Source organism: Mycobacterium syngnathidarum, from assembly GCF_001942625.1.
GTDB classification, from domain to species: Bacteria; Actinomycetota; Actinomycetes; order Mycobacteriales; family Mycobacteriaceae; genus Mycobacterium; species Mycobacterium syngnathidarum.
The window spans coordinates 1-57671 of record NZ_MLCL01000024.1 but is presented as its reverse complement, the minus strand read 5'-3'; the positions used below and the strand labels follow the sequence as shown (position 1 = coordinate 57671).

Sequence of the window (57671 nt, the reverse complement as noted above, 5' to 3'; positions counted from 1 at the left end):
GATGCCTTCGGCACGGCCGAGGCCGCCGTCGATGCCGGGGCGGAGTTGACGCCGAGGCTTCGCGCTGACATGCGGGTGGCGGCGGTGTATGCCACCGATGTGGCCCGCGCTGCCGCGGAATGGGCACATCTCGCGGCGGGGACCACGTCGATCCGGGAGGGCAGCCGCTTGGAGCGCGGATTCCGCGACATCTACACCGGAACACAACACGCCTTCATCAGCGAGAAGGTGGCCATCGACGCGGCGCAGGTGTGGCTCGGCGTCATCGACGATCACTTCTCGCTGTGATTCCGTTCTGACCGGCCGCCAACGCTCGATGGACGAGCGGGCGGATAATGGGGGTTATGCACCCGGTCTGGCTGGGTCGCGCTCTGCTGCATGCGATTACCGTTGCGGTCGTCGCAATGCTGGCCATCGCCGTGGGACTGTTGATCACGCCGATGCAGACCGTGGAAACGGCGGGACAAACCCTGCGGGTCGGGGCCGCCGCTCCAACCCACAGCTGGTCGGGGCCAGGAGAACTCGACCTGTTCGGTCAGCACCTGCCCACCACGGTCGAGTTCGTCGGACCGGTGCGACCCCGCATCGAACTCACCCGCATCACACTGTCTGAGCAGCTCGCCGAACTGGTCGGTGCGGGCACCGAACCCAGCCAGGCGCAGGCGGCCCAGGCACTGCAGGACGGTCTGGTGGCCGGCTGGAAGCGGTACTTCGCTTGGCAGGTCGGCGTGAGCGCGGCAGCTGCGGTGGTCCTGCTGGCCGCGATCGCCGGTTGGCGTCGCTACTCGATGCGCGCCTCGATTGCGCTGGTGATCGTCGGCCTCGTGATCACCGAAGCGGTCAACCTCGGTGCGATCATGGTGACCGCATACAGCGCCCCACAGCGGCTGCGCGAGATCAACTCTCTGCAAGCCCTGGTCGGTGCGGCCCCGCCCCCCACCCTGCCCGTGACCCCTCATGCTCGAAGGCCCGACAGCGGGCCGATTGTGGTCATCGGCGACTCCATTGCCGCGGGCCTGGGCAACCCACCGCTGCCCGAGGCCGACGAGTACGACCGGGCCTGCCGGCGCAGTGTCGACTCCTTCCCGAACCTGCTCGACATTGCCACCGACTGGAAGGTCACCAACCTGGGGTGCAGCGGGGCGAGCATCCGCGACGGGCTGCTGGGGCCGCAACGCGCGGGCCCGCTGACCATCGCCCCGCAGCTCTCGGCCGCGCTGGCCCGCGCCCCGGCTGCCATCGTGATCAATATCGGCGCCAACGACATGAATTGGTCGGCACTGCTGCGCGCCTGTGCCGCGCGCGAAGGGTGCAACAACACCGCCGAGCAAGCCTTTTTCCAGCAGCAGCTCAATGACTTCACCCGCGACTATTTTGTGCTGCTGACCCAACTACGAGCCGCGCCCGACTCGCCCGCCGTGCTGGTGAACCTCTACTACAACCCGTTCGACGGGGCTCAGGATTGCCTTGCGACAGTGGGGATTACCGAGGACAAGGTACGGACCTTGGCCGCCCGCCTGGATGCGGTGAACACGGTACTGGCCGAGGGAGCAGCCGCCACCGGATTCTCGACGGTGCGCCCGAACTTCGCCGGGCATGGACTGTGCAGCAGCCAGCCCTACGTCCAGGGTGTCGACGACGCGGCACCCCTGCATCCGACGACCGCGGGCGGACTTGCCATCGCACTCACCCTCCAACAACGGCTGCGTGACGCTGGGATCCGGCCCAGCTGACGCCAGTTCACCCAAGGCGACCGAAACCGACCCTTGTCACATAACGCTACGGGCAGTAGCGTAACGCCGCGTGACCCGGAGTTTCCACGTCGGCCAGCCGTTCACCACGCCCGACGCCGACATCGCGGCGGCGTTGGAGCAGGTCAGCATCCCGACCCTGCTGCTCTCGCTCGTACACATCACCGGTGACCCGCGGTTCATCCGCGAGTTCAAACAGGCCGGGCTGTTCCTCAACGAGGTCCAGGGCTTCATGAGCGAGGAGGACAAGGCGCGGGTCCGTGAGGTCGCGCTGCCGGTCATCACCGACTACCGCGACCGTGGCTGCCCCGTCCCCGAACCGCTGCCCGCCGACCTGGTCCGGGAGATGCTGGACTGGGCGGCCTGCGAGCCAGTCGACGACGACAACCTGCCGCTGATGCTCGAGGAACTCGACCTCGAAGCCGTCGACCCGCGCCGGCCCGCCACGCTGGAGGACACCGACGGGTTCCGCGTCGTGGTGATCGGTTGCGGGGAATCCGGCGTGCTGGCCGGGGTGCGCCTCAAGCAGGCCGACATCGATTTCACGATCGTGGAGAAGAACGCCGGCCCGGGCGGAACCTGGTGGGAGAACAGCTATCCGGGTGCCCGCGTCGATGTGGCCAATCACTTCTACTGTTACAGCTTCGAGCCCAGCAACCACTGGGACCACTTCTTCGCCGAGCAGCCCGAGCTGCGCCAGTACTTCCAAGACGTGGTGGATCGCCACAACCTCGAACCGCACATCCGGTGGAACACCGAGGTGGTCTCGGCCGCGTGGGACGGCACCATGTGGAACGTCACCGTGCGCTCGGCGGCCGGGACCGAGACGCTGCGGGCCAACGCCGTCATCACCGCCGTCGGGCAGCTCAACCGGCCCCAGATCCCCGACTTCCCCGGCGCGGAAACCTTTGCGGGACCGGCTTTTCACTCGGCGGCGTGGGACCACGACGTCGACGTCACCGGTAAGCGCGTCGCGCTGATCGGCGCCGGCGCCAGCGGCTTCCAGATCGCCCCGGCCATCGCCTCTCACGTCGAACACCTCACGGTGTTCCAGCGCACCGCGCAGTGGATGTTCCCCAACCCGATGTACCACGAGCCGGTCGCCGACGGTGTGCGCTGGGCGATGGAACATCTGCCGTACTACGGCCGGTGGTACCGCTTCCTGCTGCTGTGGCCCGGAGCCGACAAGGGTCTGGACGCCGCACGGGTGGACCCGGATTACGACGACCAGGGCAACGCGGTCAGCGAGATCAACGCCATCGCCCGCATCATGTTCACCGACTGGATCACCACCCAGGTCGGTGACGATCCCGAACTGCTGGCCAAGGTCCTGCCGGACTATCCGGCCACCGGCAAGCGCACACTGCAGGACAACGGCAGCTGGCTGGGCACCCTCAAACGCGACAACGTGGACCTGATCCGCACCCCGATCGAGCGCATCACCCCGACCGGCGTCGTCACGGCCGACGGCGAAACGTACGACGCGGATATCATCGTGTACGCCACCGGTTTTCGTGCCACCGACGTGCTGTTCCCGATGACCATCACCGGACGCGACGGCATCGACCTGCGCGACGCCTGGGGGCAGCGGCCCTACGCCTACCGCGGCATCACGGTGCCCGGCTTCCCCAACTTCTTCATGACCTACGGTCCGGGAACCCACCTGGCCCACGGCGGCAGCCTGATCCTCAACTCCGAACTGCAGATGCGCTATATCAACCAGTGTCTGGAGCACCTGATCACCCAAGGTCTGCAGACCATGGAGCCGCTGCCCGAACCGACCAAGGAATGGCATCGGCGCTCGCAGGAGGCGATCCGCCAAACCGTGTGGGCGCAGCCGTCGATCAAGCACTCGTATTTCAAGAACGCCGACGGTGAGATCCACACCGTCAGCCCATGGCGGTTGAGTGAATACCGTTCTGCGATCAACGAACCCGTTTGGTCTGACTTCACAGTGCAGGAGACCTGAGATGCGCGCGGTCGTCGTGGAAAGTTCTGGGCAGGTCAGTGTCCAATTGCGGCCGGACCCGGTGCTGCCCGGCGCCGGCGGGGCCATCGTCAAGGTGGAATCGACCGCCATCTGCGGGTCGGACCTGCACTTTCTCGAAGGCCACTACCCGATCGTCGACCCGGTGTCCCTGGGCCACGAGGCGGTGGGCACCGTCGTCGAAACCGGCTCGGCAGTCACCGGATTCAAGACCGGTGACCGGGTTTTGGTGTCGTCGGTTGCCGGCTGCGGCCAGTGCACCGGCTGCGCAACCCATGACCCGATCCGCTGCGTGCAGGGGCCGCAGATCTTCGGCTCCGGCGTATTGGGCGGCGCCCAGGCCGAACTGCTGGCCGTGCCCGCCGCCGACTTCCAATTGCTGTCCGTTCCGGAAGGCATCAGCACCGAGCAGGCCTTGCTGCTGACCGACAACCTGGCCACGGGGTGGGCGGCGGCCAAACGTGCCGACATCCCGATCGGTGGATCGGTGGCGATCGTCGGGCTGGGCTCAGTCGGCATGTGCGCCCTGCGCAGCGCGTTGACACTGGGCGCGGCAAGGGTTTTCGCGGTGGACCCGGTCGAGAGCAGGCGGATTCGCGCGGCGAAGTGGGGCGCCGTCGGGATCGCGCCACCGGCGGTCCAGGCGATCCGCGAAGCCACCGGCGGCCTCGGTGTCGACGCAGTGATCGACGCTGTGGGCACCGACGCCGCGATCAACGACTCCATCGAGGCGGTCCGCACCGGCGGCACCGTCTCGATCGTCGGCGTGCACGACCTGCAGCCCTATCCGCTGCCGGCGCTGGCCTGCCTGATCCGCAGTCTGAGCATCCGCCTCACCACCGCACCGGTGCAGCAGACCTGGCCCGAGTTGATCCCCCTGCTGCAGGAGGGACGCATGGATGTCGACGGCATCTTCACCGACACCCTGCCGCTCGAGCAGGCCGCCGAGGGGTACGCCGCTGCCATGTCCCGCTCGGGAGATCACCTCAAAATCCGGTTGGCGCTGTAACGCCCGTCACAATAAATTTGCATAGGGAATAGAACTAAGGCCGGTGCCGGTTCAACGGACACGTGCGCCAACCGAACTTGTCAGCTGACTGTCCGAAGGTGGCGCAACGACGCCACGCAACGCCAACCGACCTCGCCGGGCGGCGCTGATGCGACAAGGTCCACTCGCCGGCCGGTACCCCGCGGTGGCCACCATGGTCACCTTGGCCCTGATCCCCTACCTGGCATTGTCAGCGGCCGTCGACCCGCTGGTGCCGATCATCTCCGAGCAACTGCACCTGTCGGCACAGGCCATGAGCCTGGGCTCGGGGCTGGGCAATGCGGCGTACGCGGTAGGCACGGTGCTGGCAGTCCAGTTCGCCCAGCACCTGCCGCAACGCCGGATGCTGCTGGCCTACGCAGTGGTGCTGGTGGTGGGCTCGGTGCTGACGGCGTCCGCGCTCAACGGGGCGATGTTCATCTGCGGGCACATCTTGCAAGGGCTGGCCACCAGCATGCTGCTGATCGCCGCGGCACCACCGCTGACCATCGGCTTCCCCAGGGACAAGCTTCGCAACACCGCCGTGATCATGAACATGTGCGTGTTCGGCGCGGTAGCGCTCGGCCCGTTCATCGGTGGCGTGCAGGCCGAGGCCCACGCCTGGCGGCCGTTGTTCTGGATCGTCGCGATGATCGCGCTGCTGGCCCTGGTGATGGCCGCCCTGACATTCGAGGACGCTCCGCCCGCTGATCTCGACGCCCCGCGCGACCTACGGGCGATCGGTCTGGCGTCCGTCGGCTGCGCCGCCGCCTTCATCGGGGCGTCCCAACTGACCAGCCACGCCTTCACCGACCCCGCAGTGATCGTGCCGATGCTCGGTGGCCTGGCGCTGATCGTGGTGCTCATCGTCTACCAGTTCAAGGCTCCTCGCCCCCTGCTGACTGTCCGCACCATGCTCACCAGTGCGATCCCCGTCGCCGGAGTGGGCGTCGCACTGTTCGCGGCGGCGGCCTCGGTGGCGGCGACGGCGCTGACGGCCGAAGTCTTCATGCAGACCTACAGTCCCGTGCGGGTCGGCCTGCTGTATCTGCCGGAACTGGCCGGCGCCATCGTGATGGCCTTCGTGTTCGGTGCCGTCATCACCAGACGGTCGATGCACTACCTGCCGCTGGTCGGTATGGGACTGCTGGCCGCCGGGATCGTGGTGTTCCGGTTCGCCCTTCCGGCCAATCAGCCGCTGGCGCTGCTCGCCTCGGCGCTGACCGGGCTGGTGTTGGGCGCCACAGTCGCGCCCGCCCTGTTCGTCGCCGGTTTCTCGCTGCAGTCCAACAGCCTTCAGCGCGTGTTCGCGATCATCGAGTTGTTGCGCGCGGTGGCCGCCTTCATGGTGGCGCCGATCTTCGCCCACTTCGCGGCCACCGCGGCGGGCGGTCTCACCGCGGGCGCCGGTGACGCGCTGTGGGTCGGGTTCGGCCTGTCGGTCGGCGGCGCGGCCTTCGGGGTGGCCGTCTACGCGCTCAGTGGCGCTCGGCCGCAGCGGCCCGACCTGGACCTGTTCCTCGACGGTGAATCCCCGGCCTGGTACTCGCCGCCGCTGCTGGCGCGGCTGCGCCCCGGACTGCCCGCCCCGAACGTCCCGCCTGACGCTGCCCGTCCGGTCGTGCCGACCGCGCCGGGACCGAGTCCCGGCACCCCGGGGCCCGTGCTGTTCGCGTACGACGGAACGTCGCGCGGGGCGTCTGCCATCGAACATGCCGCGGCTGAACTCTCAGTCGAGCGTGACGCCCTGGTGGTGTGTGTCTGGCAACCCGTCGATGTCGGATTCACGCCGGTCGGCACCGCGCATTTCGACGCCGATCAGGCCACCGAGGTACGTCGGGCCGCTCAGCAGACAGCGGCTCACGGTGCGTCGCTGGCCACCCGGGCCGGCTTCTCGGCACAGGCGATAGCGGTCGAGGGGGCACCGATCTGGAAGGGCATCGTCGAGACCGCCCACGAGCACAACGCGAGCCTCATTGTGGTCGGCCCGCACCGCCGCGACGGCCTGCTGGGTCACCTGGAAGGCAGTGTGGCCGCGGCCGTCGTCGCGCATTCCACGACACCGGTCCTGGTCGTGCCCGAGCAGCACAACTGTCAGACGGTGTCCTGAACGTGCTTGCGCAGGTTGTCCCGCAGGGTGGACACACCGCGTTGCATGGTCCTGAGTTCGTCCAGTGACAGACCCGTCGCGGCCAGCAGGTCCATCTCCAGGGTCTGCGCGCGCAGCGCCCGCCCGGCGTCGGTGAGGCTGACGACCACCTGACGCTCGTCGCCGGGATCACGCTGCCGGATCACGTATCCCAGCGCTTCGAGCCTCTTCAGGATCGGAGTCAGCGTGTTGGACTCCAGGAACAGCTTCTCGCCCAGGCTGCCGACCGTCTGGTGGTCCTGTTCGGACAGCGCGACGATCGCGATGTACTGCGTGTAGGTGATCCCCTCTTTGTCCAGGATCGGCTTATAGGCCTTGCCGTACGCGAGGTTGGCCGAATAGATCGCGAAGCACAGAAAATCGGACAGTTGCGGAGCCTCGGGTGCCATGGTCAAAATTATATCGGATCCGATTTAATCGGACGGGATGAAATACGCGATCCCCCATGTTCATCTCTAACGCATCCACTTGGAGCCGACCATCCACTCGAAGGAGAACCCCGTGACCACCAGCCAGACCGGCAACGTCCTCTACACCGCCAAGACCCACACCACCGGCGGGCGCCAGGGCGAGGCCTACAGCTCCGACGGCAACCTCGACATCCAGCTCACCCCGCCCGGCGGCGACGGCTCCGGCACCAACCCGGAGCAGTTGTTCGCGGCCGGCTGGTCGGCATGCTTCCTGAGCGCCATGGGCCTGACCGCGGGTAAGCACAACGTGAAGCTGCCCGCCGAGACCGCGGTGGATGCCGAGGTGGACCTGGTCAACATAGACGGCGCGTTCTCGCTGCGGACCCGGCTGAAGGTGACCATCCCGGGAGTCGACCGGGAGACCGCCCAAGCGATCGCCGATGACGCACACCAGGTCTGCCCGTACTCGAACGCGACCCGCGGCAACATCGACGTCACCATCAGCGTCGCCTGACCCGGCAACGGCTCGAATGGCCACTTGTCGCACGCCTTTCACGCAACCGCGTGTCACAGGTGGCCACTCGGCGGGCATTCGCCCGGGGTTACTCCTTCAGATCCAGCACCGGCGTCGGCCGCTGGAAACCGCGGGTAACCCCGGCCAGCCACACGAATCCCACCGCCAGCCAACACAATCCCACGATCAAGGTGAACCCGGACAGACTCGTCCACAGCCACACGGTCAGCAGGAATCCGATCAGTGGCAGCACCAGGTTGGTGATCACCTGAACGCCTTGCCTTTCCCCGTTGTCCACGAAGTAGTGCTTGATCACCGAGAGGTTTACCGCCGAGAACGCCACCAGCGCACCAAAACTGATCAGTGAGGCCAGCGTGGTCAACGAGATCACGATGGCCAGCAATGACACCACCGACACGGCCAGGATCGCGTACACCGGGGTGGCGAAGCGCGCCGCGACGTAACCGAAGAACTGCCGCGGCAAGATGCCGTCGCGCCCCATCGCGTACAGGATGCGGGCCACCGAGGCCTGCGAGGTGATCGCCGACCCGAGCGCACCGGCGACATAGGCCGCGGTGAAGAAGGTCTGCAGGAACTGCCCGCCCGCGGTCAGCATCAGATCCAGGGACCCGGACTCGACATCGGAGAACTGATTGGACGGGAACACCAGCTGCCCGAGATAGGACAGCACGACAAAGATCACGCCTGACACCAGCGTGGCGATCATGATGGCCTGCGGCACAGACCGTTTGGGCTCTTTGGCCTCCTCGGACAGCGTCGACACCGCATCGAAACCCAGGAACGACAGGCACAGGATCGCCGCACCGGCCAGCACCGGGCTGAACCCCGTCTCGCTGCCGTCACCATGAATCGGCGCCATCAGGTCGAGGTTGCCCAGGCTCAACACCTTGGAGCAGGCCAACACCAGGAACGTCACGATGAAGATCGCCTGCACCGCGATGATGACGAAGTTCGCCCTGGCCACCGACACGATGCCGACGACATTGAGCACCGTCACCACGGCGATGGACAAGACGATGAAGACCCAGGCCGGGATCGCCGGCAGCGCGGCATTCAGATAGATCCCGATCACCAGGTAATTGATCATCGGCAAGAACAGATAGTCCAGCAGCAGGGACCATCCGGCGAGAAACCCGACCGGAGCACCGAAAGACTTCTGCGTGTACGTGTACGCCGAACCAGCGACCGGAAAGGCAACGGCCATCGCGGCATATGACCGCGCGGTGAAGACCATGGCGGCCAGCGTCACCAAGTACGCGACCGACAGCCGGCCGCCGGTGGTCTCGGTGACGATGCCGTAGGTGGTGAACACCGTGAGCGGCACCATGTAGACCAGACCGAAGAGCACCAACGATGGCAGCCCCAGGGCACGGCGCAGCCGCCCCTCGGTCATTTCAGCCACATCGGACATGCCAGTTCCTCTCATTCCGCGGCCGAATAGACCTGCGTGCCCTGCAGATAGGTGGCGCGCACCGTCACCGCCGGAAGCTCCGGCGGCGCGACATACCGTGGATCACGGTCCAACCAGACCAGATCAGCACTCGCGCCCGGCGCGATGCTGCCCCAATTCTCTTCCGCGAACGCCTGATACGCCACGGCAGTGGTGTAGGAGGACAGTGCGTGCTCGATCGGAAGGATCTCGTGCGGTGTCCAGCCGCCCGCCGGCTCTCCCTCCGCGGTGCACCGCGAGACAGCGACCGCGATACCGTCCAGCGGCGCGCCTGAGGACACCGGCCAGTCCGACCCGAATGCGAGCGCCGCACCGGAGTTCTCCAGCGTTCGCATCCGGTACTGCCGATCCGACCGCTGCGCCCCCAGCCGGGGAATCGTGAGCACCGTCATCAAGGCATCCAGTTGCGCCCACAGCGGCTGCATGTTCGGGATGACCCCGAGTTCGGCGAACCGGCCCAGATCGGCGTCGTCCACCAACTGCGCGTGCGCGATCACAGGCCGCCGATCCCGCGGACCATTGTGCCGGGCAACGTATTCGATGGCGTCGAGCGCCTGACGGACCGCGGCATCACCGATGGCGTGGATGTGGATCTGCAAGCCCAGATCATCGACTCGTCTGGCCGCTTCGGCCAGTGCGTTGCCCTCCCACAGCTGCATACCGTGTGAATGCAGGCCTGAGCAGTAGGGTTCCAGCAGCGCGCCGGTCTCGTTTTCGACCACGCCGTCGGCGAAGAACTTCACCGTCTGCGCGGTCAGCATCGGCGAGCCGGCGGCCTGGACCCGGTCCCGGGCAGCGGCGTATTGCGTCACCTGAGCGTCGAAGTGGCGCGGATCGGCATAGAACGCCAGGTTGAACCGCATGCGCAAGGCGCCCTGCCGAGCGGCCGCAAGGTAGGTGTCCAACTCGGCCGACTCGACCCAGGCGTCCTGAACCCAGGTCACGCCACGGGCCAGATAGTAGTCGGCGGCCGTGGCCAGTGCCGCGACGCGCACGGCCTCGTCCCGCGCCGGCATGACCGCGCCCATCAGATCGGTCGCACCCCACTCGCGCAGGGTGCCCAGCGGTGAGCCGTCCTCGCGGCGCGGAATCTCGCCGAGCGCCGGTTCCGGGGTGTCAGTGGTGATCCCGGCGCGTTGCAGCGCAGCCGAGTTGACCCACAACGTGTGGTAGTCCCAGGCGCGCAACACCACCGGCCGGTCCGGGACAGCGGCGTCGAGCCATCGGGCGTCGAACAACCCGCCGGGTGCGAGGCTGCCGTCATATGACGCGCCGATGATCCACTCCTGGTCGGGGTGAGAATCGGCGAATTCACCGACGACCGAGACGATCTCGTCGACCGATTGGCACGGGCGAACCGCCGGGCCTGCCGACTCCAAGCCACCGAACAACGGATGCGCATGACCATCCCCGAACGACGGCATCAAGAAGCCGCCTTCGAGGTCGACCTTGCGATCGGGCGCCGATGCCAACGCGTCGGCGCCCACGGCCTGCACGACCCCGTCGGCGATGAGCAGCGCATCCGTGGTCACCGTGGGCGTCCAGATGACACCGCCGTGGAAGAGCGTCCGGGCCTTGTCTGCCACGGGGAAGGAAGTCACGAACCGTTCCTCATCTACTTCTAAAGCGAATGGAATTCGTTTATTGTGTGACGCAGACCACCAGATGTAAAGCGGAGAGACGAAATCAAGGGGGGACCAACCCATGGGGCGTCCGTCGATACCGATCCTGTCACCGGACCGAATCGCCAGTGCAGCAATGGATCTCGTCAACACAACCGGCGGATTCACCGTCCCCGAACTGGCCCGCAAACTCAAGGTCAGCCCGTCGTCGCTCTACAACCACGTATCGGGGCGCGAGCACATCGTCGAACTGCTCCGCGAAAGGGCGATGTCAGAAGTCGAGCTGCCCGACATCGACACCGACCGGCAGTGGGCCGAGATCCTGGCCGACATCATGCGTTCGTACCGCGACAGCTTCGCCCGCTATCCGCGGCTGATTCCCCTGCTCACCGCCCATGCCGTCAACAGCAGCCAGGCGCTCAGGATGTACAACGCACTGGCCGTGACCCTGACCCGGGCCGGGTTCAACCCCACCGACACCCTGCGGATCATCACCCTCGTAGACAACTATGTGCTGGGATCCGCCCTCGACCTGACCGCACCCGACAGACCGTGGGAGGCCGGGGCCCCCGTCGGCCCGGAGTTGACCGCCGCGCTCGCCACCGGCGCACCCCGACCCGCGCGTGCCGACGATGCGTTCGAGTACGGGATGGCAGTGCTGCTGCGTGGACTGGAACGGACCTGATCGTCGAGGCTAACCGCCGCAGCGGTTGCGGAAATCGATCGCCGGCTGGCGGATCCCCGTCAGTTCAGCCCGGATCTGCGGCTTGTCCTCGAGATAAACCCGCACCGAATCGGCCATCTGCTCGTTCGACTGCCCCTTGAGGCTGGTGAAGAACGCGTTCACGTCGGGGTGAGTGAACAGGTATGCCGAGGTGCCCGCGCGGACGCCGGCCATCACCCCGGCCAGGTCGGCAGCGGTGCAGTTCGGTTCTTCTGCCGCGGCAACGGGCGCACCAATAGCCAAGAGCGACAGGCTGATTGCGCCGGCGGCGATCGCACGGGTGAACATAGTGGCTCCTAGATGACTCGAATAACTGGGCTACGGCTCAACGACGGCCCGGTCGCCAACCGCCACCGCCACCACCACCGTTGTCAGGCCGGTCCGGATCGAGGTTGATCTCCAAACCCCAGTCGCCGCAGTACCAGTCGTTGGCGCAGGGGTACGGGTAATAGGGCCCGGCCTTCGGCGGAGTGGGCCCCCCACCGCGGATGTCGCCCTGCGCGCACACCGTGGAACCGCCGGCGTCGACACAATCAGCGGCGGCGGCCGGCGCGGTGGCGATCGCGATCGGTACGGTCAGAGCAACCAGACCCAGTAACGCCGGACGCCGCATGCTCCGCATGACCACTCCTCAGTAGGTCCCCACGTGCCGAGAATAATCCCGAGGACGCCAAATATGCGGAATCGACAGTAATCGGTCCCGTTGCAGTGCGCACCTCGACGCGGGCCAACCGTTACCCTGGCTAAGTGCCGACAACCTGGTCACGGCGAGGGTTTTTCACGGTCACCGCAACGATGGCCCTGGTCGCCGCATGTAGCACGCAAAAGCCTGGCGAGGTCAGGAAGGACGGTTCGGTGACCGTCCGCCACCTCTTCGGCGACACCAACATCCCGGGTCCGCCGCAGCGCGTGATCAGCGCTGGGTTCACCGGACAGGATGACCTGCTGGCCCTCGGCTCCGTGCCGGTCGCCACGACGGAGTGGTTCGGCGACCAGCCGTACGCGGTCTGGCCCTGGGCCCAACCGAGACTCGGCGGCGCCCGGCCCACCGTGCTCAACCTGGCCGAAGGCATCCAGGTCGACGAGATCGAAGCCCTCAAGCCAGACCTGATCGTGGCCACCAACGCCGGTCTCGACGCCGACACCTACGCCAAGCTCTCCGAGATCGCCCCGACCCTCGCACAGTCCGGGTCCGACGCGTTCTTCGAACCGTGGCGCGACCAAGCCACCCTGATCGGCCAGGCACTGTTCCAGAACGACGCGATGACCGGGCTGATCGCCGGGGTGGACGACAAGTTCAAGACGGTGGCCACCAACAACCCGGGATTTGCCGGCAACAAGGCCCTGCTGCTCGGCGGCACATTGTTCCGCGACAGTGTGCAGGCACACACCGGATGGCGCACCGAATTTCTCACCCAGATGGGCTTCGCCGTGCCCCAGACCCCCACCCTGATCCCGCGTGCCGACATCGCCGCGACACTCGACGCCGCCGACGTCCTGATCTGGACCACCGAGAGCGATCAGGAGCGCGACGCCCTGCTGGCCGATCCGGCGATCGCCGAGCTGCGGGCCACAACCCGCAAGCGGCACGTTTTCACCCCCAAAGACCTGGCCGGCGCCATCGCGTTCGCGTCACCACTGTCCTACCCCGTGGTGGCCGACCAACTGCCGCCCCTGCTCCACCAGGCACTGACCTGACAAGATGACCGGGTGACAAGCACCCAGGAGACCCCCGAGCACCGCGGCACCGCCATCGTCGGCTCGGCCTACTATCCGGTGCTGGTCGCGGTCTTCACCGCACTGGTGATCATCTCCAACGTCACCGCCACCAAAGGGGTCGCGTTCGGGCCGATCATCACCGACGGCGGCTTCATCGTCTTCCCACTCACCTATGTGATCGGCGACGTGCTCTCCGAGGTGTACGGATTCAAGGCTGCCCGTCGCGCCATCTTCCTCGGATTCTCGATGAATGCCCTTGCCGCCCTGGCATTCTGGGTGACCATCTACCTTCCCGCTGCGGACTTCTACACCAATCAGGAACACTTCGAGAACGTCGTCGGCGCCTACACCCAGCTGATCGTGGCCGGCCTGGCCGGCTTCATCGTCGGACAGACCATCAATGCCTGGGTCGTGGTCGCAATCAAAGAACGGACCAAGGAAAAGCACCTGTGGGCCCGGCTGATCGGATCCACGTTCGCCGGCCAACTCGGCGACACCTTGGTCTTCTGCGCCATCGCGGCCGGGGCAATCGGCATCAGCACCTTCGGCGACTTCGTCACCTACACCGCGCTGGGCTGGGTCTACAAGACCGCGGTCGAGGTGATCATGCTGCCGATCACCTACCGGGTGATCGCCGCGATCAAGCGTCGTGAGCCCACATATCAGGTCGCCGTGTGAGGCTTCGATAAGGCACCTCTGGCAAGGTTCATAGAGCTGGAGCATTCTTAGCTACCGACGGGTAGCTTCAGGTCATGAGTGTGACATCAGAGGTGATGGACGCGGGACCGAGCCTGACCCCAGGCACCGCCCGCGACTACGGGGATCAGGCTCTGCTGCTCGAGTTCGACAGCACTGCCGATGTTTTGGCGTGGACCGCCACCCTCACGGCGGCCAAATTGCTAGGTGTGCTCGATATCGTGCCCGCCTCGCGCACGATCTTGATCAAGCTGGCCGACCCGCGCTACCAGGCGCCCACCCGGCAGCGGCTCAGCAAGCTGCGGCTGCAACCCGGATCGGCGCCCGTCCGCCCCACCGGCCAACCGGACGTCACCATCGACGTGGTCTACGACGGCGCCGACCTGGACGACGTCGCGGCCCTGACCGGGCTGACCCCGGCGCAGGTGATCGCGGCGCACACCGGCACCCCGTGGCAGGTCGGATTCATGGGCTTCGCCCCGGGATTCGCCTACCTCGTGGGCGGTGACGGGCGACTCCACGTGCCACGCCGGGCCGAGCCCCGCACCAGTGTCCCGGCCGGGGCGGTGGCGCTGGCCGGCGAGTTCAGCGGCATCTATCCGCGGCAGTCGCCCGGGGGCTGGCAGTTGATCGGGCGCACCGACGCGGTGCTGTTCGACGTTCATCGGGACGAACCCGCGCTGCTCACCCCGGGTACCTGGGTGCAGTTCCGGGCCATCGGCTAGTCGGCGAGGAGGACATCATGACCACATTGGAAGTGCTGCGCACCGGACCGCTGGCGCTGGTCGAGGATCTCGGCCGCCCGGGCATGGCCCACCTCGGCGTCACCCGATCGGGCGCCGCCGACCGTCGATCCCACACGCTGGCCAACCGACTGGTCGCCAACCCCGGCGAGCATGCCACGGTCGAGGTGATGTTCGGCGGGTTCTCGGCGCGGGTGGTCGGCGGTGACGTCACCGTCGCGGTCACCGGCGCCGACACCGACCCGTCCGTCAATGGAATTCCATTCGGCACCAACAGCATTCACCATGTCCACGAGGGTGAGGTGATCTCGCTGGGGGCGCCGCACTCAGGGCTGCGCAGCTACCTAGCGGTCCGCGGTGGCATCGCCATCGAACCCATACTGGGTTCACGGAGCTACGACGTGATGTCGGCGATCGGCCCGGCCCCGCTGCGGCCCGGCGACATCCTGCCGGTCGGCGAGCACACCGCCGACCTGCCCGAGACCGACCAGGCCCCGGTCGCCTCGATCAGCGACGACGTGCTGGAACTCAACGTAGTACCGGGCCCGCGCGACGACTGGTTCGTCGACCCCGACGTGCTGATCCGCACCAACTGGCTGGTGACCACCCACAGCGACCGGGTCGGGATGCGTCTGGTCGGCATGCCGCTGGACTACCGCTGGCCCGACCGCCAGCTGCCCAGCGAAGGCGCGACCCGAGGGGCAATCCAGATACCGCCCAACGGTTTTCCGGTGATCCTCGGTCCCGACCACCCGGTCACGGGCGGCTATCCGGTGATCGGTGTGGTGACCGACGAGGACATCGACAAGCTGGGCCAGGTCCGGCCCGGTCAGACCGTCCGACTGCGCTGGGCGCACCCCCGTAAGCCGTTCGAGGGTTAGTCGCAGGCGCCATTCCCGTCGTCGTTTTCTACGTCAGGGTTGCGATCCCGGGGCGCTCTGCCGATGCGCTGGGCGGCCCACAACGTGCAGACACCGGCGCACAGCGCTGGTAGAACATGGGTGTGCCCTTCCAGGATGTCAGCGCGCCGTCAGTCCGAGGCGGGATCCTGCACACCGCGCGTCTGGTCCACACCTCCGATCTCGACCACGAGACCCGCGAGGGTGCTCGGCGCATGGTCGTCGAGGCGTTCCGCAGCGTAACCAGTGACGACTCCAGCGGTGCCTTTACAGAAGCCGACTGGGAGCACGCCCTCGGCGGCATGCATGCGTTCATCTGCCATCACGGCGCCCTGATCGCCCACGCGGCCGTGGTCCAGCGGCGGCTGATCTATCGCGACACCGCGCTGCGCTGCGGTTACGTGGAAGCCGTGGCGGTGCGCGAGGATTGGCGCGGCCAGGGCCTGGCCACCGCCGTCATGGATGCCGTCGAGCAGGTACTGCGCGGCGCGTACCAACTCGGTGGGCTCAGCTCGACGGAGTCCGCCAGAGACATGTACGTGGCCCGTGGCTGGGTGCCCTGGCAGGGGCCGACGTCGGTGCTGACGCCTGCCGGCGTGACGCGCACGCCTGAGGACGACGGGTCGCTGTTCGTGCTGCCCACCGACCTGCCGGCCGGCATGGACCTGGACACCACCGCGGAGATCACCTGCGACTGGCGCAACGGGGACGTCTGGTAACCACCGAAAGCACAGGCTCACATCCCTGCATGTGAGCGGGTGAGCGGAATTTCACGGCCGGGTCATCGCCGGGAGCACCTCTGCAATAAACGCTTCCTACTTTTGCGCCATGCCCACTCTGCTGAAGTCGAATCGCATAGCCAATTGGGATCCCGAGGACACCGTGGCCTGGGAGGCCGGAAACAAATACATCGCGCGACGGAATCTGATCTGGTCGGTGTTCGCCGAGCACGTCGGCTTCTCCGTCTGGTCGATCTGGTCGGTCATGGTCCTGTTCATGCCCGAAGCCGTATACGGCTTCTCCGCCGGGGACAAGTTCCTGCTGGGTGCCACCGCCACCCTGGTAGGTGCCTGCCTGCGAATTCCCTACACGCTGGCCACCGCCACGTTCGGCGGTCGCAACTGGACAGTGTTCTCGGCCTTCGTGCTGTTGATCCCCACGGTGGGAACCATCGCGCTGCTGGCCAATCCGGGCCTGCCACTGTGGCCATATCTGATCTGCGCGGCCCTGGCCGGCTTCGGCGGTGGCAACTTCGCCTCGTCGATGACCAACATCAACGCCTTCTACCCGCAACGTCTCAAGGGCTGGGCGCTGGGCCTCAACGCCGGCGGCGGCAACATCGGCGTCCCGATGATCCAGCTGGTCGGTCTGCTGGTCATCGCCACCGCGGGTAACCGCGCCCCGTACTGGGTGTGCGCGGTCTACCTGGTGGCACTGGCCGTCGCCGGCATCGGCGCGGCGTTGTACATGGACAACCTCGAACAACACAAGATCGACCTGGGCGCGATGAAAGCCATTCTGTCAGAACGCGATACCTGGGTGATCTCGTTGCTCTACATCGGCACCTTCGGCTCGTTCATCGGGTTCTCGTTCGCCTTCGGCCAAGTGCTGCAGATCAACTTCGCCGCCGGCGGCCAGACCGCGGCGCAGGCCTCGTTGCACGCCGCACAGATCGCCTTCATCGGCCCGCTGCTGGGCTCGGTGTCCCGTGTGTACGGCGGCAAGCTCGCCGACCGCATCGGCGGCGGGCGGGTGACCCTCGCGGTGTTCGGCGGCATGATCCTGGCCGCCGGCCTGCTGGTCGCCATCAGCATGATCGACGATCACACCGCCGCTGCCGCGAACAGCCTCATGATGGCCGGCTACGTCATCGGATTCGTCGCCCTGTTCCTGCTCAGCGGCCTCGGCAACGGCTCGGTCTACAAGATGATCCCATCCATCTTCGAGGCCCGCAGCCACTCTCTGGACATGAGCGAAGACGACCGCCAGCACTGGTCGCGGTCGATGTCCGGTGCCCTGATCGGCTTCGCCGGCGCCATCGGCGCCCTGGGCGGATTCGGCATCAACATGGCGCTGCGGCAGTCCTACCTGTCCAGCGGATCGGCCACCGCCGCGTTCTGCATCTTCCTGGCCTTCTACGTGCTGGCCTCGGCATGCACCTGGTTCCGTTACGTCCGGCGCCCGGCTGCGACGGCAGTCACATCAGCCCCGGTAGACCGACACGCCTCGGCAATGGCCGGTTAATCACTTGGAAACAAGCGATGCCTCTACTGGACATATGAACGAGCCCGACTGGGCACCGCTCACCGGTTTTCGTGTGGCGGTGACCTCCGCCCGACGTGCCGATGAGCTGAGCGCACTGCTGACCAGGCGTGGCGCCACGGTGACCAGTGCGGCCGCCATCACGATGGTTCCGCTGCCCGACGACGAACAGTTGCGCGCCCACACCGCGTCGCTGATCGGCGTCCCACCGGACATCGTGGTGGCGACCACCGGTATCGGCTTTCGCGGCTGGTTCGCCGCGGCGGACGGCTGGGGGCTGGCCGCCGAGCTCACCGACGCCCTGAGCAACGCCCGCATCGTCTCCCGTGGCCCGAAGGCCACGGGGGCGTTGCGGGCCGCGGGCCTGCCCGAGGAATGGTCACCGGAATCGGAATCCTCCCGGGAAGTGTTGCGCTACCTCATCGAGCAGGGCGTCGCCGGACAGCGCATCGCCGTGCAACTCCACGGGGCCACCGACGAATGGGATCCGTTCCCCGAGTTTCTCGACGAGCTGCGCGCCGCGGGCGCCGAGGTGGTGCCGATCCGGGTGTACCGCTGGCATCCCGCGCCGCGGGACGGCGAGTTCGACCAGATGGTCGCCGGAATCGCCGAACGACGTTTTGACGCAGTCAGTTTCACCTCGGCGATGGCAGTGGCCTCGGTGCTGATGCGCGCCACCGAGATGGATATCGCCGACCGGGTGCTCGCTGCACTGCGCACCGACGTCCACGCCATGTGTGTCGGCCCGGTTACCGCACGACCACTGGTCCGGCTCGGTGTCCCGACCTCGGCACCGGAACGAATGCGGTTGGGCGCCTTGGCCCGTCACATCACCGATGAGCTGCCGCTGCTGCAGGCGCGGACCGTGCGGGTCGCCGGGCACACGCTCGAGATCCGGGGCACCTGCGTTCTGGTGGACGGCGCGGTCAAGTCGTTGTCCCCTGCCGGTATGGCGACCATCCGGGCCCTGGCACACCGTCCGGGCGCGGTGGTGTCCCGGTTCGATCTGCTGAGCGCATTGCCCGGCACCGGCACCGACACCCACGCCGTGGAGACCGCGGTGTTGAGGCTTCGTACTGCGTTGGGAGACAAGAGCATCGTGTCGACGGTCGTCAAACGGGGCTATCGGCTCGCTGTCGACGACGGCGAGATGGTGCGGGCACAATGAGCCTCGTTCTGGTCGCCCACGGAACCCGCAAGCCCGGCGGGGTGGCGATGATCGGCGATCTCGCCGCACGGGTGTCCGACGTACTGGGCCGGCCCGTGCACGTCTCGTTCGTCGACGTGGTGGGCCCGCCCCCGAGCGAGGTCCTCGCATCGTTGCCGACGGACTGCCCGGCGGTGGTGGTGCCGGCATTCCTGGCTGCCGGGTACCACGTCCGCGTCGACGTGCCCACCCATGTGGCGGCCAGCGGGCACCCGGCCGTCACCGTCACCGCGCCGCTGGGCCCATGTCAAGGGACGATCCGGGTGCTGGCCGATCGCCTCATCGAATCAGGCTGGCGTCCGGGCGATTCGGTGATATTGGCGGCAGCCGGCACCTCGGACCGCGGCGCGCAGTCCGACCTTCGTCGCACCGCGGCGCTGCTGTCAGCGGTGACCGGCGATCGCGTAGAAATGGCCTTCGCCGCGACCGGAGCGCCGAGCGTTGCCGAAGCCGTCGCCGCGCAACGCAGCCGCGGCCATCGCCGCATAGCTGTGGCGTCCTACCTGCTCGCCGACGGGCTTTTCCAGGACCGGCTGCGTGAATCCGGCGCCGACATCGTCAGTGAGCCACTCGGCACCCACCCCGGCATGGTGCGGCTGATTGCGAACCGGTTCCGCCGCGCCGGGGTGCTCAGTCTGCCGGCCGTGGCGTAAGCGGATCGACCGGGCGATGAGCGGCCCGGCACATCCCGCGAGCAGGAGCGCGCTGCCGGCGCCCGCCACCGAAAAGACCGCCGAACGCCGCGTGCCGACCATCGCCGAACATTGCTCGACGTAATCGCTGGCCATGAATCCCGGCCCGGCCAAGGTGTGCTGATCGAGGTTGAGCTGGTCCTGCTGGGCGGCGACGCGGTAGTCCGGCCGCGCTCCGTTACCGCATGCGATGGGTTGACCGGTGCGATCCACGGCGTTCAAGGCCAGGGGCATCAACAACGCCCCGAGTGCGCCCAGCATCGCTGCCGCCCCCACCAAATTCACTACCGAACGCGCAAACATCCCTTGTCAGCCCCTCTGACGACGCTTCCTTGAGAGGGAGTCTAAACACACTCCAGCGAACTATTCTAGTTAGCCAGCGAGATGCGCACCACAGCTTCGAGAACTATCCCGACCGTGCAATTCTGGCAAATTTCGCGGCAAAACCAGCTCTGTACAGGTATTTGCCCAAGTAACCAGGACCCGACGGTTTGCCGGCGACTCTGGGCGTCAGATCTGGGCCGAAAACTCAGCTATCGTTATCGCGATCATCGGGCTATTCGGCGGGAGTACAGACAAACGTGCAGGTGACCACACCGGCGGGCGCAGCCCGTCGAGACGACGCGCTCGGCAGTGCGACCCGGTGACCGGGTCCCGGCCGAACGTCTGCGTCAGCACCTGCTCAACGCACTGGATCGCACGTCTCGGCCGATGACCACCGCACAGCTACGCGACGACATGCACGAGCACTTCCGCGCACCGGTCGTGATCGAGTCCGTGTACCGCAATCTCACGGTGCTCGAACGGCGCGGCGTGGTGCAGCGCCGCAAGCTCCAGGGGCGCGACGCCCACTGGAGCCGGACAGCCGATCAGGCGGAGATCTGAACAAACCCGCCCGGCGTGACGCGGGTCCGGTAGACGGGGATCGACACGGCGTCGTCGTCGAGACAACTGCCGTCGTCGAGCGCGAAGGCCTGCTTCTTGATCGGCGACTGCACGGTCGCCCGGCCGGCCCGGTCACCCACGATCCCGCGGGAGATCACCGCCGCACCGGAGAACGGGTCGATGTTGCCCACCGCATACAGCGAGCCGTCGTCGAGGCGGAACAGGGCCGCCTGTGAACCATCGGGCAGCAGCACCGCCACACCCCGGCACGGCATCAGGAAGTCATACCGGCACGCCGTCGTCCACTCCCACGGAGTCGAGGCGTGAATGTCCTTGTGGTCGTCGAGCAGTGTCATTTCGCCTCCTGGATGATCGACGGCATACCCAAACTTGTCGGCACCTTCCGGCCACCGCGCTCGGTAAACGTGACGGTCGGGTCGTCGACGTCGGGTGCGTTGACGAACGACACGAAGCGTGACAGCTTCTCCGGGTCGTCCAGCACGCCCTTCCACTCGCAGGCGTAGCCGGCGACGTGGCGTTCCATGGCCGCCTCGAACTCAGCGGCCAGACCGAGGGAGTCGTTGCAGACGACCTCGCGCAGGTGGTCGAGCCCACCATCCATCGCCTCCAGCCACGGCGCCGTGCGCTGCAGACGGTCCGCGGTGCGGATGTAGAACATCAGGAACCGGTCGATGTACCGGATCAGCGTCTCGTCATCCAGGTCGCCGGCCAGCAGCTGGGCGTGCCGTGGCGACATGCCGCCGTTGCCGCACACATACAGGTTCCAGCCCTGTTCGGTGGCGATGACGCCGACGTCCTTGCTCTGCGCTTCGGCGCATTCCCGGGCGCATCCCGAGACCGCCATCTTGATCTTGTGCGGTGACCGCAGGCCCCGGTACCGCTTCTCGATCTCGACGGCCATGTTGACCGAATCCTGTTGGCCGTAACGGCACCACGTGCTACCGACGCAACTCTTGACGGTGCGCAACGACTTGCCGTAGGCGTGCCCGGACTCCATTCCGCCCTCGACCAGACGCGCCCAGATCTGCGGCAACTGCTCGACCCGCGCGCCGAACATGTCGATGCGCTGCCCGCCGGTGATCTTGGTGTAAAGGTCGAAATCCCTTGCGATCTCGCCGATCAGGATCAACTGTTCCGGAGTGATCTCACCGCCGGGCGACCGCGGCACCACCGAGTAGCTGCCGTTCTTCTGGATGTTGGCCAGGAAGTGGTCGTTGGAGTCCTGCAACGAGGCCTGCTCGCCATCGAGTACGTGGTCGGAGCTGGTCGAGGCCAGGATCGACGCGACGGTGGGTTTGCAGATGTCGCAACCCTTTCCGGTGCCGAACTTCTCGATCAGGCCGGAGAAGGTGCGGATCTCGGTGGCGCTGATGATCTCGAACAGTTCGGCGCGCGACTGACTGAAGTGCTCGCACAGGGCCTTGGACTGCTCGACACCTTCGGCCTCCAGGAGCTGCTTGAGCAGCGGCACACAGGAGCCGCACGAGGTGCCGGCCAGCGTGCACTTCTTCAGGCTGGGCACATCGTCGCAGCCGCCGCAGATGGCTTCCTTCAGATCACCCTTGGTGACGTTGTTGCACGAGCAGATCTGCGCGATGTCCGGCAGCGCGGCCACGCCCAGCGCGGACGCGTCACCGTCCCCGACCGGGGCGATCAAAGCCAGCGGGTCTCCGGGGAGTTCGCTGGCCACCATCGGCCGCAGCACGCCGTAGGCCGATGCGTCACCGACCAGGATGCCGCCCAGCAGCGTCTTGGCGTCATCGGAGAGCACCAGTTTGGCGTAGGTCTGTTTGACGGGGTCGTTGACCACGACCTCCAGGCAGTTCGGCGTAACCCCTTTGGCATCACCGAAACTGGCGACGTCGACGCCCAGCAGCTTGAGCTTGGTCGACATGTCGGCGCCCGGGAACTCGGCCTCACCGCCCAGCAGCCGGTCGGCCACCACCTCGGCGGTGGTGTAGCCCGGCGCCACCAGGCCGTAGCAGCGGCCTTCGATGGCCGCCACCTCGCCGATCGCGTAGATACTGGGATCGCTTGTGACACAGGACAGATCGGTCAGCACGCCACCGCGCTGCGCCATGTCCAGACCTGCCGCGCGGGCCAGCTCATCGCGCGGGCGCACACCGGCGGCGAAGACCACCAGCCCCGCGTCGATGGAGGTCCCGTCGTTGAGCGAGATCCGCATCGAATCATCGATGTCGGACTTGCGCAGCGGCTTGTGCCGCTGCGCCGGCTGAATGCTGTCAGTGCCGACAGCGGTGTGTACCTCGATGCCCAGGCTCCGCATCATCCGGTTCAGCAAGGTGCCGCCGGCCTCGTCGAGCTGCGCCGACATCAGGTGCGGTGACATCTCCAGCACGTGCGTGCGCAGGCCGAACTGCCGCAACGCGTTGGCCGCCTCAAGGCCCAGCAGACCGCCACCGATCACCACGCCCACCGGCGACTTCGAGTCCATGGCGCTCTTGGCACTGGCGCGGATCGCGTCGAGGTCATCGAGCGTGCGGTAGACGTGCACCCCCGGCAGGTCGCGCCCCGGCACCGGCGGCACGAAGGCGTACGACCCGGTAGCCAGCACCAGTGCGTCGTAGTCGAAGCTCTCGCCGGCGACGGTTCGCACCGTACGGGCTTCCCGGTCGATCTCGGCGACCGCACATCCCAGGCGCAGATCCACCCGGTCATCGCCGGCGTAGTCATTACCCGGCAGCGCGAGTTGGGCCCGGTCCCAGTGCTCGGTGTACGCGGTCAGTCCGACCCGGTCATAGGCTGCGTCAGCTTCCTCCGACAGGACGGTGACCCGCCAGGCGCCTGCGGCGTCACGCGACCGCAACGCCTCGACGAAGCGGTGCCCCACCATGCCGTGTCCGACGACCACGACGTTCTGTGTTGACGACATACGGCGAGGTTAGGAACTCGAAGTTGCCGAATTGTCGCCCTGTGTGAACCGCCCGTCACGGTGTGCTCACGGTCCCCGCGACGCACATGTGAGGAAGCCCGGCAGTGAGGTCCAGCTAACCCAGCTGCCGAGCGATCGCGTGTCCGATGACCCGCGCCGCCTCGGCGAAACGTTGCGGATCCGGGCCCGAATAGTTCAGTCGCAGATACGGCCCGGACGGTTCGGCCGGAAACCATTCGTTGCCCGCCGCGACCAGCACCGAATCGGTCTCACACTCGCGCACCAGGCGCCCCAGGTCGACCGCATCGGGCAGGCGCAGCCACAGATGCAGCCCGCCGCGGGGCACGTGCTCGAGCTGAGCGCCGGGAGCGTACTCGGCCAACGCAGCGATCAGCAGGTCGCGCCGCGCCTGCAACTGCTGACGCAAGTCGCGCAGGTGGGTACGCCAGGCCGGTTGGGTGACCACATCGAGTGCGGCGACCTGCAACACACCGCTGACATACATCGACTCCGCGCCCCGGTCGGCCAGGAGCCGGTCGCGGGCGGGACCCCTGGCCACCATCGCCGCGACCCGGATCGACGGCGACACACTCTTGGTCAGCGACCTCAGATAGATGACGTGCCCGGCGTCATCGGCAGCCGCGACCGGCCTGGAGGTGCTGTCGATGCCGAAGTCGCGCGCCCAATCGTCCTCGACCAGGAAGGCACCGTGGCTGCGCACCACCTCGAGCACCTGGCTTGCCAGCTCAGGATCCCATTGGGCGCCAGTCGGATTGGCGTAGTTGGGTTGGGCGTAGAACACCCTGGCACCCGTTTGGGCGAAAGCCCGCGACAGTTCCTCCGGCTCAGGTCCGCGCGGTCCACTCGGCACCGGGACCAGCCGCACACCGCACTGGGCCGCAGCCAGGATGGCGCCCCAGTAGCTGGGCGACTCGATCAACATGGGCTGCCCGAACCCGACCAGGGCGCGACAGATCGAACTCAGACCGCTCTGACTGCCGGGGAGCACGATCACCTCGCGGGCCGTCGGCGGTGTGACGCCCGCCCCGAAGGCCTCCGCCAGCTCCTGAGCGAACCAGGCCTGCAGGTCCGGCCGGCCGGCCACGCCGGCAGGACTCAGCGCGGTGTCACCGCGGGCCGCCCGCGCAAAGGCCGGACGGACCAGCCGCTGGGGAAGAAGTTCGCGCTCGGGATAACCCGAGTGCAGCGCGATCATGTCCGGCGCGACGCCGCGCAGCGGCGTCGACAGTGCGGGGATGCGGGCCTGCGGCGATCCGAGTGCAGCGGTCTGCCAGCCGTAATCGGGCAGGCGCGCGGCACGCACCGCCCGCACGAACGACCCGACCCCGGGCCTGCTCTCCACCAGCCCCAGGCCGCGCAACGCGCGCATGGCCTTGGCGACCGTCACCGGGCTGGCCCCGTATTCGGCCACCAGGGACCGGTTGGAGGGCAGCTGCGCGCCCGGTGGCGCGGTGGTGATCCACTTCCGCAGGCCAGACACGATGCGCTCAGTGCTATCGTTGTCCATGTTGATACAGAGTAGCGCTACTCCGAATAACCCGTCGGCGCTATCCCACACCGGGTTGTGGTGGGGACTGCTCGGCGTCACCGCGTTCTCCTTCACCATCGTGTTCACCAAGGTGGCCATCGACGGGCTTTCCCCGCTGTTCATCGGGGCCGGCCGCGCCGTCGTCGCCGCCGCCATCGCGGGGGCCGCCCTCGCGCTGACCCGGCAGACCCGGCCCTCGCCCCGGCAATGGGCCCGGCTGGCCGTCGTGGCGGCCGGTGTCGTCGCAGGCTTTCCGCTACTGACCTCCTACGCCCTTACCGTCGTTCCCGCCAGCCACGGGGCCATCGTGGTCGCACTGCTGCCTGCCGCCACCGCGGTGTGCGCGGTACTGCGCGGCCATGAGCGTCCCCCGGTCGCCTTCTGGACCATGGCGGCAGCCGGGGCGTTGGCCGCGGTGGTGTTCGCGATGGTGCACGGCTCCGGGTTCGGCCACCTGAGCTGGCCGGACCTACTGCTGTTCGGCGCCGTGCTGGCGGCGGCGGTCGGATACGCCGAGGGTGGGCTGCTGGCGCGGGAACTGGGTGCCTGGCAGACGGTGTCCTGGGCGTTGGTGATCGCGGCGCCGGTGATGCTGGCGTTGACGGTGCTGGACATGGCGCAGCATCCGCCACACGCGACGCCTGCGCAGTGGGCCGCGTTCGGTTACCTGGCCGTGGTCAGCATGTATCTGGGGTTTTTCGCCTGGTATCGCGGCTTGGCCATCGGGCCGATGACGCAGGTGAGCCAAGTCCAGTTGGCCCAGCCGGTGATGACCATCGCCTGGGCGGCATTGTTACTGCACGAACGGCTCACCTGGACGACGGTGGCCGGGGGCGCCGTGGTCATCGGCTGCGCCGCACTGGCCGTCCGCATCCGCTTGAAACCACCCCGCCTGCGGTGACACCTATGCGAAAGTCGGTAGAATCCAATGGCCTCCACCGACTTTCGCCCGAGTCAGAGGTTCACCGGGTAGTCCGAGGTGTAGACGTCACCGCGAATGCGGCCCGGTGCCGGTGGCCCCTCGACAACCACCCACGCCTGCGTAGCGTCCGAGCTCAGGGGCCCGGCAACCGTGACGGTCGCCGTCCCACTGGCATCGGTATGCAGCACCGCGCCCGCCACCCCGGGATCACCGGCGTTGCACGTCGCCACCGACGGTCGTGGCAGCTGAATGAGCCTGACCCGGTAGTCGGTGTAGGGGGTCGCCGACTGCAGCATCACCTCGGCACCCACGTGCGAGCCGTCGGCGCCGATGCTGGCGTGGCCGGAGCCGGTACCCGAGCCCATTCCGCCGAGGAACAACGCTTTCGTGAAATCACACCCGCGGATGGAATTCGACAACGGCACCATCGTCGTCGCCGACGCCGGCGGGCTGCCCACCCCACCGAGTACCACCCCACCCGCTGCCGCCAACGTCACCGCGCGTCTCGTGCGCCAGTCCATCGCATGCACCCTGCCTGCTCGACGTATCAGTGCGTCATTATTGGCACAAATCGCACGTCCAGAAGTGGCAGTTCGCACAAATCGCCGACGGCTACCGCCAGCGGCCGAGCACCTCTTTTGCCCGCGCGCTCAGCACGGCCTGCAGGAACGGGCCGAAAGTGATGCGCCCGACGCCGGCGGCCGTGAGCTCGGCGAGGTCGGCGGTATCGGGGGGAACGGTCACACTGACCGGAAGGGGCACCTCAGACACCAAGCGTGCCAACGCCTCCGGGTCCCGCAGACCGGGCGGGAACAGCGAGTCGGCACCCGCGGCGGCCGCCTCGGACAACCGGGCGATCGCACGATCCACACGGTCGGTTTCGTCTCCCTCGTTGCGCAGGAACAAGTCGGTGCGCGCGTTGATCACCACGTGCACACCGGCGGCGTCGGCTGCCGCACGCAACTGCCGCACCAGCTCGGCGTGCTCGGCCGAGCTACGCAGGCGCTTGCCCTCCCGGTGCACGGTGTCCTCGATGTTGAGCCCGACCGCGCCGACGCCGAGCAGTCCCTCGATGAGCCGCTCCGGCCGCTCGCCGTAGCCAGACTCGATATCCACCGAGACCGGCACGTCGACCGCGTCGGTGATTTGCCGCACCCGGGTCAGCAGATCGTCGAACGACATCACCTCGCCGTCTGCCTTGCCGATGGAATCGGCCAGCGGATGGCTGCCCACGGACAGGGCCGAGAAGCCCTCACCGACCACCAGCCGGGCCGACCAGGCATCCCACACCGTGGGCAACACAACGGGGTTGCCGGGCTGGTGCAGCGCCAGCAACGCCGCCGCCCGCTGCTGCAACGTGGTCTCACTCATAGATCCTCCGGGTGCTCAGATGTCCTGCTCAGGTGTCATTCGGCCAGATGAGAAGCCGGCGAAGGCCAGCCTACGACCCGGGTTCCGGTCGGTGATTGCGAGCGCTCGGCGAGGCCGCCGCGGACGTGATGCGCATCACGTCGCGATCGTGATGTGGCTAGCATTGGTTGTCGTACTGTGAGCCCTGACACCTTCAGCCCGAGGAGGTCACTTGTCCACCACCACCGAGTTCTCCGAACTCCACAACCTGATCCGCGACATGCGTCGCTGTGTCACCACGTTGGCGTCGAAGTACGGGGATTCCCCCGCGACGCGCCGCGTGGTGAACGACGCCGAGCGGATCCTCAACGATATCGAGCGGTTGGACATCGACGCCGAAGAGTTGGAGATGCGTCACGGCGTGACACGCCAACAACCGGCCCGCGAGAAGATCGGCATCCCCGACACCCAATACGGAAGCGAGTTCTGGCAGGACGTCGCCGACGAGGGTCTCGGCGGATACCGCTGAGCTCACGGGCGTCTGACGCCCGAGAAAACAACTGAACCTCAGAAAGGGAACCGTGAGCGCACCCACCGCTGACCGTCGCGCGACCGGGGTCTTCTCGCCGACACGAGCGCAGATCCCCCAACGCACCCTACGGACCGACCGGTGGTGGCAGGCACCACTATTGACCAATCTGGGGCTCGCGGCATTCGTCATCTATGCGACGGTCCGGGCGTTCTGGGGAAGCGCGTACTGGGTAGAGGACTACCACTACCTGACGCCCTTCTATTCGCCGTGCGTCAGCACGGCGTGTGCGCCCGGATCGAGCCACCTCGGTCAATGGGTCGGCGAGCTGCCCTGGTTCATCCCGATGGCGTTCATCTCGCTGCCGTTCCTGCTGGCCTTCCGGCTGACCTGTTACTACTACCGCAAGGCCTACTACCGGTCGGTCTGGCAGTCACCGACCGCCTGCGCAGTGGCCGAGCCACACGCGAAATACACCGGGGAGACCCGTCTTCCGCTGATCATGCAGAACGTGCACCGGTACTTCTTCTACGCCGCGGTGCTCATCTCACTGCTCAACACCTACGACGCGATCGTGGCGTTCCACTCGCCATCGGGCTTCGGATTCGGCCTCGGCAACGTCATTCTGGTCGGCAACGTCATTCTGCTGTGGGTCTACACGGTGTCCTGCCACTCATGCCGTCATGTCACCGGCGGCCGGCTGAAGCACTTCTCGAAACACCCTGTGCGCTACTGGATATGGACACAGGTGAGCAAACTCAACACCCGCCACATGCTCTTCGCCTGGATCACGCTGGGCACCTTGGTCCTCACCGACTTCTACGTCATGTTGGTGGCCAGCGGCACCATTTCTGATCTCAGGTTCATTGGCTGACCTCGGTTGACCGAGTTTCTTTGGCCGACAAGTACGTACACGCGAGAAGGCGAGTGGAATCAATGAGTGAGCTGGAACGGCACTCCTACGACGTGGTCGTGATCGGTGCCGGCGGAGCAGGTCTGCGCGCGGTGATCGAGGCCCGCGAACGCGGTCTGCGGGTAGCGGTGGTGACCAAGTCGTTGTTCGGCAAGGCCCACACCGTGATGGCCGAGGGTGGCTGCGCGGCGGCCATGCGCAATGTCAACACCAAGGACTCCTGGCAGGTGCACTTCGGTGACACCATGCGCGGCGGCAAGTTCCTCAACAACTGGCGTATGGCCGAACTGCACGCACAGGAAGCCCCAGACCGGGTCTGGGAACTGGAAACCTATGGGGCGCTGTTCGACCGAACCAAGGACGGCCGGATCAGCCAACGCAACTTCGGCGGGCACACCTACCCGCGGCTGGCGCACGTCGGTGACCGTACCGGCCTGGAGATCATCCGCACGCTGCAGCAGAAGATCGTCTCGCTGCAGCAGGAGGACAAGAGGGAACTCGGCGACTACGAGGCCCGGATCAAGGTCTTCCACGAATGCTCCATCACCGAGCTCATCAAGGACGGTGACCGGATCGCGGGCGCCTTCGGCTACTACCGCGAGAGCGGCAACTTCGTGTTGTTCGAAGCCCCGGCGATCGTGCTGGCCACCGGCGGTATCGGCAAGTCCTTCAAGGTGTCGTCGAACTCGTGGGAGTACACCGGCGACGGCCACGCGCTGGCGCTGCGCGCCGGGTCCGGCCTGATCAACATGGAGTTCATCCAGTTCCACCCGACCGGCATGGTCTGGCCACTGTCGGTCAAGGGCATCCTGGTCACCGAGGGTGTCCGCGGCGACGGCGGGGTGCTCAAGAACTCCGAGGGCAAGCGGTTCATGTTCGACTACATCCCCGCGGTGTTCAAGGGCCAGTACGCCGAGACCGAGGAAGAAGCCGACCAGTGGCTCAAGGACAACGACTCGGCACGGCGCACGCCTGACCTGCTGCCCCGCGACGAGGTGGCCCGCGCCATCAACTCCGAGGTGAAGGCCGGCCGCGGCTCGCCACACGGCGGCGTCTACCTCGACATCGCGTCCCGGATGCCGACCGAGGAGATCAAGCGCCGGCTGCCCTCGATGTACCACCAGTTCATGGAGCTGGCCGAGGTCGACATCACCAAGGACGAGATGGAAGTCGGCCCCACCTGCCACTACGTGATGGGCGGCATCGAGGTGGATCCCGACACCGGTGGTGCGGCCACGCCGGGGCTGTTCGCTGCGGGCGAGTGCTCGGGCGGTATGCACGGCTCGAATCGTCTTGGCGGCAACTCGCTTTCGGATCTGCTGGTCTTCGGTCGTCGCGCCGGTCTCGGTGCGGCCGACTATGTGGCCGCGCTGTCCGAACGGCCCAAGGTGACGGAGGCCGCGCTCGTCGAGGCCACCGAGCTGGCGTTGGCACCGTTCGAATCTCACACGCATCCGGAGAACCCGTACACCCTGCACGCCGAGCTCCAGCAGTGCATGAACGACCTGGTCGGCATCATCCGCAAGGCCGACGAGATCGAGGAGGCCCTGGCCAAGCTCGCCGAGCTGCGCACGCGCGTACACAACGTCAGTGTCGAGGGCGGGCGTGTCTTCAACCCGGGCTGGCACCTGGCCATCGACATGCGCAACATGCTGCTGGTCAGCGAATGCGTGGCCAAGGCCGCGCTGGCCCGAACCGAAAGCCGCGGCGGACACACCCGCGACGACCACCCGGACATGGATGCCAACTGGCGCAACACTCTTTTGGTGTGCCGTGCGGCCGGCGACGATCAGGTGGTGCCGGACGTGACCGTGACACCCGAATCCCAGCTGCCGATGAGGGAGGACCTGCTGGCGACGTTCGAGCTGTCTGAACTCGAAAAGTATTACACCGCACAAGAACTGGCCGAACACCCCGATCGGAAGGGCTAAGATGGTTGGCTCCACCGGAAAATACACAGCGAACCTGCGCGTCTGGCGCGGAGACGATACCGGCGGCGAACTGCAGGACTACACCGTCGAGGTGAACGACGGCGAGGTGGTGCTCGACATCATCCACCGGCTGCAGGCCACCCAGGCCGGCGATCTCGCAGTCCGATGGAACTGCAAGGCCGGCAAGTGCGGATCTTGCTCGGCGGAGATCAACGGCCGCCCGCGGCTGATGTGCATGACCAGGATGTCGACGTTCGACCCGGACGAGACGGTGACCATCACGCCCCTGCGGACATTCCCGGTGATGCGCGATCTGGTGACCGATGTGTCGTTCAACTACGAAAAGGCCCGCCAGATCCCGTCGTTCACCCCACCCAAGGACCTGCAGCCCGGCGAGTACCGGATGCAGCAAGAGGACGTCGAGCGCAGCCAGGAATTCCGCAAGTGCATCGAGTGCTTCCTGTGCCAGAACGTCTGCCACGTGGTGCGTGACCACGAGGAGAACAAGGAGGCATTCGCCGGGCCACGGTTCCACATGCGCATCGCCGAGCTGGACATGCACCCGCTCGACGTACTGGACCGCAAGGACATGGCTCAGGACGACTTCGGCCTGGGCTACTGCAACATCACCAAGTGCTGCACTGAGGTGTGCCCGGAGAACATCAAGATCACCGACAATGCGCTGATCCCGATGAAGGAACGGGTCGCCGATCGCAAGTACGACCCGATCGTGTGGCTGGGCAACAAGCTGTTCAGGCGCTAGCAGCACCGCGTCTGCCATCGAGATCAACGACATGGTCGTTCCGCCGCGAACGGAACGACCATTTCGTTGTTTTGGCGGCGGAGGATGCCGAGTCAGCGGCGTACGCTCGAGAAAAGCAGCCAATCAGCGTCGAAAGGCAGCTCTATGAGCATGGGACAGACTCACAGCATCAACGAGATCCGGACGGCGATCCGGGAACTGTCGGCCCGGGCCGAACTGGCCCGTAAAGAGGGTCGCCCAGACGATGCCGGCGAGATCGAGCAGCGCATCGCCAAATACCGCGACGAACTCGCCGCACGCCCCTGACCCCGGCCGCCGGAGTCAGGCGCCGAGCTTACGGAACGTGCTGCGGTGGAAAACGATTGGTGCCACGTCGGCGTTGACCGTGATGTCATTGACCCGCAGCACCACGATGGTGTGATCGCCGGCCTCCACCAACTGCTCGATGGCGCTTTCCAGCCACACGCTGGTTCCATGGATGAACACCGCGCCGGATTCGCGTGACTCGGTCTCCAGGCCGGCGAACCGGTCACCGGTCTTGGCCGCCAGGGTACGAGCCGCCTCGTCATGGGATTCGCCGAGCACGCTGATCCCCAGCGACGGCAGATCCTTGAGCTTCGGCCAGGTGCTCGACGAGTTCTGCACGCAGAACGACACCAACGGCGGGTCGAGCGACACCGGCACGAAGGTGCTGGCAGCCAATCCGACCCGAGTGCCCGCTACCTCGGCCGCGATCGCAATGACACCTGACGGAAAGTGGCCGAACGCTTCACGCAGCGACGTCGGGCTCAATTCTGTTGCACTCATAGCACCTCCATCTTCACACAGCTCCCTGTCCCTGCTCAGCCCACCGGTCCACTGGCCGGTAGGTTGGCGTCCATCATGTGGATTCCGCTTCTGGTGATGGCCGCAGCCGTCAGCCTGGAGCCGTTCCGCATCGGAATGACCGTCGTGATGCTCAACCGGCCACGACCTCTCCTGCAGCTGCTGGCATTCCTCATCGGAGGTTTCGCGATGGGCACGGCGGTCGGTTTGATCGTGTTGTTCATGCTGCGGCCCGCCCTGGGGTCGGCACATTTCACCCTGCCCCGGGTCCAGTTGGCGGTGGGGGCGCTGGCCCTGATGGCTGCGGCCGTCCTCGCCATCGGAAGGCCCGCCCGCATGTTCGGTCCGCGACCTGACCGGCAACCCGGACCACTCGTGACGCGCCTCAAGGAACTGCTGGGCGGCCATTCGCTGTGGACCGCGAGCGCCGCTGGACTCGGCATCGCCCTGCCATCGGTCGACTATCTCGCCGCGCTGGCGCTCATCGTCGCCTCCGGCGCCGCGGCAGCCACCCAAGTGGGTGCGCTCCTGCTGTTCAACGTGGTGGCGTTCGGTCTCGTCGAAATCCCGCTGATCTCGTATCTGGTCGCGCCCGAGCGCACGCGCGCCGGCCTCGCCGCACTACACGACTGGCTGCAGACACAACGCCACCGCAAGGTGGCCGCCGTAGTGGGCACGGTCGGCTGCGTACTCCTGGCGGTAGGGTTCGCCGGCCTCTGAACACCAAGCCGGTGATGCCGGCGTCGCTCAGGCGTCCAAGCGCGTGAACTCGTCCTGCCGGTACTGCTCGACACACGCCGCGCGGCGGACCTTGCCGCTCGTCGTCGTGGGAATCGAGCCCGGGGGGACCAGGACGAGATCCCCGACATTCAAGCCGTGCGCGTTGGATATCGCGGAGGTGACGTCGCTCTTGATCTCCTTGAGCCAGTGCACCGCCTCCAGCGGGGACTCGCCCCGCTTCTTGACCTCGATCACGGTCACCAACTTCTCGGTGCTGTTCAGCGGAACGGAGATCGCGGCTACCCGGCCGCCCGTGATCTGTTGGACCGTCGCCTCGATGTCCTCGGGGTAGTGATTGCGGCCGCGGATGATCAACAGATCCTTGATGCGCCCGACGATGAACAGGTCGCCCCCGGAGACGAAGCCCAGGTCACCGGTTTTCAGCCACGGTCCGTCCGGGGTGCCCGGGGTGGGCTCCACCAGGGTGGCGCCGAAGCACTGCTGTTCCTCCGGCGATCTGCTCCAATAACCGGCGGCGACGTTCTCGCCGTGCACCCAGATCTCACCGACCACATCCTGGGCGCATTCGCGCTTGGTCTCGGCGTCGACGATGCGAACCGCAGGCGACCGCGGCAGGTCGTATCTGACCAGCGAAGAGCCCTTTCCGGCTGGGCACCGCCGAACCCGGCCCGCCGACAGTTCGTCGACGTCGAACGCGACGGGCTCCGACGACTCACTCCACGTGCCGGTCGCCACGAACACGGTCGCCTCGGCCAACCCGTAGGACGGACGCAGCATGTGATCCCGGAATCCGAAGTGGGCGAACCGATCTGCAAATCGTTCCAACGTGGCGGGCTCGACGCGCTCGGCGCCGTTGATGATGCCCACCACGCCGCTGAGGTCCATCCCGGCAAGATCGGCGTCCTTGGTCTTGCGGGCAGCCAGGTCGAAGGCGAAGTTCGGTGCCGCAGAAAAAGCCCGGGGATGCTCAGCGAGCGCCTGTACCCACCTCGCCGGGCGTTCCAGAAACGCCAGCGGGCTCGTCAGCACCGCGCGATAGCCGCTCAGGATCGGGGCACAGACGCCCAGCACCAGGCCCATATCGTGATAGAAGGGCAACCACGAGACAATCGTGGCGTCTTGGATGGACCCGAGTTGGGTGTCGGCGAAAAAGCCCCGCATGAGCTGTTCGAAGTTCGCCTGGACGTTGCGGTGCGAAATCATCACCCCGGTGGGCAACCTGGTCGAACCCGAGCTGTACTGCAAATACGCCGTGGTGGGGAATTCGACTGCGCCGCTGTCGAACCCGGCCGGCCCGTCCTCGGCGTCCAAGTTCAGCGAATCGATCGCAACGATCTTCGGCGCGGTGTTCATCCGCGATTGATCCACGTAGTCACCGACGTCCTCGGCGACCGCGGAGGTCGTCAGCACGACCGAAGGCTTCGTATCCACGAAGACCGAACTGACCCGGTCATGGCTCGAACCGCGATGAGGCAAGGGAAGCGGAACCGCCACCAACCCCGCCTGCATCGCGCCCAAGAACGCCAGGATGTACTCGAGGCCCTGCGGGGCCAGGATCACCGCCCGGTCCCCGACCGACCCGTGCAGGCTGATTTCGCGTGCCGCATTCATCGTCCGGTGCGAAAGCTGCGACCACGTCAGCGTCTCGACGACGCCCGCCGGGTCGGCGGTGTAATCGGTGAAGGTGAAGGCAACGTCGTCAGGGCGCAAACTGGCGCGTCCGTGCAGCATCGACAGAATTGATGACTGGGGGCTAGGCATCACATCACGTCCGTAACTGGTCGAATCAATCGGGTTGGAGAGGGCGTCAGCCCGCGCCGTTCGGGTTCAGCACCGACAACGCCGCATTGGCCAGCTCCGACATCGGGTCGGTGCCGCCACCGAAGGTCGCCTCGTTGGCAGGAGCGGTGACCTCGGCCGGGTCGAACCCGTGTACCGGGTCCACCGTGACCGGCGCGGTTGCTGGATCGTCGTTTCGCGAATAACCGGCATCCACCATGGGCAGCAGTACCCGGTCCAGCTCGTTGAGTGTGTGCTGGTCATATCCGAGGTACTTGAACGGCAACACCAGCGGCAGGTGTTCCTCGGGCACCAGGTACGTCGTCGTTGTCGCACCCTTGGAGTTGACCGTCGTCCTGATGTTCTGCGGCGGAACGTTACTCGGATTGGTGAACGCGATCGCGGTGTGACCGGTGGCCAACCCGGCGATCGCGTTGATGACGCTCATCCAATTGTCCGGCCGGTCCGGCCAGTCCGCGATGCTGTCGTAGGCGGAGATGAACTGGTCGGTGTGGTACTGGCTCTCCACCGGCGCCGGGATGCGGTAGTCCATGAACGGCACGACGCTGCCGACGGGGAAGTTCTGGGTCAGGAAACTCTCGCCGAAGGGATGCTTGGCGATCGGATCGCCGAATGTCGCGAAGCTCAGCTGGTCTGGCGGCGGGGCACTCGGGTCGTTGGCCAGGCGCGCCTTCACAGCGTTGAGCACGAGCGCGCCCTCGGACAGCCCCATCGCTGTTCCTTTGCCGCCGTTGCGGATTGCCGCGTCGAGGTTTCCCTCGCCCTCATCGACCGACTCGCCGATGCTGGGCCCGTCAAGGCCGATTCCCGGATAGAACCGCTCTCCGACCGCACCGATGCCGGGGAACAAACGTTCCAGGGTATGGCCCTGAACCTGGCCCGCCGGGTAGTCGACCTTCGTTCGCTTCATCCCGGGGAACCAGTGCTCACCGGTCATCCGGATGTACTCGTCGTAGGGGATCCCGAGAACGTGCGCGCCGCCCAAGGCGAAAGCGGTCCCGGGGTTCGACGGCGTCGGTGCGGCCGGGCCGCCGGGCGGAGGCACGGGCGGCGGGGCGTCATCGGCCCACGCGTTCCCGACGACGCCGAAGGATCCGGTGACGCTGGTGGTCATCAGCAAAGCAAGTCCTGCAAGGAGTTTCTTCATCTCCACTCCCGATCACCCCGGTTCGTTTCGTAGTTTCACACACATCACGCGTGCGCGCTCACCCGTGCTCACGTGCGCAACCTCCCGCCCGCGGCGCGCGAGGGCCACCAGTTCGCCTTACCGATCAGGGCCGCGATGGCCGGCACCGTGATGGTGCGCACCACAAACGTGTCCAGCAGGATGCCGACCCCGATCATGAAACCGCCTTGCACCACTATGCCGATGGAAGAGAACATCAGGCCGGCCACCGAGGCGGCGAAGATCAGACCCGCGGCGGTGATCACGCCTCCCGTCGAACTCAGGGTGCGGATGACACCGAAGCGCGTGCTGTGCGGAGACTCGTCGCGCAGACGCGACACCAACAGCATGTTGTAGTCGGCACCCACCGCGATGAGCACCACGAACGCGAGTGGGGGCACGCTCCAATGCAATTGCTCGCCGAGCAGGTTCTGGAACACCAGGACACTGATACCCAACGCCGCGAAGTATGAGACCAACACCGACCCGACGAGGTAGAGAGGTGCCAGAATCGAACGCAACAGCAACATCAGGATCGCCAGGACCACGACGAGGGTCGCGATCATGATGAACTTGATGTCCTGCTGGTAGTAGTCACGCGTATCGCGAAGTGCGGCCGGGAAGCCACCCATCGAGATCTCGGCGTCAGCAAGCGTGGTGTTCGGCTGGGCACCCCGGGCGACGTCCTGGATCTGGTTGACCTGATCCATCGCCTCGGAGCTGAACGGGTTGAGCTCGGTCTGGACCAGATACCGCACCGAGCGGCCGTCCGGCGAAACGTATGCCGCCGAGGCCTTCTTGAACTCGGGCATGTTCAGCACCTCGGGCGGGATGTTGAACCCCGCCTGTGCCGGATCGGTCGCTTCATTGCGCATCGTCAACAGAAATGACGAGGCCTGGTCCAATCCGGAGGAGATCACCTTGATCTGCTTGACGAGTTCGTCCACGCCGCCGGCGACCTCCCGGCTTCCGCCGGCCAGGCGGTTGGCACCTTGCTGCAGATCCTTCAGGCCCGACTGCGGGCCACCGGGCTTGTTGAGCCCCATGGCTTTGACGGCCTTGTTGACGCTGGCCAGTGCCGCGTTCAGCTTGGTCACCGTGGAGTTGACGGTCTGCTTGTCGTCTCCCGCGCCGTTCAACTGGTGGGCGAGATCGTTGATCTCGTTGAGGCTGCCGCCGTTGTTCGCGTCGACGAGTCGCTGAAACTGGACCCGGGTTTCCGCGCAGGACGGGTTGTTGTCGCAGACCGCGTTGTTCTGTAGCGCCGCCAGGACAGGCTCGATCCAGCCGAAGATGTTCTTGACCGCCGACAGGTTGTATCCCATCGCGTTGGACAGCGCATTGATGCTCTGCACGAGCTTGGCCGCGGTTTCGACGTCCTTCACCAGTTTGTCGCCACCGTATTCGGTGCGCACCGACGAGAAGGTGTCGACCACACTCTGCAGACTGGGCGCGATCTGGTTGATCTGAGCTCGCACCTGCGCGAGGCTGCTGGCCAGCGTATTGGCCCCGGCGGCCAGTCGATTGAGGTCACTTGAGCGCTGGTCGATCTGCTGGGAACCGTCGGCCAGCCGGGTACCGACGATGCCGGCCTGGAACGTGGCCCGGAACTCGGCAGGCACCTCGCCCAGGGGCCGGGAGATGCCGCTGACCAGGCCCACGTCGGGCAGCTGGGCTACGCGCGAAGCCATCTGCTCCAGGTCCGCCATGCCTTTGGGGGTGCGCAGGTCGTGCGGAGACTGGATCAGGATGTACTCGGGAATCGACTGACTGATCGGAAAGTGACGTTCGACCGCGGCGTAGCCGACCGAACTCGGGGCCGACGCGTCCACGACCTTGCGATCGTCATAGTTGTACTGGGCGAAGATCGCGGCACCGGCCAGCAAGGCCAGCACCACAAGACTGGCGACGAGGTGCGGCACCGGTCTGCGCACGATGCGGATTCCCGACCGCCGCCAGAACCGGGAGGTCAGTTCGCGCCGCGGCTTGACCCATCCGCGTGGTCCGACCAGCGTCAGGATGGCCGGCAGCAACGTCAGCCCGGCCAGGTAGGCGACGGCGATACCGATCGCTGCGGCCACTCCGACCGTTCTGAACACGCCCATCTTGGTGAAGCTCAACAGCAGGAAGGTGACCCCCACCGTCGCGGCCGACGCCGTGATCACTTTCCCGATCGACAGCATCGCCGCGCGAACCGCCTGGTCGAAGCCATCCCCCGACCGCAGATAGTCGTGATAGCGGCTGATCAGGAACACCGCATAGTCCGTGCCCGCACCGGCCATGATCGCGCTCAGGAACACGACGGACTGATTCGAGACGCCGGCACCGGTCAACGCGGAGAACCCCGCCACCAGTGCCTGCGCGATGAGCAGGGACGAGCCGATGGTCACCAGCGGCAACAGCATGGTGACCGGACTTCGGTAGACCACCAACAACACGGCCAGCACCAGGACCGCGATGGCGATCTCGATCGGCAGCCGATCGTTCTCCCCCGCGACGGTGAGGTCGGCGGCGGTGGCCGCGGGCCCGGTGAGGTGCACCTGCAGTGGGCTACCGGCCGTACTGAGCTTGACGATCTCGGAAACCCGGTTGAAGGAGTCGATGGCCCGCGGTGTGCCCAACTCACCGGCCAGCCCCACCGGGAGGACCCAGGTGGTCTTGTCCTTGCTGGTCAGAAACTGCCGCAGTTGTGGGGTGGCGACGAAGTCCTGCACGCTCTCGACGTCAGCGACGTCGTCGCGCAGCGCGTCCACCAGCTTGCGGTAGGTCGCCTCGTCAGAGCGGTCGAGCCCGTTCTCGTTGATCAGGGCCACCAACAGCAGGTCGTTGTTCCCCGATTCGTGGAACGCCTCGGTCATCTTTTCCGCGGTGACACTCGACGGTGCATCGCTGGGCAGGATGGCGAGCGGATGCTTCTGGGCCATGTCGCTCAGCGACGGACATGCCAGCGGCAGAGCCACCAGCAGTGCCGCCCAGACCCCGATCACCGCCCAGGGCCACCGCACCACGAAATCGGCTAGCCGTCGCATCTCGTCCTCACCCTCGCGCCCAAGTTGCGCATCGCATCGATTTGCTCGCCGCTACGCGACGCGCCCCCAGTGCCCGCTGTCAGCAACCCGCGAAGCCACCGACCTCATTGCGTCCATGTACCGCGTGACCGATTTCTTGGCGACCGCATTGTCCGGATGCATGATCGCCATCACCGTGCCCTCGCCGTACCTGAAGATGTAGATCGTCAATTGGTACGAGAACCGATTGTCCGGGTACATCCCGATGTTGTTCGCGAGGCCCAGATCGCCTGCAGCGAGGATAGCGTTGAGCGGTGCTGCACCGCCGTGCAGGAAATTGGAAACCGGGAAGTTCGGCTGCGGCCAGTTCAACCACGGCGCCAACTCCAACACGCGGTAGTACGGCACCCTCGCCATGTCCAGACCCGAATCGAATGACGCCTGAGCCGCGCCGGCGGCGTCGCTGAAAGAGGTCGCCGCGACGGGTACGACAATCGGGATCAGGCCGGTAAACCACCCTTGCGTCATGAAATTGTCGCCCGCCGTACGCGAATCTCTCGGCGTGAGACCGTAATAGGTGAGTGCACCGGTGAACTCATGCTCGACCAGACCAAGGCAGGCAAACAATCCGCCGACGAAACGGGCGCCCGCGGCCGCACATGCCGCATCGAAGCGCTCCGTCTGCGGTGTGTCCATCAAAACCTGAGAACTCCAGGCACTGCTCAATGACTTGTCCGGATTACCAAGCGGCAGTGGGAATTCCGGGAAACCATCACGATTGTTCTCGGCGAACTCGATCCATGCGCGCACACCTGCCGAATCCAGCGTCAGGGCCGACGTGTACTCGCGTTCGCGGACACAGAAATCGTCGAAGCTTCCCGCTTCCGGCAGCTCGAGTGCCTGGCCACTGCCGCTCATCGCCGAATACATGCCATTGGCTTCCATCATCGTCGTGCCGATCAAGGTGGCGTCACCGTGCACGTGATCCATGGCGGCAAAGAACGTGAAATGATTCTCGTTCTGAATAATGCCGAAAGTGAAGCAGCCCCACTCCAGTGGGTTCGGTATCCCCACGACGTGATCGCGTATTTCGTCGACGGTCATGTGGCCCTGATCGACCGGCATGAACTCGATTTCCGCCGGATCTTCGATTGCATGTCTAACAAATTTGCCGTCGTCGGTCTGTTTGAACCAACTGCGGAACGTGTCGTGCCTGCGCAGGTAGGAGTTGACCGCATGGTCCATCGCTGCGATATCACACCGTCCAGGCACTTCACAACTGGCGATGATCTGGCGCGAGAAGTTAAGCCCCGCAGAGGTTCTGTCACAGTAATTCTTAAGATGTTGGCTCTGCATGTAGCTAACCGGAACCTCGCTCAGTGGAGCGCGGTTCGCAGTTTCCTGAGCCGCTGCCGTCGGATGCCAGGAAGTTACCGAGCCCGGACTCAACGTCCATTCCTCAAGTGCCCCAACAGTTATCTTGCCAATGCGCAAAGCGTTGCCCTCCCAGTTTGGCCGCAATGGCCGTGATCTTGCCCAACATACCCCCGGCCCCCCGGCAACTGCCCACCCCACCTGAGGCCACACCCTAGGCACCACACGTCACAGGTTCGTCTGACATAGTGCGTAGTGCCGTCGGGGGGCGGACAATTTTCGCGTGCGATAAATGTCCCGCGCAGTCACCGTGTGACCGCCGATGCAAGGAGTACAACGGCATGGGAATCGCCGACCATCCGACCGAAACCACCCCTCGCTTTGCCGTAATCGGCTATGCGGCGCGTTTTCCCGGCGCTCCGGACGCCGAAGCGTTCTGGGACGTGTTGCGCGAAGGCCGCGACGCGGTCTCGGAGATACCCCAGGACCGCTGGGACGCCGACGAGTTCTTCGACCCGGAACCGGGCTCGCCCGGCAAGGTCGTCACGCGGCGCGCCGGGTTCGTCGACGACGTAACCGGGTTCGACGCACCGTTCTTCGGGATGTCGACCCGCGAGGTCCGCTTGATGGACCCTCAACATCGACTTCTGCTTGAGACTTCGTGGCGCGCCGTCGAGCATTCCGGCACGGCACCAACAGCTTTGGCCGACACCAACACCGGTGTCTTCGTCGGCCTGGCCACCCACGACTACCTGGGAATGGCGTCTGACGAGCTGACGTACCCCGAGATCGAGGCCTACATGGCCATCGGGACCTCCAATGCCGCGGCAGCGGGGCGGATCAGCTATCGGTTGGGCTTGCAGGGTCCGTCGGTCGCGGTCGACACGGCGTGCAGCTCATCGCTGGTGGCAATCCACCAGGCGTGCCAGGCGCTGAGCCTTGGCGAGTGCGATCTCGCGCTGGCCGGTGGGGCGAATGTCCTGCTCACTCCGGCCACCATGATCACCTTCTCGAGCGCGCACATGCTGGCACCCGACGGCCGCTGCAAGACATTCGACGCCGCCGCCGACGGCTATGTGCGCGGCGAGGGCTGCGGCGTCATCGTCATCAAACGACTCGACGACGCGGTCCGCGACGGTGACCAGATTCGAGCCGTGATTCGCGGCAGCGCAATCAACCAGGACGGCGCATCCGGCGGGCTGACCGTGCCGAATGGTGTAGCACAACAACGGGTTATCGCCGCCGCCCTGAAACGTGCGGGCGTCGAACCCAGCGAAGTCGGTTACCTGGAAGCACACGGCACCGGAACGTCACTGGGTGATCCGATCGAGGCCCAGGCCGCCGGTGCAGTGCTCGGATCCGGGCGCGACGCCGAGCGACCCCTGCTGATCGGCTCAGCGAAGACGAACATCGGGCACCTGGAAGCAGCCGCCGGGATCGCCGGCGTCATCAAGGTGATCCTGTCGCTCGAAAACGAGACGTTACCCAAGCACCTGCACTTCGAAAACCCATCGCCGCACATTCCGTGGGACCGGCTGGCAGTCGAGGTCGTCAAGGATTCGCGGCCGTGGGAACGCAACGGTCAACCTCGCATCGCAGGCGTCAGCTCGTTCGGGTTCGCCGGCACCAATGCGCACGTCATCCTCGAAGAAGCGCCCGAACCGACTCCGGTGGTCGTGCCTGAGGCGGCCGGAGTGTCCGAGGACAGGCGATTCAGCATCCTTCCGCTGTCGGCGCGCACGCCCGGGGCCCTCGTGCAGCTCGCTGACCAGTACCGCAGCTGGTTGACCGCGCACCCGGAAGCCACCTTGGCCGACGTGTGCCTGACCGCCGGAGTCGGACGAGCACACCTGGAACACCGCGCCGCGCTGGTGGTCAATTCCCGAGACGCCGCGGTCGAACTCCTCGGGGCGCTGGCAGACGACCGCCCGGCCCCCGGCCTGGTCCGCGGGGAATCTCATGACACCCCCAAGACGGCCTGGCTGTTCACCGGTCAGGGCAGCCAGTACCCCGGCATGGCCCGCGAGTTGTACGACACCGAACCCGTGTTCGCCGAAACCCTGGACCGGTGTGCGGCCGCGGTCGCCGACATGCTCGAAAAGCCTTTGCTGGACGTCATTTTCGACCTGGACAGCCCCGGTGCCGAAGAGACGTTACGGCAGACGTCCTACGCCCAGCCGGCGCTGTTCGCCCTGGGAATGGGCTTGGCGCGGCTCTGGCAGTCCTGGGGAATCGAACCGGACGTGGTGCTCGGTCACAGCGTCGGTCAGTACTCGGCGGCCTGCGTCGCGGGAGTGGTCGGCCTCGAAGACGGCGCCAAGCTGATGGCCGAACGCGGCCGCCTCTTCGGCAGCCTTCCCGCAGGTGGCCGGATGGTGGCGGTGTTCACCGCGGCCGAACGGGTCGAAAGCCTCACCGACGAGTACCCCACGCTGTCGGTGGCGGCGTACAACGGTGCCAACACCGTGCTGTCCGGACCGGTCGCGGACCTGGAGAAAGCGGTGGCCGGATTGGCCGCCGACGGAATCCGGTGCGACTGGCTGGAGACCAGCCACGCATTCCACTCGGCGTTGCTCGAGCCGATCCTCGACGAGTTCGAGGCATACGCAAACCAGTTCACTTTTCAAGCACCACAACGGATTCTGATCGACAACCGCACCGGCGCCGCGCTGGGACGCAGCGTCAAGATGGATGGCGCGTACTGGCGCCGTCACGCGCGCCAACCGGTGGAGTTCGCCAAGAGCGTGCGCACCCTGGCCGATCTGAACTGCAAGGTGCTGCTGGAGATCGGTCCCCGCCCCGTGCTCACCGCAACGGCCCTCGGCGCGTGGCCCGACCCGGCCACCGCACCGCGGGTGATCGCCTCGTTGCGGCCGAACACCGCCGACCATCGGCAGATCACCGAAGCCGTGGCCGATGCATACGTGTTGGGCCACCTGCCCGAGTTCGGCGCCTTCCGGCAGCCGCACGCGCGAAAGCTCGACCTGCCGACCTACCCGTTCGAGCACCGCCAGTACTGGTACCGCGACAACCGGGAAGAGCCGAACCAGCAACAGCACGTGGCCGCCCGCACCCAGGCAGTCCGCCTTCTCGAGGACGGCCGCATCGAAGAGCTCGCGGCCCTGCTCGGTGGCGCAGGCGACGACGATCAAACCCGGGCGGTACTGACCAAGCTTGCCGCGCAGCACAATCAGCAACGCTCGACGCAGTCCATCACGGACGACCGCTACGAGTTCCGCTGGGACAAAGCCCTCACACCGCTGTCCGGATCCGACGCCGCCGATAGCTCCTGGATCCTCATCGGCGAGGAATCCGAAGCCGTCAAACCCCTGGTCGAGGCACTCACCGCACGCGGACAGCAATACCGGATCCTCGGACTGCCGGCATCGGACACCGACGAGGAGCAGCTCGCAGACACGTTGCGCGTCGCGGCGGCAGGCGATTCGACGACGCGGATCATCCACGTCGCCGCGGTGGACTCCGACGGTGTCCCCTCGATGCGGTCGTTGCTGCGCATGCAACACCAGATCCTGGCCGGAACGCGGCGACTCTTCCGCGCGGCGGTCGCCGCTGATCTCAGGGCACCCATCTGGCTCGTCACCCGCGGAGCACAGTGCGTCACCGACGCGGACACCGTGACACCCGAGCAGAGCGCCCTGTGGGGATTCGGCCGCGCCGCGGCCCTTGAGCTTCCTCAACTGTGGGGTGGTCTGGCCGATCTGTCCGACGTCACGTCCGGCGAATGGTCCACGCTGCTCAACCGCATCACGACGGGATCCGAATCGGCGGTCAAGGAAGACCAGATCGCGCTGCGCGGTCAAGACGTCTACGTGCCCCGGCTGGTGCGACCACAGGATCTGCCGAGCGGCAAGCCGCTGGAATTGCGCGATACCGCAACCTATCTGGTGACCGGGGGGCTCGGCTCCATCGGACTCGAGGTCGCCGGCTACCTGGCCGCGCACGGTGCCAAGCAGTTGGTGCTGACCAGTCGCCGCCAGCCAAGTGAGGCCGCTCAGAAACACATCGACGCACTGTGCTCCCAGCACGGCTGCGAAATCCGGGTCGCCACGGCCGATGTCGCCGACGCCCACGACGTCGCACGCCTTCTGACCAGTGTGCGGGCTGAGCTGCCGCCGCTCGCGGGCATCGTGCACGCCGCGGGTGAGAACGGCACCACTCCGCTGAGCGAGCTCGACGACGCCGAGGTGGACCGGGTCTTCGCCGGGAAGGTCTGGGGCGCCTGGCATCTGAGTGAAGCCACGGCCGACGACAACCTCGATTTCTTCATCAGCACGTCCTCGATCGCATCGGTGTGGGGCGGGTTCGGTCAGACCGCGTACAGCGCGGCGAACGCGTTCCTGGACGGGCTGGCCTGGCGCCTGCGCAATCAGGGCATCGCCGGCACCAGCGTCAACTTCGGTCCCTGGTCGGCAGGTATGGCCGACGCGGAATCCCGTGCCCGGCTCGAGCAACGCGGAATCAAGCCGCTGTCGCCGTCCGACGCACTGGCCGGCCTGGCCGATGTGGTGGCGGCCTCTTCGGCGCACGGCCCCGCGCAGGGAGTGATCGCGCGTATCGACTGGTCCCGATTCCTGCCGCTGTTCCAGCAGGCGGGCCGGCGGGGATTCCTGGCAGAGCTGGAAGGTGAACTGCCCGCCCAGTCGGGCACGGCGTCGCCGGTCACCGCATCCGGCAAGACCAAGCTGGTCGAGCAGCTCACGAATGCCCCGGTGCAGCAACGTAAGAAGCTCCTGACGGATTACCTGCGCGACTCCGTCGCCGAAGTGACCCGCGTCGATGCCGGCGAAATCCGTGAGGACGCCGGGTTCTTCGACCTGGGCATGGACTCACTGATGGCCGTCGAATTGCGCCGCCGCATGGAACAGGGCGTGGGCAAGGAAATCCCGGTCACCGTGGTGATGGACCATCCCCGGATATCCGACGTGGCCGACTACCTGCTCGGCGAGGTACTCGGACTGGCCGAGCAGAAGTCCGACCCGACAACCGCATCGGTGGCCGCGACGCGCACCGACGACCCGATCGCCGTGGTCGCGGTGTCGTGCCGGTTCCCCGGCGCACCGAACCCCGAAGCGTTCTGGGACGTGCTGTCCGGTGGCGTCGACGCGATCCGGGAAGTGCCGGAGGAACGCTTCGACATCGACGAGTTCTTCGACCCGGACCCGGACGCGCCCGGGAAGACCTACACGCGCCACGGCGGGTTCCTCGACGGCATCGACGGATTCGATCCTGAGTTCTTCGGCATCTCTCCGCGCGAGGCAGTTTGGATCGAACCGCAGCAGCGACTGGTCCTCGAAACGGTGTGGGAAGGCCTGGAAAGAGCCGGGCATTCACCTGAGCGCCTACGCGGCAGCCGAACCGGTGTGTTCGTGGGTGTGGCCGCCAACGAGTACGCGCACCTGCTGTCAGCAGAGCCGATCGACAAGATCGAGCCGCACTTCATCACCGGCAACGCGCTCAACGCCATTTCGGGCCGCGTCGCCTTCGCGCTCGGGCTCGAGGGGCCCGCGGTGGCAGTCGACACCGCGTGCAGCTCGGCGTTGGTCGCCGTCCACCAGGCCTGCCAGGCACTGCAATCCGGCGATTGCGACATGGCAGTGGCAGGCGGCGTGAACGTCCTGCTGTCTCCGGTGACCGTGGTCGCCGCGTCCCGCGCCCGGATGCTCTCGCCGGTCGGGCGGTGCAAGACGTTCGACGCGTCCGCCGACGGCTACGTCCGCAGTGAAGGCTGCGGAATCCTGGTCCTCAAGCGGCTGAGCGACGCGCAGCGCGACGGCGATCGGATCTGCGCGGTCATCCCGGGCAGCGGGGTCAACCAGGACGGCGCTTCGAGCGGCCTGACCGTGCCCAATGGCGGTGCCCAGCAACGCCTCATCGGTACCGTGCTGGCCCGGGCCGGCCTGAACGGAGGCGATGTCGACTACCTCGAGGCACACGGAACCGGGACCCCGCTGGGTGATCCCATCGAAGTGCAGGCGGCCGCGGCTGCCTACGGCGGCTCGCGTGATGCCGACCGACCCTTGCTGATGGGGTCGGTGAAGACCAACATCGGCCACACCGAGTCGGCCTCCGGGGCAGCCGGCCTGATCAAGGTGGTGCTGTCGCTGCAGCACGAAACTCTGCCGCAGAGCCTGCATTTCGAGAATCCGTCACCGCACATCCCGTGGGATTCGCTGCCCGTACAGGTGGTGGACAAAGCGATGCCGTGGCAGGCCAACGGCAGGCCGCGACGTGCCGGCGTGAGCTCCTTCGGATTCACCGGGACCAACGCCCACGTGCTGGTCGAAGAAGCCCCGTCACCGGCGCCCGAGGCCGCGCCCGCTGATGAGCACCAGACCGGCGGGGATCTCGCCGAGGGGGTGGCACCGGAAAACAACGGTGCAGCAATGGAAAAGCAGCCCAAGCAGGTAGAGGTGCTGGCCCTGTCCGCCCGGTCGCCCGAAGCGCTGGCGGCATTGGCCCAGCGGTACGAAACCTGGCTGGGCAACCACCCCGACGCGGATCTCGCCGACCTGTGCCTCACTGCCGGGACGGGCCGTTCGCACTTCGAACATCGCGCCGCTCTGGTCGTGGATTCGGTCGCCGAGGCCCGTGCAGGGCTGGCCGAACTGGCCGAGAACCGACTGCGGCACGGTGTGGTACGGGGCGAGCGCCCGCATCACCCGATGACGGCGTGGCTGTTCACCGGGCAGGGCAGCCAGTACGCCGGCATGGCGCGTGAGTTGTTCGACACCGAACCCGTTTTCGCCGAAACGGTCCGCCGCTGCGCGGACGCGGTCAACGACATCTTGCCGCAACCACTGCTCGACGTGCTGCTGGCCGACAACCGTGAAACCGGAGGCAAGGCCGCAGAAACACTGCGGCACACCTCATTTGCGCAGCCGGCGATCTTCGCCGTGGAAATGGGCCTGGCCCGGCTGTGGCAGTCCTGGGGGATCGAACCCGACGTCGTGCTCGGGCACAGTGTCGGCCAATACGCCGCGGCATGCGTTGCCGGGGTGTTCAGCCTCGAAGACGGCGCCCGTCTGATGGCCGAGCGCGGACGACTGTTCGGCAGCCTGCCCGAAGGTGGGCGCATGGTGGCGGTATTCGCCGACCCCAAGCACGTCGAACAGATCGCCGGTGGATTTCCGCGGGTCTCGGTGGGCGCCTACAACGGGCCCAACACCGTGCTGTCGGGGCCGGGTGACGACCTCGAACAGATCGTCGAGAAGTTCGAGGAGGACGGGGTCCGGTGCACCTGGCTGGAGACCAGCCACGCGTTCCACTCCGAACTGCTCGATCCGGTGCTCGACGAATTCGAGGCCTACGCAGGGCAGTTGCAGTTCGCGAAGCCCACGATGCCGCTGGTCTGCAACCGCACCGGCACCGTGCTCACCGCCCAGACCCCACTCGACGCCCAGTACTGGCGCAGGCATTCCCGCCAGCCGGTGCAGTTCGCCGAGAGCGTGCGCACAGTGGCCGCGCTGGGCTGCTCGATTCTGATGGAGATCGGTCCGCAACCGGTGCTGACCGGAGCCGCGGTGCAGGTCTGGCCGGAACACTTGGCGGCGCCGCGTGCGATCGTCTCCATGCGGAAGGGCGTCTCTGATCGGCGGCAGATCGCCGACGCACTGGCCTCGGCCTACGTCGGCGGTCACCGGCCCGATTTCGGCGCCCTGCATCGCGGGCCCAGGCGGCGACTCGAGTTGCCGACCTACCCGTTCCAGCGACGTCGCTTCTGGCCCAAGGGCACCGGAATCACCGCTGATGTCAACGGTGCCGTGGGATCGGGGATCCTCGGCAGTGGAAAGGACCTCGCCTCCGGCGATTCGGTCTACACCAGCCGGTTGTCGGTCAAATCGCAGCCCTGGCTGTCCGACCACGTCATCTACGGCACCGTGGTGGTCCCCGGAGCGACATACGCCGCGATGGCGCTGGCCGCGGTCGGTACCCCCGCGCATGCCAAGGATGTCTTCTTCTACGAGCCGATCATCCTGCCCGAGAAGAGTTCTCGCGAGGTGCAATTGACGTTGCACCCGCTGGACGAGGGTGACGGCTGGAAGTTCCAGGTACACAGCCGCCCGTACGGGGAGCGTGGCGCCGATTGGTCATTGAATGCCGAAGGCACGGTGCTCGCCGGGCTCTCCGAAGAGCAGGCCCCCGATGAGTCGGATCCGGTCGACGAAGCGATCGAGCGCCTCGAACGCATGCGTCCGCAGGAGTTGTTCGAGACCTTCGCCGATCTGGAACTGGCCTGGGGTCCGACGTGGTCCGGTTCGCTGAAGTCGTTGTGGCTCGGCGAAGGCGAGGCGATCGGCGACATCCTGGTCGGCGAGGAACTCGCCGACCAACTCGGCACCGAGCCGATGCACCCGGTCCTGATGGACTTGTGCACCGGTGTCGCCTTCCCCGCGTTCCCCGCGCTTCTGGCGGCTGAGCAGGGCGTGAATGACCTGTTCCTGCCGCTGCGGTACGGGCAGGTGACGTTGAAGGAGAAGATGCCGCGGCGCTTCTACTGCCGTGCCCGGTGGCATGAGAGCGCCCTGGACAGCGAGACCCAGGTCTTCGATCTCGACTACCTCGACCGCGATGGCCGGTATCTCGGCGGCGTGCGTGACTTCACCGTCAAGCGCGCGCCTCGCGAAGCACTGCTGCGCGGACTCGGCGGCGACGCCACCCGCCTGCTGTACACCCTGGGCTGGCACGAGGTTCCGGTACCGCCGGCTGCCGAGGACGCAGCCGAAAACGCCAGCGGCACCTGGTTGATCGCCGGATTCGACGAACTGGCCGCCAAGGTTCCGGGCTGCATCCCGTTCGACCACAGCACCGATCCAGAACTCCTCGGGCAGGTGCTGACCCAGGCCAAGGAACGCGGTCTGCCGTTCTCCGGTGTTATCTGGCGGGCCACCGCAGCGGGTGCAGAGGAATCGAGCGCGGACCGCCAGGCCCGGCTCGAGACCGAGATCGCCAATCTGCTCAGCGCGGTGCACACCGTGCAGGGCGGAGAGGTGAAATTGCCCGGCGGTCTGTGGATCGTCACCGAGCGGGCAGTGGCCACCGAATCCGGGGAACCGGTCGACCCGGTGCAAGCGGCCCTGTGGGGATTCGGCCGCACCACGATCAACGAGGAACCGGCGCTGCGCGCCAAGCTCGTCGACACCGACGGGTCTGGTGAAGCCGTGCAGGCACTCGCGAATCTGTTGGTGACGCCGGTCGAAGAGCCGGAAATCGCAGTGCGGCAAGGCAAGCTGTTGGCTTCCCGGCTACTGCCCTGGGCCCGTAGCGGCCATCTCACGGTGCCTCGCGGAAACGATTACGTCCTGGCCCCCACCGAGCGCGGCGCGATCGACAATCTGCGAATCACCGAGAAAGAGGTGCCCGCACCGGACGAGGGCTACGTGCAGGTTCGGGTGGAGGCCGCGGGGCTCAACTTCCGCGACGTGCTCAACGTCCTGGGCCTCTACCCGGGCGACCCCGGGCCGATCGGCGGTGACTTCGCCGGTGTCGTCACGCAATTGGGTGAGGGCGTCACCGGAGTCGAAGTGGGCCAGCGCGTCTACGGCTCCATGCAGGGCGCGTTCTCCAGCAGGTTCAACGTGCCGGCCCAGTTCCTGGCGCCGATCCCGGACGGCGTCAGCGCGGTCGAGGCCGCCACGATTCCCGCTGCGGCCCTGACGGTCCGCCTGTCCTTCGACTGGGCGCAGCTCAAGCCTGGCGACAAGGTGCTCATCCACGCCGCCAGTGGCGGTGTCGGCCTGGCGGCCGTCCAGATGGCACAGCAGTGCGGCGCTGAGGTCTACGCGACGGCCAGCACCTTCAAGCGCGCGACGTTGCGCAACCTGGGTGTGAAGTACGTTTACGACTCGCGGACAACGGACTTCGCCGACCAGATCTTGGCCGACACCGACGGTGCCGGCGTGGATGTGGTGCTGAACTCCCTGACCAGCGAAGGGTTCATCGAAGCGACGCTGAAGGCCACTGCCCGCAACGGCCGCTTCGCCGAGATCGCCAAGCGTGACATCTGGTCAGCCGAGCAGATGGCCGAGGCCCGGCCCGACGTCTCCTACGAGATCGTCGCGCTGGACACCGTGATGTTCACCGAGCCGGATCGCATCCGCGACCTGCTCACCGAGGTCTCGGACGGATTGGCCAAGGGGGTGTGGAAACCGCTGCCCGCGGAGATCTACCCGCTGACCGAGGCCCGGACGGCCTTCCGGCGGATGCAGCAGGCCCGGCACATCGGCAAGATCGTCTGCCAGCTACCGAATCCGCTTGCACCGCAGCCGGACCGGACCTACCTCATCACAGGCGGGCTCGGGGCGATCGGTCTACACACCGCGTCGTGTCTGGCCCAGCGAGGTGCCGGAGACATCGTGTTGACCAGCCGTTGTGCCCCCGATCCGGATGCACAACGGTTGATCGACGAGATCACCGAGCGCAACAAGACCCGCATCCACGTCTTCACCGCCGATGTGGGTGAAGAGGCCGAGGTGGCGAAGCTCCTGGAACGGATCCGCGCGGAATTGCCACCACTTGCCGGTATCGCGCACCTGGCCGGCGTGCTCGATGATGCGCTGCTCGGCCAGCAGAGTGTGGAACGGTTCCGGACGACGTTGGCGGCCAAGGCCTTCGGCGCCGCATATCTGGACCGGCTGACCAAGGATGACGATCTGGACTTCTTCATCGTGTCCTCGTCGGTGTCGAGCTTGTTCGGTTCACCGGGTCAGTCCAACTATGCGACGGCCAACGCGTTGCTCGACGGTCTGATCGCGCAGCGTAGGGCGCACGGCCTGCCCGCCACGGGCATCAACTTCGGCCCGTGGGGTCAGGGCGGTATGGCGTCCTCGGAGGCGGCGACTGCGAACATCAGTGCCCAGGGCCTGATTCCGCTGGAGCCTTCGGCGGCGCTGGCCGCGCTGGGCGAGGTCGTCGCCAACGGCACCGGCCAGGCCACCGTCCTCAAGGCGAACTGGCAGCGGGCCGCGAAGGTGCTGGGCAGCCAGCGGCCGCCGATCCTCGATCTGGTGTTGCCGAGTGCGGTCGGCGAGGTCGTCGGCGACAGCGAGGTGCTCAAGCAACTGCTCGAGATCCCCGTGCCGCAGCGTGCCGGGTTCGTCACCGAGTTCTTGCAGAAGGAAGTGCAGAACTTCCTGCGGCTCGCTTCACCGCCCGCCGCGACCAGCCGCTTCCTTGATCTCGGCACGGACTCGCTGATGGCGATCGAACTTCGCAACCGGCTGCACAGTCAGTTCGGTGGCAAGTTCACGCTCAATGCGACCGCGGTGTTCGATTACCCCACCATCGGTGGGCTGGCCGAGTACCTCGTCGCCCAGCTGCCCGACGCGGAACCTGCCGAGGCATCTACAGAGGCATCGGCGGAAGCACCGGCCGAGCCCGCTGAGGCACCGGCCGAGCCGGTGGAAGCACCGGCCGAGCCCGCTGAGGCGGCTGCGGACTAACCCCCGCGAGCAGCAGACGCAAATTGTCCCCGACACGCTCAGCGTGTCGGGGACATTTGCTGGGACCCGCCCGCTTGCGGGGGACTGGTCAGCGGAAGAAGGTCAGATCCAGCGGGTGGCCTCGACCTCGGGCGGCAGCGGCGGGTGCAGCGGCACGTCGAGGCCGTCGTAGATGCCGGGCTTCTGGGTGGCCAGCCAATCGATCGCGCCCAAGAGTCGGTTGGCCGCCGTGGTGTTGCCGCCGTCAGCGCGGGTGCCGCCCGGCACGTCGGCACGGACCACGATGCTCAGCTGCGGATCGCCGTCGACGATCACCCGGTGGTCGCCGACGCCTTGGTCGGGCTGTGGCCAGTCCGGGGCACAGCCGGGATCGATGCGGGTGATGTGTTCGATGATGACGCGCTCGACGCCGTCGGCCCATCCGATGACCTGAAGCCGGAAAGCACCCTGCGTGCCGGCGTCGAAATGTCCAAGCACGTTGTCGACGGATTCGGTCAGCGGGAGCCGTTCGACCGTCTCGGTGATGTCGTCGATCTCCAGACCCAGCCCGCGGCCGATCAGCCGTACGTTGCCGCCCCACACCATGGTCGGGATCGAGGGCAGCAGCATCATCGGTGTCTCCTCCATCGACCCACCGAAACCACAGAGCACGCGCACCGCGTGCGGCTGGTCATAGGTGGAGTAGTCGAAGATCTCCTGGCACCGGATGGTCTTGATCCGGGTACACAGCCCGGCCGCGATCACGGCCAGCGCGTCATTGCCCCAACCCGGGTCGACACCGCTGACCAAGAGCGCGGAGTTGCCCGCCACCGCCGCGTCGGTGAGCCGCTCGACCCACTCCGCCGGAGCCGAGGCCGGGTCGTAGAGGGAATACAGCGAGGGCGTCACCACTTGCTTGCCGGCCCGCAGGCACCGCTCGATCTCGGCGATGGCTTCCTCCGGCCGAATGTCGCCGGAGGACATGTAGGCGACGGCGTCGCACTCGGCCAGGGCCGCGTCGACATCCGTCGTGGCATTGACCCCGGTCAGCTCGTCCAGCTTGGCGAACGTCGCGGCATCCCGACCGGCCTTGTCCTCTGACGACGTGATGACTGCCGCCAATTCCAGCCCGGGAAACGCCCTGGCCGATCTGATGGCCGTCGCCCCCATGTTTCCCGTACCCCACACCGCGATTCGACGCATCCGCCCACCCTAATGGCGATATTCGTGAGGATCGTCACAATGTGACGAAACCGCAGTTCAGGGCGATTTCGATGGTGCGGTACATAGGTCGATCAACCGCTGGGTTGGTTAGCTCCCAGAAATTGCTCAGAGTTTCTTTGCGTTGAAGTTACTGAACGGTATAGTTGGCCGCAGTTACTGGTGGGTAACTTATCCGAAGTACCCAACCTCAGGTGGCATTCTCACAAGGAGGAAAAGTGAGCCACTACAAGAGCAATGTCCGTGACCAGGTCTTTAACCTGTTCGACGTCTTCGGCCTGGACAAGGCCCTTGGGTCCGGTGACTACACCGACCTGGACGCCGATACGGCCCGCGAGATGCTCAACGAGATGGCTCGCCTGGCCGAGGGCCCGATCGGCGACTCGTTCACCGATGGTGACCGCAACCCGCCGGTGTTCGATCCCAAGACCCACACCGTCACCCTGCCCGAGCCCTTCAAGAAGTCGGTGCGCGCGGCGATCGACGGCGGCTGGGACAAGGTCGGCCTCTACGAAGAACTCGGCGGCGTGCCCGCCCCCAAGGCTCTGCTGTGGGCCCTCAACGAGCACATCCTCGGCGCCAACCCCGCCGTGTGGATGTACGCCGGCGGTGCCGCATTCGCGCAGATCTTCTACGAAAACGCGACTGAAGAGCAGAAGAAGTGGGCCGTCCTGGCCTCCGAGCGCGGCTGGGGCGCCACCATGGTGCTCACCGAGCCCGACGCCGGTTCCGACGTGGGCGCCGGCCGCACCAAGGCCGTCCAGCAGGAGGACGGCTCCTGGCACATCGACGGCGTGAAGCGGTTCATCACCTCCGCCGATTCCGATGACCTGTTCGAGAACATCTTCCACCTGGTGCTGGCCCGCCCCGAGGGCGCAGGCCCGGGCACCAAGGGTCTGTCGCTGTTCTTCGTACCGAAGTTCCTCTTCGACTTCGAGACCGGCGAGCTGGGCGAGCGCAACGGCGTGTACGTCACCAACGTCGAGCACAAGATGGGCCTGAAGGTTTCGGCCACCTGTGAGCTGACCTTCGGCCAGCACGACAAGCCTGCCAAGGGCTGGCTGGTCGGCGAGGTCCACAACGGCATCGCCCAGATGTTCGACGTGATCGAGCAGGCCCGAATGATGGTGGGCACCAAGGCCATCGCCACCCTGTCGACCGGTTACCTGAACGCCCTGGAGTACGCCAAGGAGCGCGTGCAGGGTGCCGACCTGACCCAGATGATGGACAAGACCGCCCCGCGCGTCACCATCACGCATCACCCCGACGTGCGTCGCAGCCTGATGACGCAGAAGTCCTACGCCGAGGGTATGCGCGCGCTGTACCTGTACACCGCGACCTTCCAGGACAAGGACGTCGCCAAGACGCTGCACGGTGTCGAGCCCGAGCTCGCGCACAAGGTCAACGACCTGCTGCTGCCGGTGGTCAAGGGCTTCGGCTCGGAGCAGGCCTACGCCAAGCTGACCGAGAGCCTGCAGACCCTGGGCGGTTCCGGCTTCCTGCAGGACTACCCGATCGAGCAGTACATCCGCGACGCCAAGATCGACTCGCTGTACGAGGGCACCACCGCCATCCAGGCGCAGGACTTCTTCTTCCGCAAGATCGTCCGCGACAAGGGTCAGGCGCTGGCGTTCGTTGCCGGTGAGATCGAGCAGTTCATCAAGAACGAGACCGGCAACGGCCGCCTCAAGACCGAGCGCGAGTTGCTCGGCACGGCGCTGGCCGATGTCCAGGGCATGGCCGCCAGCCTGACGGGCTACCTGATGGCTGCGCAGGAAGATTCCGCCAGCATCTACAAGGTGGGTCTCGGTTCGGTCCGGTTCCTGCTGTCGGTCGGCGACCTGCTGCTCGGCTGGCTGCTGGCCCGCCAGGCCTCGGTGGCCATCGAGAAGCTCGACGCCGGCGCCACCGGGGATGACCGCACCTACCTCGAGGGCAAGATCGCCGCTGCATCGTTCTTCGCCAAGAACATGCTGCCGCTGCTCACCAGCACCCGTCAGGTCATCGAGACCCTCGACAACGAGGTGATGGAGCTCGACGAGGCTGCGTTCTAAAAAGCCGTACACCAATGAGGCCCTGGGTTCGCCCAGGGCCTCATTGCGTTACGCACCCACTGTCGGCTTGTGTGCCCGTTTCAGCCAAATCATGGAACACAAGCCAACATTCAGCTGACAAACCCGACCAGGCACACTGGTCGCATGACCGAAGCCCGTGGCATCCTGCTGGTCGTCTCCCTGATGGCGACGACAGCGCTGACCCTCGCCCTGGGGATCACCGATCCGGCCGCACCGATGTCGTACCCCACCAAGTTCCTGGTGTGGAACCTCGTACTGGCCTGGATCCCGATGGTGTTCGCGATCGCCTTCGATCTGGTCGAGCGCCGGCTGTGGCTGCTGCCGCTGGGTGCGGTCTGGCTGGCATTCCTGCCCAACGCGCCGTATTTGGTCACCGATCTGGTGCACCTCGGTGAAGGCTACGAACTGTGGCGCCATGTGTTGCAGTACGGGTTCGCCGCGTGGACCGGGATCCTGCTGGGAGTGGTGTCACTCCTACTCGTGCATCGCCGCCTGGACGACGAGTTCGGTCCGGTCTGGGGCTGGCTGGTGGCCGTGATGTCGGTGGCGCTCTGCGCGGTCGGCGTGGTGATCGGACGGTTCCAGCGGTGGAACTCCTGGGACTTGGTGACGCGTCCCGATGCAGTGGTGGCGGCGACGTTCGAATGGGTGCGCTCACCGCTGTCGTATGTGCAATCGACGGGGGTGGCGATAGCGGTGGCAGCCTTCTTCGGGCTGGCGTATCTGACGGTCTGGGCGCTCAACGGCCTGCGTTGAGTCGAATGGTGTTCTGATCGTTATCAAGGTTTACCCCGTTCGTCACACGGGTAACTCCAGTAACAGCGCCGCACACCTGCGGCCGCACTGAAAAGAAAGAGGCGAATGGAACATCACCATGAACACCGTCCTATATTTCAGCGTCCATGGCGCCATCTATGAAACCCGGGCCTACACCACCGCCGAAATCGATCAACTCGTCCACGACCACGGGCTGCACTGCCTGACCTCCGCCGATCGGCAATTCGACTTCTGGTTCAGCCCCTCCACCCATTCGTGCCAACGACACGTGAACCGTCAGGCAACCGAACTTCTGCTGGCCACAACATCTTTCACTCCCAAGTCGGTGCCATTGCTGCGCGGCTGCGTCGTCGTCGCCACCCACGACACCGACGGTGAGCTCGACGGACTGAGCTGGCAGCAACTGGACCTCCTCGCCCACCGCGGCCGCTCGCTGACCACCCAACAAAAGCGCGCACTCAACCGGCACATCAACCGGGTCGAAGGGCGCCGAAACGACGCGCTCGCCGCCTACGCGCGCTGCGACGGGTCACACCACGTCACCCTCAGCCGTGTTCGCGCAACCGGCCGTCGGGCCTGGGCTGATTGAGCTACACCGGCGACTCGTGGGCCAGTGCCCGGTAGCCCTTGGCGCCTGCCCGGTCGACAGCGGCTCGGACTCACGGTTTCTCCTCACATCGGCAACCGCCCGGAAGAAACGGCTTCCGGCTGCCGCTACCAGGTTTTGCCCGGCCTGCTGTCGGGCACTGCTTGTGAGAGAAGTAGTACGCCTGAGAAAGGCCAACCCATGGCTACCGAATCAAGAACAATCAGCGAAGCATCCACAACGCAGCTCCTCGGCCAATTGCAGGAGCAGACAACACGGCTGGTACGCGACGAGTTACGGCTGGCGCAGCGGGAGTTCCAGGACTCCGCACGCCACGCCGGAATCGGTGCCGGGCTGATCAGTGCCGCGGGCCTGCTTGCGGTGCTGGGCCTGATGACGGCCATCGCCGCGGTGGTCGCAGCGATCTCGCTGGCCCTGCCGGTATGGGCCTCCGCGGTGATCGTCGCCGCCGTGCTGTTCCTCGGCGCCGCAGTGGCCGCGATGGTGAGCCGCAGCCAGGCCAAACAGGTTCCACCACCGGCCACCGAGTCTGTGGACAGCGTGAAGCAGGACCTCAATGAGCTCAAGGAGGCACGACATGGCCAACGCTGATCGACTTCCGCCCGAACCGGGGCCAGAAGCCGGTATCGACGAACTGCAATCCGACATCGACGCGACGCGCAACGAGTTGGGCGCGACGGTGGCCGCACTGTCGGACAAACTCGACGTCAAGGGCCGTGCCCAGGACAAGGCAGCCGAGACGAAGGACGCCGTGGTCGACCGGGCACACGCAGCAACCGAGGCCGCGAGGTCAAAACCGGTGGTGCCGGCGGCAGCTGTGATCGCGGGGCTCGCGGCGATCGGCCTGCTGGTGTGGTGGCGCCGCCGCTGACGGCAGACCTGAGCTAGGAGTCTGCTGAATTAGTGGTGTTGGGGGCGGGGTGCCTCAGAGCGCTCTGTGGCGCGTTGGTGTTAGTCAGGCCCGCAGGTCGACACAATTCGAGGGTCATTCCGCCGTGTTGAGCGTCGCAT

At 66.4% G+C, this 57671-nt stretch carries 45 protein-coding genes (1 of these 45 running past the window's edge); 29 read left to right on the top strand and 16 right to left on the bottom strand.

Translation table 11 applies throughout. The features are described from left to right. The 5 genes from BKG60_RS06370 to BKG60_RS06350 all read left to right on the top strand — a co-directional run. Nucleotides 1–288, top strand: partial view of an acyl-CoA dehydrogenase family protein gene (locus BKG60_RS06370; protein ID WP_070945013.1) — the 3' portion only. The gene continues 891 nt to the left of window position 1, outside the view; only the last 288 of its 1179 coding nucleotides appear in the window; the start codon falls outside the window, past its left edge; it ends in the stop codon at nt 286–288. A 56-nt stretch (nt 289–344) separates the two neighbouring features. Continuing rightward, the gene (locus BKG60_RS06365; RefSeq protein ID WP_083339264.1) at nt 345–1733 is read left to right on the top strand and encodes a GDSL-type esterase/lipase family protein; all 1389 of its coding nucleotides are present in this window, start codon (nt 345–347) and stop codon (nt 1731–1733) included. Between the two features lie 70 nt (nt 1734–1803). Beyond that, nucleotides 1804–3720 (top strand): flavin-containing monooxygenase, encoded by a 1917-nt coding sequence (locus BKG60_RS06360; protein ID WP_070945014.1) that lies wholly within the window; start codon nt 1804–1806, stop codon nt 3718–3720. A gap of 1 nt (nt 3721) precedes the next feature. After that, nucleotides 3722–4747, top strand: a complete 1026-nt coding sequence (locus BKG60_RS06355; RefSeq protein WP_070945015.1) for an alcohol dehydrogenase catalytic domain-containing protein — start codon at nt 3722–3724, stop codon at nt 4745–4747. A gap of 148 nt (nt 4748–4895) precedes the next feature. After that, on the top strand, nt 4896–6875 hold the full coding sequence (locus tag BKG60_RS06350) for a universal stress protein (protein ID WP_075909400.1): 1980 nt from the start codon (nt 4896–4898) through the stop codon (nt 6873–6875). Here BKG60_RS06350 and BKG60_RS06345 read toward each other — a convergent pair. Continuing rightward, nucleotides 6860–7303 (bottom strand): MarR family winged helix-turn-helix transcriptional regulator, encoded by a 444-nt coding sequence (locus BKG60_RS06345; RefSeq protein ID WP_070945017.1) that lies wholly within the window; start codon nt 7301–7303, stop codon nt 6860–6862. The genes BKG60_RS06350 and BKG60_RS06345 overlap by 16 nt on opposite strands. 112 nt (nt 7304–7415) lie before the next feature. Here BKG60_RS06345 and BKG60_RS06340 point away from each other — a divergent pair, with 112 nt between their 5' ends. Further along, nucleotides 7416–7838: an organic hydroperoxide resistance protein gene (locus tag BKG60_RS06340; protein ID WP_070945018.1), complete on the top strand. Its 423-nt coding sequence runs from the start codon at nt 7416–7418 to the stop codon at nt 7836–7838. 88 nt (nt 7839–7926) lie between these two features. Here BKG60_RS06340 and BKG60_RS06335 read toward each other — a convergent pair whose 3' ends face one another. Continuing rightward, nucleotides 7927–9270, bottom strand: coding sequence for an APC family permease (locus BKG60_RS06335; RefSeq protein WP_070945019.1), 1344 nt, complete (start codon nt 9268–9270; stop codon nt 7927–7929). 11 nt (nt 9271–9281) lie between these two features. Next, on the bottom strand, nt 9282–10910 hold the full coding sequence (locus BKG60_RS06330; RefSeq protein WP_239252212.1) for an amidohydrolase: 1629 nt from the start codon (nt 10908–10910) through the stop codon (nt 9282–9284). Between the two features lie 103 nt (nt 10911–11013). Between BKG60_RS06330 and BKG60_RS06325 the strand changes: the two genes are divergently transcribed. Beyond that, nucleotides 11014–11616 (top strand): TetR/AcrR family transcriptional regulator, encoded by a 603-nt coding sequence (locus BKG60_RS06325; protein WP_070945021.1) that lies wholly within the window; start codon nt 11014–11016, stop codon nt 11614–11616. 9 nt (nt 11617–11625) lie between these two features. Here BKG60_RS06325 and BKG60_RS06320 read toward each other — a convergent pair whose 3' ends face one another. Further along, nucleotides 11626–11943, bottom strand: a complete 318-nt coding sequence (locus tag BKG60_RS06320) for a heme-binding protein (RefSeq protein WP_070188141.1) — start codon at nt 11941–11943, stop codon at nt 11626–11628. 37 nt (nt 11944–11980) lie between these two features. Next, complete coding sequence (locus BKG60_RS06315) at nt 11981–12277, bottom strand: hypothetical protein (RefSeq protein WP_070188155.1); 297 nt, start codon at nt 12275–12277, stop codon at nt 11981–11983. A gap of 125 nt (nt 12278–12402) precedes the next feature. On the opposite strand from BKG60_RS06315, the gene BKG60_RS06310 reads away from it, so the two are divergent. From BKG60_RS06310 to BKG60_RS06270, 9 genes are all read left to right on the top strand, one after another. Then, the gene (locus BKG60_RS06310) at nt 12403–13353 is read left to right on the top strand and encodes an ABC transporter substrate-binding protein (RefSeq protein WP_070945022.1); all 951 of its coding nucleotides are present in this window, start codon (nt 12403–12405) and stop codon (nt 13351–13353) included. A 12-nt stretch (nt 13354–13365) separates the two neighbouring features. After that, nucleotides 13366–14052, top strand: a complete 687-nt coding sequence (locus tag BKG60_RS06305) for a queuosine precursor transporter (RefSeq protein ID WP_070188143.1) — start codon at nt 13366–13368, stop codon at nt 14050–14052. A 74-nt stretch (nt 14053–14126) separates the two neighbouring features. Beyond that, on the top strand, nt 14127–14795 hold the full coding sequence (locus tag BKG60_RS06300; RefSeq protein WP_070945023.1) for a 5-oxoprolinase subunit B family protein: 669 nt from the start codon (nt 14127–14129) through the stop codon (nt 14793–14795). A 17-nt stretch (nt 14796–14812) separates the two neighbouring features. Beyond that, a complete protein-coding gene (locus BKG60_RS06295) occupies nt 14813–15694 on the top strand; it encodes a 5-oxoprolinase/urea amidolyase family protein (protein WP_070945024.1) in 882 nt (293 codons plus the stop codon). A gap of 122 nt (nt 15695–15816) precedes the next feature. Next, on the top strand, nt 15817–16431 hold the full coding sequence (locus BKG60_RS06290; RefSeq protein ID WP_075909469.1) for a GNAT family N-acetyltransferase: 615 nt from the start codon (nt 15817–15819) through the stop codon (nt 16429–16431). Nucleotides 16432–16540: 109 nt separating this feature from the next. Then, nucleotides 16541–17956: a nitrate/nitrite transporter gene (locus BKG60_RS06285; RefSeq protein WP_070188147.1), complete on the top strand. Its 1416-nt coding sequence runs from the start codon at nt 16541–16543 to the stop codon at nt 17954–17956. Between the two features lie 34 nt (nt 17957–17990). Next, nucleotides 17991–19142, top strand: coding sequence for a uroporphyrinogen-III synthase (locus BKG60_RS06280; RefSeq protein ID WP_070945026.1), 1152 nt, complete (start codon nt 17991–17993; stop codon nt 19140–19142). Beyond that, a complete protein-coding gene (locus BKG60_RS06275; protein ID WP_070945027.1) occupies nt 19139–19834 on the top strand; it encodes a sirohydrochlorin chelatase in 696 nt (231 codons plus the stop codon). The genes BKG60_RS06280 and BKG60_RS06275 overlap by 4 nt, the downstream gene beginning before the upstream one ends. Before the next feature lie 672 nt (nt 19835–20506). Beyond that, nucleotides 20507–20758, top strand: coding sequence for a helix-turn-helix domain-containing protein (locus BKG60_RS06270; protein ID WP_070188150.1), 252 nt, complete (start codon nt 20507–20509; stop codon nt 20756–20758). Here the strand turns inward: BKG60_RS06270 and nirD are convergent. From nirD to BKG60_RS06255, 3 genes are all read right to left on the bottom strand, one after another. Continuing rightward, nucleotides 20743–21114 (bottom strand): nitrite reductase small subunit NirD, encoded by a 372-nt coding sequence (gene nirD / locus BKG60_RS06265; RefSeq protein ID WP_070188151.1) that lies wholly within the window; start codon nt 21112–21114, stop codon nt 20743–20745. The two genes, BKG60_RS06270 and nirD, sit on opposite strands and share 16 nt — an antisense overlap. Beyond that, nucleotides 21111–23672: a nitrite reductase large subunit NirB gene (nirB, locus tag BKG60_RS06260; protein WP_070945028.1), complete on the bottom strand. Its 2562-nt coding sequence runs from the start codon at nt 23670–23672 to the stop codon at nt 21111–21113. Before nirB ends, nirD begins: the two co-directional genes overlap by 4 nt. Nucleotides 23673–23787: 115 nt before the next feature. Further along, a complete protein-coding gene (locus BKG60_RS06255; protein ID WP_075909399.1) occupies nt 23788–25200 on the bottom strand; it encodes an aminotransferase-like domain-containing protein in 1413 nt (470 codons plus the stop codon). Between BKG60_RS06255 and BKG60_RS06250 the strand changes: the two genes are divergently transcribed. Continuing rightward, on the top strand, nt 25199–26122 hold the full coding sequence (locus tag BKG60_RS06250; RefSeq protein WP_070945029.1) for a DMT family transporter: 924 nt from the start codon (nt 25199–25201) through the stop codon (nt 26120–26122). The two genes, BKG60_RS06255 and BKG60_RS06250, sit on opposite strands and share 2 nt — an antisense overlap. A gap of 53 nt (nt 26123–26175) precedes the next feature. Here BKG60_RS06250 and BKG60_RS06245 read toward each other — a convergent pair whose 3' ends face one another. Both BKG60_RS06245 and BKG60_RS06240 read right to left on the bottom strand, forming a co-directional pair. Further along, nucleotides 26176–26664 carry a hypothetical protein gene (locus tag BKG60_RS06245; protein ID WP_070945030.1) on the bottom strand — a complete coding sequence of 163 codons (489 nt, stop codon included), beginning with the start codon at nt 26662–26664 and terminating at the stop codon, nt 26176–26178. A gap of 91 nt (nt 26665–26755) precedes the next feature. Continuing rightward, complete coding sequence (locus BKG60_RS06240) at nt 26756–27514, bottom strand: isocitrate lyase/PEP mutase family protein (protein WP_070189554.1); 759 nt, start codon at nt 27512–27514, stop codon at nt 26756–26758. A gap of 211 nt (nt 27515–27725) precedes the next feature. Here BKG60_RS06240 and BKG60_RS06235 point away from each other — a divergent pair, with 211 nt between their 5' ends. The 5 genes from BKG60_RS06235 to BKG60_RS31380 all read left to right on the top strand — a co-directional run bounded on the left by BKG60_RS06235 (nt 27726) and on the right by BKG60_RS31380 (nt 31935). After that, nucleotides 27726–28022 carry a hypothetical protein gene (locus BKG60_RS06235; RefSeq protein WP_070189553.1) on the top strand — a complete coding sequence of 99 codons (297 nt, stop codon included), beginning with the start codon at nt 27726–27728 and terminating at the stop codon, nt 28020–28022. Nucleotides 28023–28074: 52 nt separating this feature from the next. Continuing rightward, complete coding sequence (locus tag BKG60_RS06230) at nt 28075–28896, top strand: hypothetical protein (protein ID WP_070189552.1); 822 nt, start codon at nt 28075–28077, stop codon at nt 28894–28896. Between the two features lie 62 nt (nt 28897–28958). Then, nucleotides 28959–30866 carry a fumarate reductase/succinate dehydrogenase flavoprotein subunit gene (locus BKG60_RS06225; RefSeq protein WP_070189551.1) on the top strand — a complete coding sequence of 636 codons (1908 nt, stop codon included), beginning with the start codon at nt 28959–28961 and terminating at the stop codon, nt 30864–30866. 1 nt (nt 30867) lies between these two features. Next, nucleotides 30868–31629, top strand: coding sequence for a succinate dehydrogenase/fumarate reductase iron-sulfur subunit (locus tag BKG60_RS06220; protein WP_070945031.1), 762 nt, complete (start codon nt 30868–30870; stop codon nt 31627–31629). A 144-nt stretch (nt 31630–31773) separates the two neighbouring features. Next, a complete protein-coding gene (locus tag BKG60_RS31380; RefSeq protein WP_110765255.1) occupies nt 31774–31935 on the top strand; it encodes a hypothetical protein in 162 nt (53 codons plus the stop codon). A 15-nt stretch (nt 31936–31950) separates the two neighbouring features. Here BKG60_RS31380 and BKG60_RS06215 read toward each other — a convergent pair whose 3' ends face one another. Continuing rightward, the gene (locus tag BKG60_RS06215; protein ID WP_070189549.1) at nt 31951–32436 is read right to left on the bottom strand and encodes a flavin reductase family protein; all 486 of its coding nucleotides are present in this window, start codon (nt 32434–32436) and stop codon (nt 31951–31953) included. A 75-nt stretch (nt 32437–32511) separates the two neighbouring features. Here BKG60_RS06215 and BKG60_RS06210 point away from each other — a divergent pair, with 75 nt between their 5' ends. Beyond that, complete coding sequence (locus BKG60_RS06210) at nt 32512–33174, top strand: GAP family protein (RefSeq protein ID WP_070945032.1); 663 nt, start codon at nt 32512–32514, stop codon at nt 33172–33174. A 27-nt stretch (nt 33175–33201) separates the two neighbouring features. Here BKG60_RS06210 and BKG60_RS06205 read toward each other — a convergent pair whose 3' ends face one another. The 4 genes from BKG60_RS06205 to BKG60_RS06190 all read right to left on the bottom strand — a co-directional run bounded on the left by BKG60_RS06205 (nt 33202) and on the right by BKG60_RS06190 (nt 40662). After that, nucleotides 33202–34956, bottom strand: a complete 1755-nt coding sequence (locus BKG60_RS06205) for an AMP-binding protein (protein WP_075909398.1) — start codon at nt 34954–34956, stop codon at nt 33202–33204. A 46-nt stretch (nt 34957–35002) separates the two neighbouring features. After that, nucleotides 35003–36142, bottom strand: a complete 1140-nt coding sequence (gene pe / locus BKG60_RS06200) for an acyltransferase PE (RefSeq protein ID WP_070189546.1) — start codon at nt 36140–36142, stop codon at nt 35003–35005. A gap of 68 nt (nt 36143–36210) precedes the next feature. Beyond that, nucleotides 36211–39189 (bottom strand): MMPL/RND family transporter, encoded by a 2979-nt coding sequence (locus BKG60_RS06195; RefSeq protein WP_070945034.1) that lies wholly within the window; start codon nt 39187–39189, stop codon nt 36211–36213. Nucleotides 39190–39240: 51 nt separating this feature from the next. Further along, nucleotides 39241–40662 (bottom strand): condensation domain-containing protein, encoded by a 1422-nt coding sequence (locus tag BKG60_RS06190; RefSeq protein WP_070945035.1) that lies wholly within the window; start codon nt 40660–40662, stop codon nt 39241–39243. Between the two features lie 221 nt (nt 40663–40883). Here BKG60_RS06190 and BKG60_RS06185 point away from each other — a divergent pair, with 221 nt between their 5' ends. Beyond that, entirely contained in the window at nt 40884–52001 is an 11118-nt protein-coding gene (locus tag BKG60_RS06185) for a type I polyketide synthase (protein WP_075909397.1), read from the top strand. 102 nt (nt 52002–52103) lie between these two features. Here the strand turns inward: BKG60_RS06185 and BKG60_RS06180 are convergent, their stop codons facing one another. Then, nucleotides 52104–53183 (bottom strand): NAD(P)H-dependent amine dehydrogenase family protein, encoded by a 1080-nt coding sequence (locus BKG60_RS06180; protein WP_070945037.1) that lies wholly within the window; start codon nt 53181–53183, stop codon nt 52104–52106. A gap of 236 nt (nt 53184–53419) precedes the next feature. On the opposite strand from BKG60_RS06180, the gene BKG60_RS06175 reads away from it, so the two are divergent. The 5 genes from BKG60_RS06175 to BKG60_RS06155 all read left to right on the top strand — a co-directional run bounded on the left by BKG60_RS06175 (nt 53420) and on the right by BKG60_RS06155 (nt 57531). After that, on the top strand, nt 53420–55255 hold the full coding sequence (locus BKG60_RS06175) for an acyl-CoA dehydrogenase (RefSeq protein WP_070945065.1): 1836 nt from the start codon (nt 53420–53422) through the stop codon (nt 55253–55255). Nucleotides 55256–55399: 144 nt separating this feature from the next. After that, complete coding sequence (locus BKG60_RS06170; RefSeq protein WP_070945038.1) at nt 55400–56032, top strand: DUF1361 domain-containing protein; 633 nt, start codon at nt 55400–55402, stop codon at nt 56030–56032. Between the two features lie 118 nt (nt 56033–56150). After that, nucleotides 56151–56642 carry a hypothetical protein gene (locus tag BKG60_RS06165; RefSeq protein ID WP_070945039.1) on the top strand — a complete coding sequence of 164 codons (492 nt, stop codon included), beginning with the start codon at nt 56151–56153 and terminating at the stop codon, nt 56640–56642. Between the two features lie 198 nt (nt 56643–56840). Further along, complete coding sequence (locus BKG60_RS06160; RefSeq protein WP_070945040.1) at nt 56841–57251, top strand: phage holin family protein; 411 nt, start codon at nt 56841–56843, stop codon at nt 57249–57251. Continuing rightward, a complete protein-coding gene (locus BKG60_RS06155) occupies nt 57238–57531 on the top strand; it encodes a DUF3618 domain-containing protein (protein ID WP_070945041.1) in 294 nt (97 codons plus the stop codon). The genes BKG60_RS06160 and BKG60_RS06155 overlap by 14 nt, the downstream gene beginning before the upstream one ends. The last annotated feature ends 140 nt before the right edge of the window (nt 57532–57671 follow it).

Bases quoted from the DNA above. Each gene is read 5' to 3' on its own strand.
- BKG60_RS06345 (WP_070945017.1), bottom strand. From the start codon at position 7,303: ATGGCACCCGAGGCTCCGCAACTGTCCGATTTTCTGTGCTTCGCGATC.
- BKG60_RS06205 (WP_075909398.1), bottom strand. From the start codon at position 34,956: ATGCCTAGCCCCCAGTCATCAATTCTGTCGATGCTGCACGGACGCGCC.
- BKG60_RS06195 (WP_070945034.1), bottom strand. From the start codon at position 39,189: ATGCGACGGCTAGCCGATTTCGTGGTGCGGTGGCCCTGGGCGGTGATC.
- pe (WP_070189546.1), bottom strand. From the start codon at position 36,142: ATGAAGAAACTCCTTGCAGGACTTGCTTTGCTGATGACCACCAGCGTC.
- nirB (WP_070945028.1), bottom strand. From the start codon at position 23,672: ATGTCGTCAACACAGAACGTCGTGGTCGTCGGACACGGCATGGTGGGG.
- BKG60_RS06300 (WP_070945023.1), top strand. From the start codon at position 14,127: ATGAGTGTGACATCAGAGGTGATGGACGCGGGACCGAGCCTGACCCCA.
- BKG60_RS06245 (WP_070945030.1), bottom strand. From the start codon at position 26,664: ATGGACTGGCGCACGAGACGCGCGGTGACGTTGGCGGCAGCGGGTGGG.
- BKG60_RS06220 (WP_070945031.1), top strand. From the start codon at position 30,868: ATGGTTGGCTCCACCGGAAAATACACAGCGAACCTGCGCGTCTGGCGC.
- nirD (WP_070188151.1), bottom strand. From the start codon at position 21,114: ATGACACTGCTCGACGACCACAAGGACATTCACGCCTCGACTCCGTGG.
- BKG60_RS06355 (WP_070945015.1), top strand. From the start codon at position 3,722: ATGCGCGCGGTCGTCGTGGAAAGTTCTGGGCAGGTCAGTGTCCAATTG.
- BKG60_RS06325 (WP_070945021.1), top strand. From the start codon at position 11,014: ATGGGGCGTCCGTCGATACCGATCCTGTCACCGGACCGAATCGCCAGT.
- BKG60_RS06215 (WP_070189549.1), bottom strand. From the start codon at position 32,436: ATGAGTGCAACAGAATTGAGCCCGACGTCGCTGCGTGAAGCGTTCGGC.
- BKG60_RS06275 (WP_070945027.1), top strand. From the start codon at position 19,139: ATGAGCCTCGTTCTGGTCGCCCACGGAACCCGCAAGCCCGGCGGGGTG.
- BKG60_RS06335 (WP_070945019.1), bottom strand. From the start codon at position 9,270: ATGTCCGATGTGGCTGAAATGACCGAGGGGCGGCTGCGCCGTGCCCTG.
- BKG60_RS06295 (WP_070945024.1), top strand. From the start codon at position 14,813: ATGACCACATTGGAAGTGCTGCGCACCGGACCGCTGGCGCTGGTCGAG.
- BKG60_RS06320 (WP_070188141.1), bottom strand. From the start codon at position 11,943: ATGTTCACCCGTGCGATCGCCGCCGGCGCAATCAGCCTGTCGCTCTTG.
- BKG60_RS06315 (WP_070188155.1), bottom strand. From the start codon at position 12,277: ATGCGGAGCATGCGGCGTCCGGCGTTACTGGGTCTGGTTGCTCTGACC.
- BKG60_RS06285 (WP_070188147.1), top strand. From the start codon at position 16,541: ATGCCCACTCTGCTGAAGTCGAATCGCATAGCCAATTGGGATCCCGAG.
- BKG60_RS06180 (WP_070945037.1), bottom strand. From the start codon at position 53,183: ATGCGTCGAATCGCGGTGTGGGGTACGGGAAACATGGGGGCGACGGCC.
- BKG60_RS06255 (WP_075909399.1), bottom strand. From the start codon at position 25,200: ATGGACAACGATAGCACTGAGCGCATCGTGTCTGGCCTGCGGAAGTGG.
- BKG60_RS06155 (WP_070945041.1), top strand. From the start codon at position 57,238: ATGGCCAACGCTGATCGACTTCCGCCCGAACCGGGGCCAGAAGCCGGT.
- BKG60_RS06160 (WP_070945040.1), top strand. From the start codon at position 56,841: ATGGCTACCGAATCAAGAACAATCAGCGAAGCATCCACAACGCAGCTC.
- BKG60_RS06240 (WP_070189554.1), bottom strand. From the start codon at position 27,514: ATGAGTGAGACCACGTTGCAGCAGCGGGCGGCGGCGTTGCTGGCGCTG.
- BKG60_RS31380 (WP_110765255.1), top strand. From the start codon at position 31,774: ATGAGCATGGGACAGACTCACAGCATCAACGAGATCCGGACGGCGATC.
- BKG60_RS06210 (WP_070945032.1), top strand. From the start codon at position 32,512: ATGTGGATTCCGCTTCTGGTGATGGCCGCAGCCGTCAGCCTGGAGCCG.
- BKG60_RS06170 (WP_070945038.1), top strand. From the start codon at position 55,400: ATGACCGAAGCCCGTGGCATCCTGCTGGTCGTCTCCCTGATGGCGACG.
- BKG60_RS06350 (WP_075909400.1), top strand. From the start codon at position 4,896: ATGCGACAAGGTCCACTCGCCGGCCGGTACCCCGCGGTGGCCACCATG.
- BKG60_RS06365 (WP_083339264.1), top strand. From the start codon at position 345: ATGCACCCGGTCTGGCTGGGTCGCGCTCTGCTGCATGCGATTACCGTT.
- BKG60_RS06250 (WP_070945029.1), top strand. From the start codon at position 25,199: ATGTTGATACAGAGTAGCGCTACTCCGAATAACCCGTCGGCGCTATCC.
- BKG60_RS06225 (WP_070189551.1), top strand. From the start codon at position 28,959: ATGAGTGAGCTGGAACGGCACTCCTACGACGTGGTCGTGATCGGTGCC.
- BKG60_RS06165 (WP_070945039.1), top strand. From the start codon at position 56,151: ATGAACACCGTCCTATATTTCAGCGTCCATGGCGCCATCTATGAAACC.
- BKG60_RS06185 (WP_075909397.1), top strand. From the start codon at position 40,884: ATGGGAATCGCCGACCATCCGACCGAAACCACCCCTCGCTTTGCCGTA.
- BKG60_RS06280 (WP_070945026.1), top strand. From the start codon at position 17,991: ATGAACGAGCCCGACTGGGCACCGCTCACCGGTTTTCGTGTGGCGGTG.